43 protein-coding genes, 4 tRNA genes and 2 pseudogenes (2 of these 49 running past the window's edge) are annotated in these 57,671 nt (G+C 57.6%); 4 read left to right on the top strand and 45 right to left on the bottom strand.

The annotated features are described in order from the left end of the window. From BBKW_RS01620 to BBKW_RS01565, 12 genes are all read right to left on the bottom strand, one after another. Positions 1 to 141, bottom strand: partial view of a sialate O-acetylesterase family protein gene (locus BBKW_RS01620; protein ID WP_034255249.1) — the 5' portion only. The gene continues 507 nt to the left of window position 1, outside the view; only the first 141 of its 648 coding nucleotides appear in the window; it begins with the start codon at positions 139 to 141; its stop codon lies beyond the left edge, outside the window. A gap of 127 nt (positions 142 to 268) precedes the next feature. Beyond that, a complete protein-coding gene (gene dapC, locus BBKW_RS01615; protein WP_033500788.1) occupies positions 269 to 1,423 on the bottom strand; it encodes a succinyldiaminopimelate transaminase in 1,155 nt (384 codons plus the stop codon). Between the two features lie 79 nt (positions 1,424 to 1,502). Continuing rightward, positions 1,503 to 1,823: a ferredoxin gene (gene fdxA, locus BBKW_RS01610; protein WP_003836048.1), complete on the bottom strand. Its 321-nt coding sequence runs from the start codon at positions 1,821 to 1,823 to the stop codon at positions 1,503 to 1,505. A gap of 30 nt (positions 1,824 to 1,853) precedes the next feature. Further along, entirely contained in the window at positions 1,854 to 3,350 is a 1,497-nt protein-coding gene (locus tag BBKW_RS01605) for an amino acid permease (protein ID WP_033500787.1), read from the bottom strand. 30 nt (positions 3,351 to 3,380) lie between these two features. After that, positions 3,381 to 4,580, bottom strand: a complete 1,200-nt coding sequence (locus BBKW_RS01600) for a UDP-N-acetylmuramate dehydrogenase (RefSeq protein ID WP_033500786.1) — start codon at positions 4,578 to 4,580, stop codon at positions 3,381 to 3,383. A 107-nt stretch (positions 4,581 to 4,687) separates the two neighbouring features. Beyond that, entirely contained in the window at positions 4,688 to 4,858 is a 171-nt protein-coding gene (gene rpmG / locus BBKW_RS01595) for a 50S ribosomal protein L33 (protein WP_003807891.1), read from the bottom strand. 52 nt (positions 4,859 to 4,910) lie between these two features. Further along, positions 4,911 to 4,984 (bottom strand) — tRNA-Met (locus BBKW_RS01590). Between the two features lie 5 nt (positions 4,985 to 4,989). After that, positions 4,990 to 5,061 (bottom strand) — tRNA-Thr (locus BBKW_RS01585). A 1-nt stretch (position 5,062) separates the two neighbouring features. Further along, positions 5,063 to 5,144, bottom strand: a tRNA-Tyr gene (locus tag BBKW_RS01580). Positions 5,145 to 5,546: 402 nt separating this feature from the next. Continuing rightward, positions 5,547 to 5,840 carry a co-chaperone GroES gene (gene groES / locus BBKW_RS01575; RefSeq protein ID WP_011742802.1) on the bottom strand — a complete coding sequence of 98 codons (294 nt, stop codon included), beginning with the start codon at positions 5,838 to 5,840 and terminating at the stop codon, positions 5,547 to 5,549. Between the two features lie 253 nt (positions 5,841 to 6,093). Continuing rightward, on the bottom strand, positions 6,094 to 7,296 hold the full coding sequence (locus BBKW_RS01570) for a hypothetical protein (RefSeq protein ID WP_033500785.1): 1,203 nt from the start codon (positions 7,294 to 7,296) through the stop codon (positions 6,094 to 6,096). A gap of 99 nt (positions 7,297 to 7,395) precedes the next feature. Next, positions 7,396 to 8,019 (bottom strand): GNAT family N-acetyltransferase, encoded by a 624-nt coding sequence (locus BBKW_RS01565; RefSeq protein WP_128832454.1) that lies wholly within the window; start codon positions 8,017 to 8,019, stop codon positions 7,396 to 7,398. Between the two features lie 94 nt (positions 8,020 to 8,113). Here BBKW_RS01565 and BBKW_RS01560 point away from each other — a divergent pair, with 94 nt between their 5' ends. The 3 genes from BBKW_RS01560 (at position 8,114) to BBKW_RS01550 (ending at position 9,883) form a co-directional block, all read left to right on the top strand. Further along, a complete protein-coding gene (locus tag BBKW_RS01560) occupies positions 8,114 to 8,776 on the top strand; it encodes a 5-formyltetrahydrofolate cyclo-ligase (protein WP_193786578.1) in 663 nt (220 codons plus the stop codon). Between the two features lie 96 nt (positions 8,777 to 8,872). Continuing rightward, a complete protein-coding gene (locus BBKW_RS01555) occupies positions 8,873 to 9,055 on the top strand; it encodes an FmdB family zinc ribbon protein (RefSeq protein WP_004220060.1) in 183 nt (60 codons plus the stop codon). A 138-nt stretch (positions 9,056 to 9,193) separates the two neighbouring features. Beyond that, complete coding sequence (locus BBKW_RS01550) at positions 9,194 to 9,883, top strand: flagella basal body P-ring formation protein FlgA (protein WP_033500783.1); 690 nt, start codon at positions 9,194 to 9,196, stop codon at positions 9,881 to 9,883. A 28-nt stretch (positions 9,884 to 9,911) separates the two neighbouring features. On the opposite strand, the gene BBKW_RS01545 is transcribed toward BBKW_RS01550, so the two are convergent. The 5 genes from BBKW_RS01545 to rplJ form a co-directional block, all read right to left on the bottom strand. Further along, positions 9,912 to 10,115: a hypothetical protein gene (locus tag BBKW_RS01545; protein ID WP_047750707.1), complete on the bottom strand. Its 204-nt coding sequence runs from the start codon at positions 10,113 to 10,115 to the stop codon at positions 9,912 to 9,914. Positions 10,116 to 10,177: 62 nt separating this feature from the next. Continuing rightward, positions 10,178 to 13,798, bottom strand: coding sequence for a helicase (locus BBKW_RS01540; RefSeq protein ID WP_033500782.1), 3,621 nt, complete (start codon positions 13,796 to 13,798; stop codon positions 10,178 to 10,180). Between the two features lie 8 nt (positions 13,799 to 13,806). Next, positions 13,807 to 15,216 (bottom strand): FHA domain-containing protein, encoded by a 1,410-nt coding sequence (locus BBKW_RS01535; protein ID WP_462675083.1) that lies wholly within the window; start codon positions 15,214 to 15,216, stop codon positions 13,807 to 13,809. A 263-nt stretch (positions 15,217 to 15,479) separates the two neighbouring features. Continuing rightward, positions 15,480 to 15,860: a 50S ribosomal protein L7/L12 gene (rplL, locus tag BBKW_RS01530; RefSeq protein ID WP_003836061.1), complete on the bottom strand. Its 381-nt coding sequence runs from the start codon at positions 15,858 to 15,860 to the stop codon at positions 15,480 to 15,482. 110 nt (positions 15,861 to 15,970) lie between these two features. Continuing rightward, complete coding sequence (gene rplJ / locus BBKW_RS01525) at positions 15,971 to 16,492, bottom strand: 50S ribosomal protein L10 (RefSeq protein ID WP_003836062.1); 522 nt, start codon at positions 16,490 to 16,492, stop codon at positions 15,971 to 15,973. Between the two features lie 400 nt (positions 16,493 to 16,892). Between rplJ and BBKW_RS01520 the strand changes: the two genes are divergently transcribed. Continuing rightward, positions 16,893 to 18,281: an NCS2 family permease gene (locus BBKW_RS01520; protein ID WP_033500781.1), complete on the top strand. Its 1,389-nt coding sequence runs from the start codon at positions 16,893 to 16,895 to the stop codon at positions 18,279 to 18,281. Between the two features lie 138 nt (positions 18,282 to 18,419). Here BBKW_RS01520 and BBKW_RS01515 read toward each other — a convergent pair whose 3' ends face one another. The 28 genes and pseudogenes from BBKW_RS01515 to BBKW_RS01385 form a co-directional block, all read right to left on the bottom strand. Next, positions 18,420 to 19,313, bottom strand: a complete 894-nt coding sequence (locus BBKW_RS01515) for a metal ABC transporter solute-binding protein, Zn/Mn family (RefSeq protein ID WP_033500780.1) — start codon at positions 19,311 to 19,313, stop codon at positions 18,420 to 18,422. Positions 19,314 to 19,694: 381 nt separating this feature from the next. Further along, complete coding sequence (gene pstB / locus BBKW_RS01510) at positions 19,695 to 20,474, bottom strand: phosphate ABC transporter ATP-binding protein PstB (protein WP_003836065.1); 780 nt, start codon at positions 20,472 to 20,474, stop codon at positions 19,695 to 19,697. 41 nt (positions 20,475 to 20,515) lie between these two features. Then, positions 20,516 to 21,511, bottom strand: a complete 996-nt coding sequence (gene pstA, locus BBKW_RS01505; RefSeq protein WP_004220070.1) for a phosphate ABC transporter permease PstA — start codon at positions 21,509 to 21,511, stop codon at positions 20,516 to 20,518. Continuing rightward, complete coding sequence (gene pstC / locus BBKW_RS01500; protein WP_033500779.1) at positions 21,511 to 22,464, bottom strand: phosphate ABC transporter permease subunit PstC; 954 nt, start codon at positions 22,462 to 22,464, stop codon at positions 21,511 to 21,513. Before pstC ends, pstA begins: the two co-directional genes overlap by 1 nt. A 200-nt stretch (positions 22,465 to 22,664) precedes the next feature. Continuing rightward, positions 22,665 to 23,795: a phosphate ABC transporter substrate-binding protein PstS gene (pstS, locus tag BBKW_RS01495; RefSeq protein WP_033500778.1), complete on the bottom strand. Its 1,131-nt coding sequence runs from the start codon at positions 23,793 to 23,795 to the stop codon at positions 22,665 to 22,667. 321 nt (positions 23,796 to 24,116) lie between these two features. Beyond that, on the bottom strand, positions 24,117 to 24,821 hold the full coding sequence (locus BBKW_RS01490; RefSeq protein WP_004220077.1) for a response regulator transcription factor: 705 nt from the start codon (positions 24,819 to 24,821) through the stop codon (positions 24,117 to 24,119). An 82-nt stretch (positions 24,822 to 24,903) separates the two neighbouring features. Continuing rightward, on the bottom strand, positions 24,904 to 26,262 hold the full coding sequence (locus tag BBKW_RS01485; protein ID WP_033500777.1) for a sensor histidine kinase: 1,359 nt from the start codon (positions 26,260 to 26,262) through the stop codon (positions 24,904 to 24,906). Between the two features lie 182 nt (positions 26,263 to 26,444). Next, positions 26,445 to 27,152, bottom strand: a complete 708-nt coding sequence (gene mtnN, locus BBKW_RS01480) for a 5'-methylthioadenosine/S-adenosylhomocysteine nucleosidase (protein WP_033500817.1) — start codon at positions 27,150 to 27,152, stop codon at positions 26,445 to 26,447. A 59-nt stretch (positions 27,153 to 27,211) separates the two neighbouring features. Next, entirely contained in the window at positions 27,212 to 28,396 is a 1,185-nt protein-coding gene (locus tag BBKW_RS01475) for a 3-deoxy-7-phosphoheptulonate synthase (protein ID WP_033500776.1), read from the bottom strand. Positions 28,397 to 28,542: 146 nt separating this feature from the next. Then, positions 28,543 to 29,676: a 3-deoxy-7-phosphoheptulonate synthase gene (locus BBKW_RS01470; RefSeq protein ID WP_033500775.1), complete on the bottom strand. Its 1,134-nt coding sequence runs from the start codon at positions 29,674 to 29,676 to the stop codon at positions 28,543 to 28,545. A 176-nt stretch (positions 29,677 to 29,852) separates the two neighbouring features. Further along, a complete protein-coding gene (locus tag BBKW_RS01465) occupies positions 29,853 to 31,193 on the bottom strand; it encodes a C1 family peptidase (RefSeq protein ID WP_033500774.1) in 1,341 nt (446 codons plus the stop codon). Next, positions 31,186 to 32,664 carry a coiled-coil domain-containing protein gene (locus BBKW_RS01460; protein WP_048349492.1) on the bottom strand — a complete coding sequence of 493 codons (1,479 nt, stop codon included), beginning with the start codon at positions 32,662 to 32,664 and terminating at the stop codon, positions 31,186 to 31,188. Before BBKW_RS01460 ends, BBKW_RS01465 begins: the two co-directional genes overlap by 8 nt. A 148-nt stretch (positions 32,665 to 32,812) precedes the next feature. After that, a complete protein-coding gene (locus tag BBKW_RS01455) occupies positions 32,813 to 33,502 on the bottom strand; it encodes a pyroglutamyl-peptidase I (protein ID WP_033500772.1) in 690 nt (229 codons plus the stop codon). Positions 33,503 to 33,544: 42 nt separating this feature from the next. Further along, positions 33,545 to 34,372: an IspD/TarI family cytidylyltransferase gene (locus BBKW_RS01450; RefSeq protein WP_033500771.1), complete on the bottom strand. Its 828-nt coding sequence runs from the start codon at positions 34,370 to 34,372 to the stop codon at positions 33,545 to 33,547. 87 nt (positions 34,373 to 34,459) lie between these two features. Then, positions 34,460 to 35,476 (bottom strand): purine nucleoside phosphorylase YfiH/LACC1 family protein, encoded by a 1,017-nt coding sequence (locus BBKW_RS01445; RefSeq protein ID WP_033500770.1) that lies wholly within the window; start codon positions 35,474 to 35,476, stop codon positions 34,460 to 34,462. 83 nt (positions 35,477 to 35,559) lie between these two features. Beyond that, the gene (locus BBKW_RS01440; protein ID WP_033500769.1) at positions 35,560 to 37,098 is read right to left on the bottom strand and encodes a peptidase U32 family protein; all 1,539 of its coding nucleotides are present in this window, start codon (positions 37,096 to 37,098) and stop codon (positions 35,560 to 35,562) included. A gap of 162 nt (positions 37,099 to 37,260) precedes the next feature. Continuing rightward, positions 37,261 to 38,124: an aldo/keto reductase gene (locus BBKW_RS01435; RefSeq protein ID WP_033500768.1), complete on the bottom strand. Its 864-nt coding sequence runs from the start codon at positions 38,122 to 38,124 to the stop codon at positions 37,261 to 37,263. 93 nt (positions 38,125 to 38,217) lie between these two features. Next, positions 38,218 to 39,624, bottom strand: coding sequence for an ATP-binding protein (locus BBKW_RS01430; protein ID WP_033500767.1), 1,407 nt, complete (start codon positions 39,622 to 39,624; stop codon positions 38,218 to 38,220). A 98-nt stretch (positions 39,625 to 39,722) separates the two neighbouring features. Next, positions 39,723 to 41,936, bottom strand: coding sequence for a DUF2207 domain-containing protein (locus tag BBKW_RS01425; RefSeq protein WP_033500766.1), 2,214 nt, complete (start codon positions 41,934 to 41,936; stop codon positions 39,723 to 39,725). Between the two features lie 111 nt (positions 41,937 to 42,047). Continuing rightward, on the bottom strand, positions 42,048 to 42,608 hold the full coding sequence (locus tag BBKW_RS01420; protein WP_004220095.1) for a LemA family protein: 561 nt from the start codon (positions 42,606 to 42,608) through the stop codon (positions 42,048 to 42,050). Between the two features lie 176 nt (positions 42,609 to 42,784). Further along, positions 42,785 to 45,448 carry a polyribonucleotide nucleotidyltransferase gene (locus tag BBKW_RS01415; protein WP_048349491.1) on the bottom strand — a complete coding sequence of 888 codons (2,664 nt, stop codon included), beginning with the start codon at positions 45,446 to 45,448 and terminating at the stop codon, positions 42,785 to 42,787. A gap of 231 nt (positions 45,449 to 45,679) precedes the next feature. Next, entirely contained in the window at positions 45,680 to 45,949 is a 270-nt protein-coding gene (gene rpsO / locus BBKW_RS01410; RefSeq protein WP_003807806.1) for a 30S ribosomal protein S15, read from the bottom strand. A 132-nt stretch (positions 45,950 to 46,081) separates the two neighbouring features. After that, entirely contained in the window at positions 46,082 to 46,756 is a 675-nt protein-coding gene (locus BBKW_RS01405; protein ID WP_003836102.1) for a hypothetical protein, read from the bottom strand. A 151-nt stretch (positions 46,757 to 46,907) separates the two neighbouring features. Further along, a tRNA-Gly gene (locus BBKW_RS01400) sits at positions 46,908 to 46,981 on the bottom strand. Between the two features lie 88 nt (positions 46,982 to 47,069). Continuing rightward, positions 47,070 to 48,887 carry an alpha-amylase family protein gene (locus BBKW_RS01395; protein ID WP_033500764.1) on the bottom strand — a complete coding sequence of 606 codons (1,818 nt, stop codon included), beginning with the start codon at positions 48,885 to 48,887 and terminating at the stop codon, positions 47,070 to 47,072. A 197-nt stretch (positions 48,888 to 49,084) separates the two neighbouring features. Then, positions 49,085 to 49,519, bottom strand: coding sequence for a holo-ACP synthase (locus tag BBKW_RS01390; RefSeq protein ID WP_048349490.1), 435 nt, complete (start codon positions 49,517 to 49,519; stop codon positions 49,085 to 49,087). 311 nt (positions 49,520 to 49,830) lie between these two features. Beyond that, a pseudogene (locus BBKW_RS11245) lies at positions 49,831 to 51,843 on the bottom strand (beta-ketoacyl synthase N-terminal-like domain-containing protein); the annotation flags it as partial. A gap of 1,001 nt (positions 51,844 to 52,844) precedes the next feature. Further along, positions 52,845 to 57,671 (bottom strand): annotated as a pseudogene (locus BBKW_RS01385) (fatty acid synthase subunit beta domain-containing protein) (its annotated part continues 1,489 nt past the right edge of the window); the annotation flags it as partial.

The raw sequence follows: 57,671 nt of genomic DNA, 5'->3' as shown, positions 1-57,671 counted from the left end.
GCGCCGTTGTTCATCACGCAGCCTTGGCCAATCGCAATCGGGTTCCAAAGTATAGTTCGGCAATTGGGCGAATATGAATGGTAGTTCCGGACGCTTGAGTAGCGCACGCCACTCCTGGATCAGCGACATCAACAGCTGCACATAGCCATAAGACGCATGGGCGTTGGACTCCCTCTGACTCCGCCATAATGAAGGACCTCCGAGCGAACCGGAGGTCCTTTTTGTTTTCAACGCTTTCGTTCGTCAAAAGGCCATCGTCAGCAAACCGTCAACGTGCCAATCGTTCCGCGGCGGAGGCGATCGCCGCATCACTGGCCGTAGCCGAGAATCGCAGGTATTCCGGCGCTCCGTAGAACTCGCCGGGGCTGGCGACGATGCCGATTTCGGCAAGCTGGCGCAGATCCTCCCAGCAGTCGCCGGACTTGGCTTTCACCCACACGTACAACGCGCCTTGCGGCATGTCGGTGCAGTATCCGTATGCGCGCAGAGCACTCACCAGCATGCCCAGACGCTCCTGATAACGGGAATGCTGGGTCTTGACCGCGTCGAAGTCACGCAGCCCGGCGGCCATCGCAGCCTGCACCGGTCCGGGAATGATCTGCCCGATCTGTTTGCGGTATGCCGCCATCGGCCCGATCAGCGATCGATCGCCAGCGATAAGCGCCGTACGATACCCGGCCATGTTGCTTTGCTTGCTCAGCGAGTACAGCACCAATACGCCTTCGGCGGAGCCCAAACACACATCGTCACAAAGCGCGCACGGCGTCGACGCAAGTGAATCAGCTTCACCTTCAGCGTCATTCACAGCATCCCTCCACTGCATCAGCGCATAGCATTCGTCGGAAAGCACCACCGCGCCGATCTCACGCGCAGCTACGACAATGCCAGCCATCCGCTCGGCCGAATGCACCTCGCCCGTCGGATTGCAAGGGGAATTCACCCACACCGCTTTGACACCAGGCACATTGCGCCACGACGCAACATCAGCCACATCGTCGACCTTAAGCACCTTCGCCCCAGCCAACTGCGTGCCGATCTCATACGTCGGGTACGAAACCTTCGGCTGCACCACAACATCATCCTCACCGAAATGCAGTAGCGACGCCATCAACGCAACACCCTCTTTGGAGCCGACGGTAGGCACCACATCAGCATGAATCGCCTGCAAATCAACATTGCGAGTCACCGAAAACCATTCAGCAATCGCAGTACGTAAATCGGCAGTACCTGCAGTAGCCGGATATCCATACGCATTCGGATCATTCGCCGCCACTGCGAGCGCCTTGCGCACCGAGTCGGGCACGGGATCGACGGGAGATCCCACGGACAGGTCGATCATGCCTCCGAACGCGGCTTTTGCCGTGCGCTTGTATGCTGCGATACGCGACCAATCGTATGGCGAAGAAAACTCATGAAAGCCCATCGTGAAAACCCCTTAATAATCCTCTATAAACAAAATATGCGGCCTCTTCCAACGGGAAAAGGCCGCTTTCAAATGCCAATCACTGATTTTGCGGCGGCAGAGCAGCTACCTGCTCCGGATCCTTGCCGATCGGGCCGGCTGCGGAAGCGCCGCCCATATCACCGACTTCGGCGAAGAAGCTGACTGCGGCATCCTTGTACCAAGCCCACTCGTCTGGCAGATCGTCTTCATAGAAGATGGCTTCGGTCGGGCACACCGGTTCGCATGCACCGCAATCCACGCATTCGTTCGGATTGATATACAGGGAACGGGAGCCCTCGTAGATGCAATCGACCGGGCATTCGTCCACGCAGGCCTTGTCTTTGACATCGACGCACGGCTGAGCGACAACGTATGGCATGGTTACCTCCTTAACACTTACCGTTCAAGACTACTCTTGATTGCCAACTTCCAGCTCTCCCGTGCCGAGTCGGGCGTGGCGGTAGCCGTAGCCGAAGTAGATGCAGAAGCCAGCCGCAAGCCAGACCACGAATCGAATCCAGGTGAGCACGCTCAGGTTGAGCATGAGCCAGATGTTGGCGAGCGCGATGAGGATAGGCACCCATGGATTGCCGGGGATTTTGAAGACTCGCTTCAGGTCGGGGCGCTTCTTACGCATGATTGGAATAGAGATTGAAACAAGAGTGAATGCCGACAGCGTGCCGATGTTCACCATGTCGGCAAGGATACTGACGTTGCAGCTGGCTGCGATGAGTGCCATGACCACGCCGACGGCAATCTGCAGACGCACTGGAGTGCCGTGCTTGCCCGTGTGACTGAGCGAGCGCGGCAGCAGGCCATCTCGGCTCATGGCGAACACCACGCGGGTCAGGCCGAGCAGCAGCACCATAACCACGGTTGCCAGGCCGATCACAATGCCGAAACTGATGATTTTGGCGGCCCAGTCAGCGCCGACCATTTCGAATGCCGTGGCGAGTGACGGGTCTTTCTGCTTGGCGAGGTCTTTGTAGGAGACCATGCCGGTGGTGACAATGGCAACGAGGGTGTAGAGCACGATGATCAGTCCCATGCCCACGCCGATGCCCAGCGGAACGTTCTTCTTCGGATTAACGGTTTCTTCGGAGGTGGTGGCGACCACATCGAAGCCGAGGAACGCGAAAAACACGAGCGCGGCTCCGGAGATGATGCCGGCAACGCCGTAAATGCTGGGGGTCATGCCAGTGGCCCACTGCCATAATGGCTGTTCCATGGTTGCGGTCAAGCCGGATCCGGTGGCGGTTGCCGGTTCGCTCGGTGGAATGAACGGGGTGAAGTTCTCGGCTTTGACGTAGAAGAATCCGACGATTACCACGAATAGTACGATGGCGATTTTCAGTATGGTGAGCGCGCCGTCGACTCGTGCGCCGATTTTTGTGCCGCACACCAAGAGTGTCGTGAAGAACGCTACGACGATGATTGGCGCGAAATCGAAATTGAATGATCCGATGGTGATGTTGGTGTTGATATTCCAGCCAACCAGCCGGAAGAAATCGTTGAGATAGACTCCCCAATATTTTGAGACGACGGAGCCTGCCATCAGCATTTCAAGGATCAAATCCCAGCCGATCACCCACGCGACGACCTCACCGACGGTGGTGTAAGTGAAGGTGTAGGCGGATCCCGCAACCGGAATCATGGACGCGAATTCGGCATAGCACATTACGGCCGCACCGCATACCACGCCGGCGATGAGGAAGCTGATAATTACGGCCGGACCCGCATGGAAGGCTGCCGCCTGGGCACCAATGGAGAAGATGCCCGCGCCGACTGCCACGGCCACACCCATAATGGCCAAATCCCACCAGGTCAGGTCTCGTTTCAGGGAGCGACCCGACTCCTCTGTTTCCGCCAGCGTCTGCTCGACGGATTTCTTGCGTAATACGTTCATTGTGTTTCCCTTCTCTCTTCGTTCTTACGTTTACTTGAGGCTCATGCCGATGACGACCGGTTCTGGAACGAGACGGATGCCGTACGCCCGCTCGACACCATCCTGCACGGTTTTGGCAAGTTTCACGATGTCGGCTGCCGAGGCTCCTCCTCGGTTGGTCAACGCTAACGTATGCATGGTGGACAGTCCCGCAGTAGCGTTTTCGCTGGTTTTGTAGCCTTTATGGAAGCCTGCATGATCGATAAGCCATGCTGCGGATGTTTTGACTCCAGGCGTGCCATCCGGCAGGGTAGCGCTGAATCGCGGCGCATCTTCGGGAAGCCTTGCCGCCTGCTCTTTGGTGAGAATCGGATTCATGAAGAAGCTGCCACAGCTATGGCGATTATAGTCAGGTTCGTCATTGCCTTCCTGTGTGCGCTGCGCATTATGTGCGATGGCGACCAGTTCGCTTTTTTTGGTGCCGCGCATGGCTTCGGTCAAGTAACGGTGGGAATCCTCAAGCATGCCCTTGGAGGCACGTACTTTCAATACCGCGTTGCGAATATCCGTTGTCGACATGCGTTCGCCCACTTCCACACCCAATGCCTTGGCGAGCTGACCGTAGCCGACCACGCCGGTTGCGCTGTGATGCAGTGCGAAGGTGACGGACAGCACCACGTAACGCGGCGTCGGAAAGAATTCGGCTGCGGGTGTGGCCGGAGCGCTGTACATGCTGGCTTTGAGCACACTCATACGGTAACCGAAATGCAGTTCCTGATTAGTGAGCTCTTTGGTTTGCTTGTCTTTGCGGTCCCAGACTTCCACGCTTTCGACGCTGGATGCGACCTCTTGGCCGTATGCGCCAATATTCTGCACCACCGACGCGCCGACGGTGCCCGGAATGCCGGAAAGTCCTTCCACGCCTTCCAGGCCAAGCCCGACGCAGTAGTCGACGAAATCATCCCAATTGCATCCGGCTTCGGCGTTGACGTGCACGATTTTTTCGTCGTTTTCGGCAGGCGCTGCCTCATCAAGCACACTTACGGCGTGTCGCGCATCACGGACCACGACGCCATCGAACGGCGTGTCGGCCACGAGCATGTTGGATCCGCCTCCGATCACGCACAACGGCAAGCCTTTGGCATCGGCATCTTCAACGGCTTCAATAACGCCGACACGCGAGGTCGGTTCAATAAAGGATGCGATTGGCCCGCCTACGGCAATAGTGGTGAGATCTGCGAAATTAGTCATGGTGATTAGCTTAGCGTGCGGGGAAGGCAGCTGAAAAGGTGTCAAGAGGGGTTTCGGAGAAAACAAAAAACCCGACCAATTGGTCGGGTTGAAAGCTTTGAACTCGCTCAGCGGGTCTCGCGATGCACGGTCTGCTTGCCGCAGCGGGAGCAGAACTTCTTCAGCTCAAGACGATCCGGCGTGTTACGGCGGTTCTTCGTCGTGATGTAGTTACGCTCCTTGCACTCGGTGCATGCCAGCGTGATGCCCGGACGAATGTCGGCGCTCTTGCTTGCCATCTAAGTTCACCTCTTGTGGTTCGTTGCTATGCCGACGTTCCGTCGACCTTTGTAGCGAGAAAGAGACTCGAACTCTTGACCTTACGATTATGAGTCGTACGCTCTAGCCAGCTGAGCTATCCCGCCATGAGAGCCTCGAGTGAGAATTGGACTCACGACCTCTTCCTTACCAAGGAAGTGCTCTACCACTGAGCTATCGAGGCGTGGCGGATAGTGGATTCGAACCACTGAAGCACGAGGCGACTGATTTACAGTCAGTTCCCTTTGACCGCTTGGGAAATCCGCCGTGCTGCCTGTTTGGTTGAACCCGAACCGGCAACCCGTTTAGTATGCCACAGACCATGTGACTAATGCAAATACGGCGTGTCGCGATTGCCTAAAAAGCTCCAAATCGTTGAAATTCCAACGTTTTTCCACTATCAGCTACATGTCAGCGCCAATCAGAGCAAATCCTCATGAGAAAATCCCGAAAAGAAAAAGCATGAGTATTTTTTCTGGACTTTCCCTGCAGACCGTTTGAACAGCGACGCCAACACCAGCACGCCAATGCCGATGAACATGGCACGCATCGGTCGCGCACAGCCTATTGCAGGAACTTCAAGCGATTGAAATCAACAAGACCCCGCCAACGCAACGATTGTCCACCAATCGTTCGCTGACGGGGTCTTCAAACAGCTACGCGCTACGCTCAGCCGAGAATGGCCAGAATATCGCGGGCGGAGACGATCAGGTAATCCTCACCCTGATAGTGCACCTCGGTGCCACCATACTTGGAGTACAGCACCTTGTCGCCGACCTTGACGTCGACCGGAATGCGCTCGCCGGCGTCGTTACGACGGCCCGGGCCGACAGCCAGGACTTCACCCTGCTGCGGCTTCTCCTTGGCGTTGTCCGGAATGAACAGACCGGATGCGGTCTGGGTCTCGGCTTCCGCCTGCTTGACGATGATCTTGTCTTCCAACGGTGTGAGTGAGATCGACACTGTGGACCTCCTCTTTCTAAGAGAAATCGTTACTTACCGCGCCGGGACCCGCTTGCAAGAGGCTGACGATCACTTACGGCGTCGTCCTTCCGCGCTGAGACATATCCTAGCGCGATTATTAGCACTCTGCCAACTCGAGTGCTAACGCTGAGAGCAAAATATACGAAAAAGCCTGAAACCATTCGGTTTCAGGCTGATGTTCTTTACGCTTGTTTGCACGTTTCGTGCGTTTCGTACGTTCGCTTTCCCTCCGTCATGCACCACGACGGGCCATAATGGATGCCAAGCCCACACCCAGAGAATCGGAGGTAACGCTGGGAGCCTCGACGTCGGCGCTGACCTCGGCGTCGTGGAATCCCACGGCATCCACGTCCCGCAGATGCACACCAGCCTCCACACGAGCGGCGGCCTCGTCGGAATCCATGCTGCTGATCGCATCGGTCGGCACAATCAACGGCTCGACATTGTCGGAAACCGCACTCGCAGTCGAAGGCACGGCCTTGGCCACCTGACGGGTGGATTTAATCTCCATGCTTTCCGGAGCGGCCTGCACAATATCGTTGCCGTCGCGCGGCGCGCCCAGCGAAAACGAAATCAGATCCTGCGACGCGTTCACCACAGTGGGCGACGACATATCGTCACGGGCGTCCACATTCTCGGTTTTGACGATTTCATCCCGCTCATCGTGGATGGACAGACCGTTCGTCTCATTCGGCACGACTTGCGCATCCACAACATTCACTTCCGTATCGGTTTTCGCCTCAGGCGTCTCCTTACGCTTGCTTACGGCAGCATCGCGGTCGACCTTGCCGCGATCGATCGCCTGACGAATCTCACCTTCCGGCATAACATCGGTCGGCACCTGAGATTCGGCGATTCTACGAATTTCCTCAAGCTCCTGCTCCTGCAAACGCGAGCGCTCCGCCTGTTCCTCTTGGGCACGCTTGCGCTCCGCCGCAGCCCGCTTCCTCATCTTGGAACGATACTTGGCGACCTTACGCTCCCACGCTGCGGCCTGCTTGGCGGCCCTCACCCCCAAAGCAAGCACTCCAGCAAGCAGCGATGCGGGAATCAAAGCAAACAACGGACTGAAATGCAACACAAACGCGCACATCAACACGACGATTGTGATCACCAGCATCGAGACAACAATAATCCGCCTTCTGCGGATCGCGGCACGACGAAAGGCACGGACATGCGCGATCCTTTCGTCGGTCAGCTTGCCCTCATGCGTCTCGTTGGACTGCATTATTGCCCCTTTCGCCTTTGCGGCGGTCTCATCGGAGAATCGCGTTCCGCTGTCGGCATCCACCAGATGCAGCGACGGCGAAAAGCGGTCCTCTCGGTGCTCGATTACCCGCTTCATGCCTTTGACCGTCCGTTTGGGCAGCCAGAAAGCCATGAGAATAATCACAATCGCAAGCACCACAACCGTGCTTAACGATTCATAACCCATAACTCATAAGAATAGGTGACATTCCGACATTCTCCGGGGCACACGCCCCCGCGTGTCGAACATGTGCGTCGAAAGCGCGTGTTGCACCTCGTCAACGGCTCACTCGCCCATCAACCGCGCGGTGAAACCGTTTGGTGCGCGCTCCGGTAGCAGCGCATACGATTCATGATCACGCCATTGCCCGTTGACGAACATGTACGATTTGCGAACACCCTCATAACATGCTCCCACCTTGAGCGCGACCTTGCGGGAACGCTCATTTTCGGGAAGCAGGTCGATTTCCATACGATGCAATTGCGGTCCGGAAGGATCAAACATCGCCCAATCAGCCAATAACGCGACGGCCATGGGAGCATATCCACGACCTGCGCAGCGTTCGTCGATCCAGTAGCCGACCACACCAGTGCGCATGGCGCCATAACAGATCGCTCCCAGCGAAATCTGGCCGATGATACGCCCATGCTGCTCAATGGCGAACACCACTCCGGTGCCGTTTCGCTCGTTGCGCCGCATCGCGCGCACCCACTCATTGAACGACATCGACGCACCATGCAACGGGTCTCCGGATTCCCACGGCTTCAGCCAGTCGTCATTACGCCAACGGACGTCGTTCCATTCGTCACAGTCGTCGAAGGTCAGCGGCCGCAGGATTATGGGAACGTGGAGCCCGTGCGATTGGATAAACCGCGGAACATCGATGGCATTGGATTCCGAACGCATCATGCCGCGCAAAGATTGCAAAATCGTCACGCTTTCATTCTGCCATGCGCATAACATTTTCGTTTTCGCGCAACCATCCCGTGGTACAACATGCGATATGACCCCGAATATGCAAACCAATGTCGCAGGCGACAGCACGCGTGACGAAACCGCAACGCAACGCGATCTGAAAAGGCAATGGCGCAAGAACGCAATCGCAAGAAGAAAACGGACAAGCCCTGAGGAACGGATGAAAGCCGGTCGAAAACTGGCCGAGCAGGCACGGCAGGCGAATCTCATCCATTCATTCACCACGGTGGCCGCATTCGCATCCATGGGTAGCGAAATGTCGATGACACCAATGTTGCAGGCACTTTTCGATTCGAACTGCCGAGTACTCGTTCCACGGCTTGGAGAAGGCACGGATATTGGTTGGAGCGAGCTTGACAGCATCCACGATCTGCGTGATCAGACCAACAGCGACGGCTCCACCAACACACATCGTCCGCAGGAACCCAGCAACAGCGTATGCGGGCCCGAAGCGTTGAAAAACGCTGGACTGATCATCGTTCCCGCTTTTGCCGTCGATCATGAGGGATTCCGTTTGGGGCGTGGCGGAGGATGGTACGACCGGGCGCTTGAATACCGTGCGGTCGGATCGCGCGTGGTAGCGGTCTGCTGGCCCTGGGAGCCGACCGACAAGCCGGTGCCCCATGAAGCGCACGACATTCCCGTTGACGGAGTGCTTACGCCGGATGGATTCATGGAGGTTCGCCAATAGACCATTCGTGAACAAGACGTTCATGCGGCCGTCTCAGGGAGCGTACTAGGATATGTCCCGTTAAGAAATTTGAGAACCTGTTGAAGCGAGGATACTTTGCCTACTTATCATTACCGTTGCAAGAACTGCAACTACGATTTCACCGAGCAGCAGTCGTTCACCGACGACCCGATCACCATCTGCCCCGAATGCGGCGAGGAACAGGTCCGCAAGGTGTATTCCGCACCGCCGATCGAATTCAAAGGATCCGGTTTCTACCGCACCGACAAATCCAAGTGAGCTCAATCACATAATTCAAACAAGCTCAACCCTTGGAAAACAAGGCGACATGCCGAAGCCTGTGGATAACTTACATCCTCCGACCACAACCCTTGATTCGGCTTGCGCAACAGCTATTCGTAAGGTCATCATGCATGCATGGTGACCTTTTTTCATGATTTGTTGCAACGTCTGCAGGGCATGGATGGCAGGCGAACGACCGATGGCACGCGGACTGCGCCTCATTGGCGACGGAAGAATGCACGATTGCACCGGCTGCTCGCCGCGGTCTGTGCCGGACTTGCCATGTTCGCAGCCCTGCAGTGCGTGCGATTGACGATTTCCACGCAACCGGTTGTCATCGCAGCGCAGCCCATTGCGAAAGGCAGCGTGATTACCGCGGATTCGCTCGCATTGCGCGATCTTCCGTATGACAAGGCCTTACGTAATGTTTTCCATGATTGCGCCGATGCCGTCGGGCTAATCGCCCAAGTGGACGTTGCGGAAGGCGGCATCGTCACGTCGACCATGGCGCGTGCCTCTCCCGTTGTTTCCGAAGGATACACGGTAATCGAAGTGCGATTGGCAAGTTCCGCCGACAATCTGTCGCTTGGCGATGTCGTGACACTTTCCAGCGCCACGATATTCGGCGAGGCAACACCGGAGGCATCCCCGGATACGGATGCCGTGACGCTGCGCGAATTATGCTCGGGCGCGATCCTGACCGCAAAACCCTCGCGCGATGCGGACGGCAACACCCTTGCGGTGTTTGCCATGCCTCCTCATGAAGCGGCGACCGTTTTGCAGGCTCAAGAGTACAGCGCGATTATCGCCATCGTCAGTTCGTGACGACAACGAAACAAATCCCAAGCGAATGTCAGCGTCCCCTCTCGGAGAACACGCCCCAATGCGGCGGCAGTTCACCCAGAATACGCTTGTCATCATCCGCATTGCGCTGACGTTCGGTGAGCACATCGGACGGTTCGAGCTTAACGCCGTCCGCATCGAACAGCTCAGTGCCCTGGCGGATCACACGCTTGTGCTTGCGTGCCGTTCGGCGAGTGGCGCAATAGCCGGACACCACGCGAACGGCAGGCTGGTCAGTTTCCTGGGAAGACTCCTGCGGAGAATGCTCGTCGACGCTCACTTGCCCTCCTGATACAGGTCGCTCAGGCGTGCCACGATACGGTCCACTTCCTTGTCTGGATTCACGAACGCACCAACGCTCCACACGGTCATAACAGACCAGCCAAGCGATTCGATGTTCTGCAAAAGCACACGGTGACGTTCCCTGGTGGACTGCAACCCCATGAATTGCGCATCGTCGGTGAGCACCGCCAACGCGAACGGCTTGTCGTTCAGACCGACCACCAGCGGCAGCTTGGATCCATTGTCGAAACCATAATCGACGGCCACATTCAGTCCACGGGCTCGAATGCGATCGGCAAGATCGTTGAGAAGCACGTTCGAGCCGGTCATCCTGACGGCGGGGCGCACCACGCTGTCATCAAGCTGCTCCATCCAACGAAGCACGGTCTTCAGCATCTTCGGGCCGGCCTGATGCAGACGTTCGTCATCCATGTCGGACGACGAGAACGCGGACACGATGTCAAGATGGCGGTCCGGCACGGCCAACGCGTCCAGCAGCATGCCTCGCCCGCCTTCGGATTCCAACGCTCCGAACTGCTGCAGTAGGCGCCCATGGGAGGTTTTCGCATAGCACATCGCAAGAATCGCATCAGTGGCATGCGCTCCGGCCACGTCGGAGATATCCACGATGCGCACATGGCGAAGGAACATGCCCATGGCCTTGTTCTTGTTGGCGATGGCCTTGAGCTCTGCCCCCAGTCGGGTGCGGAACGTATGCGTAAGCGTCACCACTGTAAGCATGTATGATGCGGGCACAATGGTAAAACCGGCGGCGCGCTTAGTGATCAGCCTGACCACCTCATCGATCTCCTGCTGGCTGCTTTCCACCAGTCCCGAAGTGATGACCGGCACACCGTTGGCGTCAGGTACGAAATGGTAGGCGATCTCGCCTTGCGCGCCTTCTCTTGCCACGTCGAAAGGTACGGAGCCGTAGCCTTCCGATTCCAGGAACGCATTGAGCTTCGGAGCGCGTCGAACAGGACGATTGGCGATTTTTACGCTCGGCAGCAGTGCGATAAGACGCTTCAGACCATCGGATGTGACTGTTTCACGATGTGCGATCACCACCACCTGCTTGGCACGGCTGATGATGCTCAGCAATTCGATGGACTGGATATGCGCGGCTGCATCGATGATGACGACGTCAGCTAACGGCGCCGGATCGGTGATCGCTGCAAGTGTGGCGGGCGTCGCAACAAGAATCGGTTTCGCCGCTGCGAGAATCTGCGGATGCTCCTTGTGCAGGCGATTCAACGAAACGTTGTGGGAGCCGGCAAGCATGGTATGCAGCAGATTGGCTTCCTGCGTACGCGAGAACAGCATGTCGCACAGGCGACGCATGGATTCCTGTGCCACCATCGGCCCGATCGAACGCACGTGCTCCACGTCGACTTGGGCGAAGCGTTCCGCAGCGCCCTGCAATGCCGAACCATCCTGGTTGGAGATAATGGCGGAGGATTTCACAATATCCTCGAACGCCGTGGTCCACCATGCCAACTGCAGTTCCCCTGCGACAGCATCGTTGGGAATACCACGATTGTTCAGATCCTCAATCAGCTCGTCAAGACCAACCGAGTGGAAGTCACGCTCCAAACGGGCGCGCTCCGGCAGATTGTCAAGCGCCTGCTTGTCGTCATACAGGGCCTTCAAACGCTCTTCGACCTGGTTGAAGTCAACGGTTTCGAGATTGCCTCCCTGCGGGGTTGTGGCAAGCACCGCATTCAACGCGGTCATATCCCGATTGAGATTCTCCTGCGTTTCGATGATGTCATCCAGCTTGGCGGGCAGCACCGGCCAGCCGCCATGAGGCACGAACATATGCCACTGATCGGCCTGCTTGGACACCACAAGCAACGCCTCGTGCAGGTTCTCCACTTGGGCACCGACGCGCAGCATGCCCTTGGCTTCCTTGATGTGGCGGCGACGCTCCCAGAATCCCATGGAACTGCCTTCGGCCTTGCGTTCGGCCTTCGGCTTGGTCGCCTCGATCATGGATGCGATGTCACGTTCGAAGATTTCCGGCTGGAACACGTCAAGCACTCGGCGCAGGTTCTTCAACACCATGACCTGGCGCCCCCACTCCTGGGCGGTCGTTGGAATCGGGAATCCGCAGGTCTGCACCGTGCTGGCCACCTGCTCACGGGTGGCGGGCAGCACCTTGCGCAACAGTTCGACCACACGCTGGTATGCGCTCACCGCTTCCTCTTCGGAATACAGCGAAGCCTTGTACCATGCGGTGTCGTTCTCCGTGATGGTGTATTCGCCAAGCTCACCCGCACGCTGCAGTTTCGCAGCCCAATCCTCGATCTTGTCCGCAATGGAATGCGCAGTCTGCTTACTCAAACGCACGTGCGTGGTCGGATGGGTGGGTAGCGCCGCGATCTGAGCGAGATTCTGAATCGTCTGGTAGGCGGATACGCCCCACTCCTGGCTCACGCCATGAAGATCGCCCAGATAACGGGTCAAACGGGAGCGCACACCAACCAATTCGTCGGAAATCTGATCAAATCGAGACGAAGCAACACCGGATTGGAATCCAACAGCGGCAATCAATTGACGATCAATAGCCGCATTGGCACCGTCATCGGCGATATCTAACAACTGTCCGCTCATCTCATTCGCGGCGACGGCCTGCACAAATCGACGTTTCTGATCGGTCACGCATGGCACATAAAGCACGGAACGTCCGTTCATCACACAACGGGATGCGATCGCGGCAGCCTGCTCGGCGGTATTGTTAGCAATCGAGCTATCCACAAACAACGAATGGCCCGCGGACGCAAGTTGCGAAGCGTATCGGACGGTATTGTCGATATCGCCGACCTCATACTCGCCATGCGGGTCGGCATCGAACGGGCTGTATTCCGGAATCTCAGCCCCCTCCAATGCTTCAGCGGCGGCCTTGTCTCCAGCCAAAGCGTCCAAAGCGGTGTTGCCGGTCGGACCTTGGGCCAACTGATCGATGATCTTCTGGCTTTCCACCAGCATCTGCGACGCCGGATCCATAAAGCACCCGAGAATAATGTGCCTTTCGATCTCAAAATCGGGGAACGCGTTGGCCGCACGATCCGTAATGGCCGCGAACACCGCAGACGTCTCTGGCGTGCCGCTCTCATAGTTCGAACCGTCAAACAGCTTGGCCTCATCCAATATGACGTTGTTCTCGCGCAGCACGGCCGCGAAAGCCGCGTTCAGACGTACACGCCCTGTGAATGCGATCACCGTGCCGTTTTCGATATTGCGGCCTTCTTTGCGCACTTCGACCGGGTACATGAGCACCGGCATCTGATTGCCCTTCCAAATGGCCACGCCGACCACCAAAGACAACTCGCCCACGCCGCTGACACGGCTTTTTGCCTCACGGTCATCAAGCACACGTTCCACACGACGACCCGCGGCACGTAACATGCCGTTGTCACGGAACAAGGAATTGAGCTGAACATGCCCGCTGGCGAATAGCTGCGCGATGCCGGACGGGTGCGCGTGCGTCATATCAAGTTGGGCACTCAGCTGCGTCACATCCTCAAGCGGCGACGGCGACAGGCCAAGACGATACTTCTCACGCCACCCACGAATACGATCCAGCTCAGTGATGTTCTCTTTGCTTTCGCTCATGTGTTGGCTCACTTCCCTACCGCTTTACGGTATTCCGCATACCCCGGATTATGTGACAGGGCCGCGTCGATGTCTGTATTGCCCAATGCGCCCAGCCATGCATACAGATCGTCGTATAGCGACGGGTTCATGGCAAGGAATGGCAGCAGTTCCGGATGACGCGCCATCTCGAACTGCACGGTGAAATCGTCGGTGCGCTTGGCATCATCCGAAGTCAGCCCGTCGACTTCGATGGTCTGCTCCTGCTTGACGAGCTCGCCCTTGGAAACGCGGTCGAACACTGATCCGGGTTCGAAAACAGGCTTGAACGCGCTGGTTTCGTCCGGCGACGGTTCGCTCGCAACCTGCGATTGTGTAGCATGTGGCCTGAAGCGCTCATCATCGGCCTGCTGCAACGCTGTTTCCTCTTGGCTTGGAGTTTCGTCGTGTGTCTGCTCCACGATCGTGGCAGACTGCTCCCCTATTTCGTTGGACTGCTCGTGCGATGCTTCTGTCTGCTGTTCCGACATATTGTTTTCTTCAGCCGGCAACGCCACGATAATCGGTTTACTCGGATGCGCGCTGAACAGCTTGCTCACGGGAATCGTGTCATGCTCGGTTTCGTTGCCTGTTGCGGTTTGCGTCGGCAATGCGACTTCCTGCACGGATTCCGGCTGATTCGCTTCATGTTCGTTTTCCGCAGCGTTTTTCTTGGCGGCTTCCTCCGCGGCCTGCTGTTCCGCCACGGCATCCGCGAACAGGTCGCGCGGAGTATTGTCTGCGACCACGTTATGCTGCACCAACGAAACAGACGGCAAATCTCCATAATCCGGCTCGTTGGAACGGACGGGAGCAAAAGACTGACGCTCGGCAAGTTGCATGAAATTAACACGATTGGCGACGTTGCGCGCGTTGAACAATGCGGTCGGCTCGCCGGCACGCAGGTTGAGAATATCATCGACCGACATATCCACCGCATCAGGCTCCTGCGGCACCTCGTCGGACACTGCGTAGGAGAACAGGTTGGAGACCGAAGCCGACGCATGGCTCTCAGTCTCAGGCACTGTCTGTGCGATGTCTCGTTCGAAGGTGACGCGCACGTCACCGAATTGCAGCGTCATCGGTGTGGTCGGCAATTGGAAATCCTCATCCGCCGGCAGACGCATCAATTGGCCATTGTCGGCCACCACGAACGAACCATTGGTCGACTTGAGATCACGCACGGAAGCATTGCCCTGCGCATCAACTGAAAAAATGGCATGCCGTTTCGACATGGATTTGTTTGCGTCCATAATGTCAAGTCGCGCGAATCCATCATCCACCAGAGGACGTAACGGCTTACGGCCGATTTCCACGCTTTCGCCGCTTTCCAGCTTCTTGAGTTCGGTTCCATCAACCTTGACGGTCCACTGCTGCGCCGTTCGTTGATCTTCGCTCACCGTTGTCGGCCTTCCTTTCACACACAACACTCTTTGCCATTGTGTCATGCCTTGCCACGTATTTCAGGATTATGACGCGATTAATTGACAACTTTCGCCTATTTCCCCCATTGTATGGCACGATATGGAAGCGTTCACGCCCAAATCGGGTTTTATTGGATTGTCAGCGAAAGAAAAACCTGAGAATATGCGGAAACCCCGCCGCCTTGTGGCGAACGGGGTTTCCACTCAAGATCGTGATATGCGGCTTCAAGCCGCGCGAATCACTTGAGCTCGACGGTAGCGCCGGCTTCTTCGAGCTGGGACTTAGCCTTCTCAGCGTCTTCCTTCTTGGCCTTCTCCAGGACAGCCTTCGGAGCGCCGTCGACCAGAGCCTTGGCCTCAGCCAGACCCAGGGAGGTGATAGCGCGGACGGCCTTGATGACCTGGATCTTCTTGTCGCCAACGGCGGAGAGGATGACGTCGAACTCGTCCTTCTCTTCCTCAGCCGGAGCAGCAGCGCCCGGAGCGGCAACGGCGACAGCAGCCGGAGCGGCAGCCTCGACGTCGAACTTCTCTTCGAAAGCCTTGACGAACTCGGAGAGCTCAACCAGGGTCATCTCACCGAAAGCTTCGAGCAGCTCATCGTTGGTGTACTTAGCCATAATGGCTTCCTTTCATTCTTGGCGACGGCTTGATTGAAGAGGTGACCGTCACCTAAAACAATTATTTTCTTTTGTGGTCACTATCATTCATGCGGCTAACCGCAATGAAATCAGGCGGCCTTTTCCTGCTTCTCGCGGAGCGCATCGATCGTACGCACGGCCTTGGTCGGCAGAGCGTTGAACAGGTACGCGGCCTTGGACATCGTAGCCTTGATGTCGCCGGCGAACTCGGCGAGCAGCTGCGGGCGAGACTTGAGGTCTGCCAGCTTCTTGGCGCCTTCAGCATCGTAGACGGTGCCATCAGCGAAGCCGCCCTTGATGATCAGTGCCTTGTTGGTCTTGGCGAAGTCACGCAGGGTCTTCGCAGCTTCGATGAAGTCACCCTTCACGAAGGTCACAGCGGTCGGACCAGCGAGGATCTCATCGAGACCTTCGACGCCAGCTTCCTTGGCTGCGATGCGAATCAGCGTGTTCTTAGCCACAGTGTAGGAAGTATCGCGGCCTAGCTTTTCGCGCAGTTCAGAGATCTGCGGAACGGTAAGCCCGCGGTACTCGGTCAGGTAGATAGCATCAGCGTCACGGAACTTATCCGTAAGCTGGGCGATCACCGCTTCCTTTTCGGGCCTCTTCATGGCGTTCCTTCCTTAGTCAACCATTGACTGTGAAGCAGGAACGTTTCACCGGGCAACAAAAAAGCCCTGCACACAGGCAGAGCAACATTCGACCGCTAAGCGGAAAGCCCTTGGTGGGCGTATGTTCTTCAACCTGCGCTGGCTTGGCGAACCAAACTTCATGAGCGCTTGCGCACTCCAACCAACGGTCTGTGGTTTACAGGTGAATAACCTACGACCATGCTTGGACTTGCGAAGATCCGGGCGTGTCGCGCTTCACGAAATCATCATGACTTGCTTAAGTGTTACGGTTAGTCTTTGTTCGGAATCCCACGATTCCATAAGGCGAGTCGCAATTCTCGCCGGAACGCGCCGCGCAACAGTCGGAACGTTCCTACCAACCCAAGAGAGATAGAGAGATATGGAAAAGTTCTTCCATCTTAAGGAGAACGGCACCACCGTGTCCACTGAGGTCATGGCCGGTCTGACCACGTTCTTCGCAATGTCGTACATCATCATCGTCAATCCACAGATCCTGTCGCAAACGGGCATGCCGTGGGGCGGCGTGTTCCTCGCAACCATCATCGCAGCCATCGCGGGCACGCTTGTCATGGGCCTGTTCGCCAACGTTCCGTACGCTCAGGCCGCTGGCATGGGCCTCAACGCGTTCTTCACCTACACCGTTTGCTTCGGCCTCGGCTTCACCTGGCAGCAGACCCTGTGCATGGTGTTCCTGTGCGGCCTGATCAACATTCTGATCACCGTCACCAAGATTCGTAAGATCATCATCCAAGCCATTCCGGAAGTGCTGCAGAACGCCATCGGCGGCGGCATCGGCCTGTTCGTGGCCTACGTTGGCTTTCTGAACGTCGGCTTCTTCACCTTCACCACCAAGGCCGACGCCAAGAACGGCGACACCGTGCAGGCCACCCCAGGTCTGGCCGTCATGAACAATCCGACCATCTGGCTGTTCATCATCGGCCTGTTCCTCGCCATCATCCTCACCGTGCTCAAGGTGCGCGGCGGCATGCTGATCGCCATCGCGGTCACCGCCGTCGCCGGCATTCCAATGGGTCAGACCACCATGGCCAACTCCCTCTCCATCGGCGACACTTTCGCCCAGCTGCCACAGACCTTTGGCGCTATCTTCAGCGCCGAAGGCTTCCCATCGCTGTTCTCCGACATGTCGAAGCTGCCGATCATCCTGCTGACGATCTTCGCATTCTCCATGTCCGACACCTTCGACACCATCGGCACGTTCATCGGCACCGGCCGCCGCACCGGCATCTTCTCCGCGGAAGACGAGCAAGCCCTCGAAAACGGTTCTGGCTTCTCCTCCAAGATGGACAAGGCCCTGTTCGCCGATTCGATCGCAACCTCCATCGGCGCCGTCTGCGGCACCTCCAACACCACCACGTATGTGGAATCCTCCGCAGGTATCGCCGCTGGCGGCCGCACCGGCTTGACCTCCGTGGTCGTGGCCATCTGCTTCGCCCTGTCCGCCTTCCTATCCCCGGTCATCTCCGCCATTCCGTCCGCCGCAACCGCAGGCGTGCTCGTGGTGGTGGGCTGCATGATGGCGTCCTCGCTGAAGGAAATCGACTGGGGCGATATCTCCGAGGCCGTACCGGCGTTCTTCGCCTCCGTATTCATGGCGTTCAGCTACTCCATCTCCTACGGCATCGCCGGCGGCTTCATCACCTACTGCCTGATCAAGACCTGCAAGGGCAAGGCCAAGGAAGTGCATCCGGTGATCTGGGTTGTGTCGCTGCTGTTCATTCTGGACTTCATCATCACCGCAATCCTGTAATTCCGAATGTCGGTTCACATCGGTATCCATGCAAACGACTGATGTGAAAATACTAGGGGCGATTCCGCTTTCACTGCGGAGTCGCCCCTCTTGTTATCCCGTTTTGCTTGCTTTCGTATTACTTGTTATGTAACTGACTTACGCAATGGCTTGCGAAAAGGCGTCAACAAGACCTTCCATCCACGCCGTCAGGGAATCATATTGTTCCGGCATTTGCTCGGTCAGTTCGACCATGGGCACTTCCACGGATTTCGCAGCGTCCGTGATTTTGCCTGTCAACTCGCTTTCCTCTTGCGTGTTGACCACCAACAGTTTGATTTCGCCCGCCTTCAACGCATCGGTGAACTGCTTGATATCCGTTGGCGTCGGCTCGCTTTCGTTCGCGGTGGCTCGCGCGTACCCGCTTGGCGTTGCGTCGGTCAGCCCCATGTCTTCCGCCAGATAGCTTGCCACGGATTCCGTTGCGGCGTACGCCAATCCATCCGTTTTCTGTTTCACTTCGGTGATTTTGCTTTCGACGTTGTTTTCTTCAGCCGTCCATTGGTCATTCATCTTGTCGAAATCGTTCTTTTTCGCGGCGTCGGCCTGTTCGTACGCTTCGGTGATCGCCTGTGCCACTGCCTTGCGTACATCAGCGGAGAACCAGACATGCGGATTCTCACCGTCGTTCACCCCGCCGACTTCAGCGGCGTTGACGATGGTTGCGTTGGCGGTTTGCGCCGCTTTGACCGCCCACGCGTCGTAGCCGGCTCCATTGACGATGATGACTTGCGCTTTCTGCAGTTTGGCGATATCCGACGTGGTCGGCTCGTAATCATGCGCATCCACATTGGTGGAATTGATGATGCTGGTTACGTTGACGTTGTCGCCGCCCAGAGTTTTCGCCACGGTACCCCACTGATTCACGGAAGCGACCACTTCGATGGTTCCGTTTTTTTCGGATGTTGATTGGCTGCTTCCACACGCAGCAACCGACGCAAGCATTCCTACAGAAGCAAGTGCGGCAATCGCAATTCTCGTAATACGGTGCATGATAGATCCTCTCTAACGTGATATAACGCCATCATAACCTAATTGAGAATCATTATCAATAGAGCGTGTCGCGATCAGACATCACATACAAAAAACTCCCGCTCAGGAGAACGGCCGCCACGAATGAGATCGAAATGGTTAGCGAAACAACCACTTTCGACCACACATTCGTGCGACAATCCACCGCAAGCGGGAGTAAGAGATGATTTGCCGATCAGCCGCGTGCAGGCTCGCAGGAAAAGGAGCCTTGCCAAGGCAAGGCAATATTTCCTGCCTCGATACTGTCGCATCTCGGCGCCGCCTACAAACAGTCCACTGGACTGTTTGCTTAACGGCATCGCCCTGGACCGACGCTACGCTTTGGCAGATCGGCTTTGCCGATCAGCCAAAGCGTCCCGATACGTAGCGCTCGGCTTCTTCGTTCTGGGGGTTGTTGAACATGGTGGTCGTGTCAGTGAAGTACTCGAGGTGACCCGGCTGACCGACGGCCTTCAGGTTGAAGAAGGCCGTGTAGTCGGCGATACGGGCGGCCTGCTGCATGTTATGCGTCACGATCACGATGGTGTAGTCGTTCTTCAGCTCGTTGATCAGATCCTCGACAGCCAGCGTCGAAATCGGGTCAAGAGCGGAGCACGGCTCGTCCATCAGCAGTACCTGCGGGTGTACGGCCACGGCGCGGGCGATGCACAGACGCTGCTGCTGACCGCCGGAAAGGCCAATGCCCGGATTGTCAAGACGATCCTTGACCTCGTTCCACAGGTTGGCACCACGCAAAGCCCACTCAACCAGATCGTCCGCATCGGACTTCGAAATCTTGCGGTTGTTAAGCTTCACACCAGCGAGCACGTTCTCGCGGATAGACATGGTCGGGAACGGGTTCGCACGCTGGAACACCATGCCGACATCGCGACGCACGGCAACCGGGTCGATGTCTTTGTCGTACAGGTTCTTGCCTTCCAGCAGCACCTCGCCTTCGCAGTGAGCGCCCGGAATAATCTCGTGCATGCGGTCGAGCGTGCGCAGCACCGTGGACTTGCCACAGCCGGAAGGTCCGATGAAAGCGGTGACCTTGTTGGCTTCGATGTTGATGTTCACATCTTCAACGGCCAGGAAGTCGCCGTAGTAGATGTTCAGATGATTGACATCAATACGTTGTCCCATTTTGGTTCCTTATATGTTGTTTCTGTATGTAAGACTACCGCTCATCGTTCCGACTTGACAGCGAAGATCTTCGCCACGAGCCGACCGATAAGGTTGAGGATAAGCACGATGAGGATCAGCACGAGAGCTGCGGCCCATGCGCGTTCCATCGGGATGGTGGTCACGCAGGAAGCGTCGGCGGAAGCCGGGCAGTTCGCGTTGAGCTTGGAATACTCCTGGTAGACGTATACCGGAAGGGTGGTCATCTGGCCGGAGAAGAGGTTGACGTTCGTGGAGGCGATGTAGCCTGCGGTCATCAGCAACGGAGCGGTTTCACCAATCACACGGGCGACGGCGAGAATCGCACCGGAAACAATGCCCGGCAAAGCGGTACGCAACACGATCTTCGTAATTGTGCGCTGCTTGGTAACGCCCAAAGCATACGACGCTTCACGCAAATCGTGAGGCACGATCTTCAACATTTCTTCAGAAGACTTGACCACGGTCGGCAGCATCAGCAGCGACAGTGCCACGGAACCTTCGAAACCGTTGATGGTGCCAGGTCCAATCAGAATCGTGAACATCGAGAATGCGAACAAACCGGCAACGATGGATGGGATACCGCTCATCACGTCGACCAGCAGGGTGATGACGCGAGCCAGCTTGCCGCGGTTGGAATATTCCACCAAGTACACGGCGCACATCAGACCGATTGGAATGGAAATGACCATAGCGCCGAACGTGATTTCCAGCGTACCGATGATGGCGTGCTGAATACCGCCGTAACCACCGGACGGCGTCGGATTGCCACCGACCACGCCGGTCATGTTATAGCTCAGGAAGTTGAGGTTCAGCCTTTTGACACCGTTGACGATGGTGGTGAGCAGCACCGAGAACAGCGGAATCAGCGCCACAATGAATGCAAGCGCGATCAGCACGCGCATCGCGAGGTCCTTGCGCTTACGTGCAGCGGTAAAGGAACGCGTCGGCTTGAACTTGTCGAAATCGATGACGGGGGCACCGTCCATCGGAGAAGCGTTGTTATTCACTGCGGTCATCACGCACTCGCTTTCTCGGTAAGCTTACGGGCGATGAAATTCACCACGAAAGTAATGAGGAACAGCACCAGGCCGGTGCCGATCAGCACGGACACGCCGAGATCGTTGGCTTCCGGATACTGCGCGGCGATGTTGGCTGCAATCGTTTGATTCTGCGAGGCCTGCAGCAGCTTGATGGAGTAGTTGAGGCCCGGAGACAGGATCATGAGCACGGCCATGGTTTCGCCAAGGGCACGACCCAAGCCCAACATCGAAGCAGACACCACACCGGACTTGCCGAACGGCAGCACCGCAAGCTTGACCATTTCCCAACGAGTGGCACCCAAGGCGAGCGCCGCCTCTTCCTGAAGGCGCGGGGTCTGCAGGAAGATATCACGGGACATGGAGGTGATGATCGGCAGAATCATGACTGCGAGCACCACGGCCACAGTGGCGACGGTACGGGAAGGATTGGCGGCAGGACCTGCGAACAGCGGAATCCAGCCAAGATACTTGGCCACCCAATTCCAGAACGGGTAGATGGCGGGCACCAGCACCAAGCCGCCCCACAGACCGTAGATAACAGACGGGATTGCGGCAAGCAGATCGACCACATAGCTCAAGGCGGTGGCGAGCTTCTTCGGCGCATAGTGCGAGATGAACAGTGCGATGCCGACCGACACGAAGAAGGAAATCAACAGTGCCAGCGCGGAGATCAGCACGGTGCCGAACAGCAGCGGTCCGACGTAGCCCCAGAAGCTGGAGGCCTTGCCGCCGGTGAAGTTGCTGATGGTTTCGCTATTGGCCTGCTGATCGCCGCCGATCAACGGCCATGCGCGGAACAGCAGGAACAGCGCGACGGCGGCGAGCACCACGAGGATCAGGATGCCGCAGGCGTAGGCCACGCCCTTGAACACCTTGTCCGCGTTTTTGCCGCTCACCGGCTGCTGTGCCGTTTTGCTTTGCGAACTCACGGGTTCTCCTTAACTTGCGATTGCTTGAACAGGTCTACGATGACGTTCGATGACTTGCGATGATGACGTTCGATGGTTACGTTTTTCGTTTCACCTACAAGTACCGTTTCAGGCCGCACCCGCTTTCATGTTGCGGCTGCGGCCTGAAACAGACGGTCAGTTGCCGTTCACCGAGAGCTTATCGCTTACTGTACCAAAGCTCACTTGGTTTCGATGGCGTCGATGGACTTGAGGACCTTCTGGCGCATGGTGTCGGACAGCGGAGCGGAGCCTGCAGCGGAGGCAGCGGTCTGCTGGCCCTCGTCGCTGACCACGTAGGTGAGCCAGGACTTGACGAACTTGGCGGTGTTGGCATCCTTGTATGCCGGGCAGGCGATGTCGTAGGAGACAAGCACGATCGGGTAGGCGCCGGCCTCGGTGGTGTTGTGATCGAGCTTGACGACCACACGGTTGTCGCCGGTGGCGGATTCGTCGAGCGGGGAGGCATCCACAACCTTGGCGGCGGCCTCAGCGGAGAACGGCACGTAATTGTCGCCGACCTTCACTGCAACGGTGCCGAGCTCGCCAGCCTGGGAGGCATCGGCGTAGCCGATGGTGCCGTCAGCCTGCTGCACGGTGGAGATCACGCCGGAGGTGCCCTTGGCGCCTTGGCCAACCTCGTTCGGCCAGTTCTCGCCGAGCTCATAGCCCCAAGCGTCGCCAGCGGCATCCTTGACGTAGCTCAGGAAGTTCTTGGTGGTGCCGGACTTGTCGGAGCGGTGCACCACGGTGATGTCGAGATCAGGCAGGTCAACCTTCGGGTTCTGCTGCTTGATGGCGTCATCGTTCCACTTGGTGATCTTGCCGTCGAAGATCTTGGCGATGGTGTCAGCGTCCATGTTCAGGGTCTTACCCTTGCCGGAGATACCGTTGAGGTTGAAGACCACTGCGATCGGGGAGACGTAGACCGGGATGTCGAAGGCGTTGCCGGAAGCGCACACGCTCTTGGACTGCTCGACCTCGTCATTGGACAGGGCGGCATCGGAGCCGGCCCATGCGGTGGCGCCGGTCAGGAAGGTGGAAACGCCAGCGCCGGAACCAGACGGGTTGTAAGCGACCTTGGCATCCGGGTTGGTGCCCTGGAAGCCGGCGATCCAAGCTTCCACAGCAGCCTGCTGGGAGGAAGCGCCAGCGCCGGAGAAGTTGCCGGACACGGTTTCGGTGGTCTTGGTGTCGGGGCTAGCCGAAGAATCAGTGTTGGAAGCAGTGTTGTCGCCGCAAGCCGCGACGGAAGCCAGCATCACAATGCCGGACACAGCTGCAATGGAGCGTACGAGAATGGAACTACGCATTATTCTTTTCCCTCTGTCAACATTCTGATGGCGTATGTTTCTGACATTTCATATTCTGTTGTCGCCATCGTTCTTCATGACAATGTCAAGCCTATTGGTGGTTTTGGTCCTGCAAAACCAAAATCGGTGAACGGAAGATGAACACTCTACGACACTTCGGACGTTTTCGTCATTTCCATTCACCGATCTTCGGCGACTACCGTGATACCACGGTCTTATATTCAGTTATCAATCGATAATCAATTATTCGGTAAATTACGATGATTACTGGAATCGCAATATTTTATCTTATATATTTCCAGCTATCGCGATATTTCCGCTTTATTCCGCAGGAACGTCGATTTTGTATCCCAAACCGCGCACGGTGGTCAGATATTTCGGATGCGCCGGATCCTCCTCGATTTTGGAGCGAACACGCTTGACGTGCACATCCAACGTTTTGGTGTCGCCAACGTAATCGGACCCCCAGATACGGTCGATCAGCTGGTGGCGAGTCATCACACGGCCCTTGTTCTGCATGAGATATTCGAGAAGCTCGAATTCCTTCAGCGGGAAGAACACGTTCTCTCCGCGCACCATCACCTCATGCTGGCCGATCTTCATGGAAATGTCGCCGCAAATCAGCGGAATATCGTCGTCGGAGGATTCCGTCGCGTCGGCCACCATCTGGTTGCGTCGCAGCACCGCACGCACCCGCGCCAGCAGCTCGCGGAACGAGTACGGCTTGGTGATGTAGTCGTCCGCGCCGATTTCCAAACCGACCACCTTGTCGATTTCCGCGCTTTTCGCAGTGAGCATGATGATCGGCACACGGCTTTGCTCACGAATTCTGCGGCATAGCGCAGTGCCGTCAAGCCCGGGCAGCATCAGATCGAGCAGCACCAGATCGATGCCTCCTTTGGTGAACAGTTCCAATCCTTCCTCACCGGTGGCAGCGGCGGACACGTCGTAGCCTTCGCGGGTGAGCTGGTAGACCAGCGGCTCTCGATACGATTCCTCGTCCTCGACGATCAGAATGCGCGTCATTGGTGCTTCTCCTCTGTGTGCTCTTGTTGATTGGAACGTTGATTGATTTGGTTATTTGCTTGAATTATTCGTTTTGCTTGAATTATTCGATTGGAAGCTGCGCTGATTCACTAATTTCCGCGGTTTCAGATTTCGCAGATTCCTCGTCTTGCTCCGATTTCGCCTGGGGCAAGGTGATGGTGAAGGTCGACCCCTCCCCTTCACGCGACCACACGGCGATAGTGCCTCCGCAATCCTGCACGCAATGCTTGGTAATGGCCAAACCCAATCCTGTACCCCCTGTTTCGCGGGAGCGCGCGGGATCGACACGGTAGAATCGCTCGAAAATACGATCCAACGAGGATTCCGGAATGCCGATGCCCTGGTCGACGACACGAATCGAGACCTTACCATCGCCACTGCCGACACCTACCGCAACGGTGGTGTGTTCCGGAGAATAGTTGATGGCGTTCTCCACCAAGTTCTTCACCGCGGTTTTGATGGTTTCATGGTCGGCGTTGATGAACACGTCATCCCGGTCAACAGCGTTTTCGGCACCCTCGACGTGCACCAGCTTCTGCTTGCCATTCAGCGAAAGCACCATGCTGATATGCTTCGATTCAGCATTCACTTGGTTTTCGACAATCGCCTCGCGTGCCAAAGCAAGCACGGAAAGCCGTTCCGCATTCAGCACCGCAGCCGCGCTTTGCGCCTTCTGCAAGTCGATCAGACGATGCACCAATTCCGTCAATCGTTCGGATTCCTTGGACACGCGACCAGCGAAATACTTCACCATATCGGGATCGTCTGCAGCATCGCCAATCGTTTCGGCAAGCAGAGAAATCGCACCTGCCGGAGTTTTCAATTCGTGCGAAACATTGGTCACGAAATCACGACGCATGATTTCGAAACGACGCTGCTCGCTCATGTCGGAAATGAAAATCGCAAACAGATCATCGGAAATCTGGCCGACGCGCACATGCAGGTACAGCGTGTCGGAAGGGCGGAACTTGCCTGCCTCAATGCCCTTGCCGTCAGTGTTCTTTGCGGCGGCGCGAGCGGCGCGATCCAACGGAATCGACAATTCACGCTCACGCACCACGCCGTCGGTCGACACCAATCGCAGAATATCGCGTATTTCGGCGAGCGTCATCGCATGGTCTTCAACAATGCCGAAACGTTGCGCGCCCGGGGACACATATTTGACCGACGCCAGCGAATCGACGACGATCAACGCCTCCGGCATAACGGCAATAAGCTGGCGTTCCGTGGACTGCACAGGCACGCGCGGACCGAACAGCGACATGTTCTTCTGCACGTCGAACAGGCTTGGATCATTCGGGTCGATCTCATCCTCCCCGAGCAGCACGCCCCGGACACGCCCCAGCAGAAAGGCGACCACTGCGACAACCACAATCGCCATCGCCATCGCAATCGCAATCGCCACGTGCTCCAGCGTCATACGTTAACCTTCCGATAATCCGTCATTCTTCTTCAACAGTAGCGGTTCCCGAAAGCGATTCCCGTACGCGATTCCCGTACGCCATCGGAAGTTTCCCTGCAGTTCACTTTCATGAGATTCGCCATACCGAAATATGAGACGGCCCGTCCAGCAATCGATGCGCTGGACGGGCCGTGCTGCGCTTACATGCGCTTGACGATATTCACTGCGATTTTCGCCGCAGTGTCGGCATATTCTGAAATGTCGAATTCCTTGAATTCCACGTAATCCGTGTCGGCATTGTCGCTCAACGCGCGAATGACTAGCACGGGCAGGTCGTTGCGTGCCGCGATATGTGCCACCGCGGCGCCTTCCATTTCGACCGCGTCCGCGCCGGTTTCGCGAATCACCTGCTCCACTTTCTTCGGACCGTCCACGAAATAGTTGCCGGTGGCGATGATGCCGGTAATGTGATGCACGTTCAGATCGGTCAGCACCTTATCGGCAACTTCGATCAGGCGGTCGTCGGAGTGGAATTCCTCCACCGGCTGGTCCGCAGTTCCTGGCTTCCACTGGCCGACGAGACGCATGTCGGTGTCGAGGTAGCGCAGCGTGCCGCCAAGCACCACGTCGTTGATGTGCAGATGCGTGTTGAGATTGCCTGCGATGCCGGAGAAAATCACGGCGTCAGGCTGGTCCGCGTCGATGAGATGCTGCGTGGTGGCGGCGATATTGACGGTGCCCATGCCGCCAACCGTTGCAGCAACGTTGACACGCGTGCCCTTGTTGGTTTCGATGGTACCGCGCGTCACGCTGACGCCGGCTTCCTCCGTTACGGTAATGTCGCTCAATGCGGATGCGATATTGGCAACTTCCTCGTCCATGGCGCCGATGATGGCGATTGTACTCATGCGTTCGTTCCTTTCGATTGCTTCACGCTTTTGCTCGGTTTCGCTTATTTTCGCTTCGCTCACTTCCAGCGGCGCTTGCCCACGGCTTGCGCGAGTTCGCGCAGCAGCTGTTCCGTGGTCTGCCAGCTTAAGCATTTGTCGGTGATGGATTGACCGTACGTCAGTTCGGCAAGCGGTGCCGGTTTTTGGCTGCCACCCTCGATGAAGCTTTCCATCATAATGCCGGTGATGCCCTCTTCACCGTCGGCGATGCGACTTGCGATATTGCGCACCACTTCGGCCTGACGATGCTCGTCTTTGCCGGAATTTCCATGCGAACAGTCCACGATCAGGCCGTGCGCGGCCGCGGATTCTGCCGGCATTTTCTCACGAATCAGCTTCATGGCGTTCGCCACGGATTCGGCGTCATAGTTCGGACCGCTGCTCGAACCGCGCAACACCACATGGCAGTCGGGGTTGCCGAGCGTTTTGACTACGGCTGCGCGGCCCATGTGATCGACGCCGAAGAACGTGTGCTGTTGCGCCGAAGCAAAACATGAATCGGTCGGCGCTTTGATGGAACCATCGGTGGCGTTTTTGAAGCCGATCGGCATCGACATGCCCGAAGCGAGCTGACGGTGCACCTGGCTTTCGGTGTTGCGAGCGCCGACCGCACCCCAGCTGACCGCGTCGGAAATGTACTGCGGGCTGGTTGGTTCCAGGAATTCCGTGGCCGCAGCCAAACCGGCGTCCAATACGCCAAGCAGTGTACGGCGGGCCAATAGCAAACCCTTCTTGATATTGCAGCTGCCATCGATGTCGGGATCGTTAATCAGACCTTTCCAGCCGACTGTGGTACGCGGCTTTTCGAAATACACGCGCATCACAATCAGCAATTCGCCGCCCAACTCGTCTTTCAACGCGGCCAAACGACGGGCATAATCGAGCGCTGCAGCAGGATCATGCACGGAACATGGGCCTACAATCACCAGCAATCGATCATCCTGACCATATAGGCAGGCGCGAATCTCATCTCGAGAATAGGCGACGATTTCCTGCGCCTGATCGCTGAGCGGCAGATCACCCAACACCTGCGCCGGTGTGGGAAGCACCTCAAATTCAAGCACTCGGCGGTTCACGATGCGGCTGATGCCAACCTGATCTTCCCATCGCGGCACATCCGTAACCACCAGCGGATTCTTACCTTCATCCATGGCCTGACGGATGGCACGAAGCTCTTCAGGCGTGTTCAGCTGCTGCTGCATCTCACTGCTCTCCTTGGAAATCACTATCTTTCCAAATCACTATCTTTCCCAAGAATAGCAATCACAATGCAAAAACCGTGCGATCACGCAGATTACGCGGTTTTTGCACGGTTTTTCTATTGACGATTATTTACGCTTATTTGCGATTATTCGGCAAGTTTGCGGCGGCTTTCAACCGCTTCGGCAAGCGTGTGCAGCAGCTGTTCGGTACGTTCCCACGGCACGCAAGCGTCGGTGATGGACTTGCCGTATTCCAGCTGGTCGAGCGGAGCGGGCTTCTGATTGCCGGCTTTCAGGAAGCTTTCCATCATAATGCCGCTGATGCCCTGTTCGCCTGTTGCGATGCGGGATGCGATGTTTTCGACCACTTCAGCTTCGCGCACTTCGTTCTTGCCACAGTTGCCGTGCGCCGCGTCGATGACGATGCCGTGTTCGCTCGGTCCGGAAGCCTTGGAAACCTTCAGATCGGCCAACGCTTTCGCCACGGATTCGGTGTCGTAGTTCGGACCGTGCGAAGAACCGCGCAACACCAGGTGGCAATCGGAATTGCCCTTGGTTTCGGCGGAAATCACGCGTCCGTCAAGATTAATGGACAGGAAATGATGCTCGAAGGCGGCCGCGAAGCAGGAGTCTGCTGCCGGCTTGACCGAACCGTCGGTGGCGTTCTTGAACCCAATCGGCATCGACATGCCCGACGCGAGCTCGCGATGCACTTGGCTTTCGGTGTTGCGAGCGCCGATCGCACCCCAGCTGATCAGGTCGCAGATGTACTGCGGGGTAATCGGGTCAAGCCATTCCGTGGCTGCCGGGAGTCCAAGACCCAGCACATCGGCCAGCACCTTGCGTGCGAGCCACATGCCCTTGCGAATGTTGAACTGGCCGTCGAGATCAGGATCGTTGATCAGACCCTTCCAACCGATGGTGGTGCGCGGCTTTTCGAAATACACGCGCATCACGATGACCAGCCGGTCTTCCAGCTCTTTTTTGACGGCCGCGAGCTTTTCGGCGTATTCGTGCGCGGCTTTCGGATCATGAATCGAGCAGGGGCCGACGATGGCAAGCAGACGGTCGTCTTTGCCATTCAGCACATCGCGGATTTCTTGACGGGACTTCAACACCAGATCGCTCATCTCATCGGTAAGCGGGATTTCCTTCAGAAAATATCGAGGAGCGGGAATCGGGTCCAACTGTCGAATATTGACATCCACGGTCTCCGGAAACACAGCGTTATCCAACAATTGTGCATCCCTCGAACTATCTGGACCGCGAAGACCTGACATCTCTTCTGCTCCTCCTTATACCTGCATACCTGCTTCATGCATACTGTGCTTGGATGATAATCACCGAAGTTACCTTAACGGATAAAAGTGGAATAACACGAATGCCGACTGCATGCTGGACTTTTTGCGAAGTCCCATGCAGTCGGCATTCGTCAATCGGCTTGTCGGTTTACGTATCAGTCAGCCAGAGCGCCCATCGGATCCCATGCGGGGAGCATGGTGGCAGGTTCGTCAAGAGCGGCCTGATATTCGGCAGGGAGCAGCGCCTTCGGCACGGCAACCTCGTACACGTATTCGGTGAACCAATCATCGCTCATGGTGAAGTAGCCCTTGTCTGCGATCTTGTCGCCCCAAGAGTTCTCCACACGCCAACGACGGGTGGTCGTGCCGTCTTCGGCAACGTCCACGCCAACGAACGCCATAGCGTGGTTCATCGCGGAATCGGCAAAACGCACGCGATCTTCCTTGTTCAGATCGAAGTCGACACCATACACCTTGCCGTATTCGAACAGATCAGTGGCCCAAGCGCCGTTTTCACGATCCATCATCGGGTGGCAGTCGGCACCGAACCATACTGGAATGCCCTGCTCTTCGAGAATCTGACGTACGCAATCCTTCATGAACTGGTTCGGCACGTTCAGGTATTCGGTCGGGTCTCCCCCGGCCACATTACCCAAGTGCTCGATACCGATCTTCTTGCCCTTCGCATGCTCCTGACGAGGATCGTCGACCAGGCACACGTAGCTTTCCAAATCGGCGGAACCGACGTACTTCTGCCAGAATTCCACAGGCGTGATCTCACCATCGCGGTGGAACTCGCCGTCCTTGTCGGTCCACTCCCAGTCGAAGCTCTTCGGCGGCTCGCCCAAGTGAATCGTCAGAATACGGTGGCCGGCGGCGGTCGCTTCGGCGATCACCGATTCGATCGAAGCCGGATCGGCATACATGTGCGCGACGGCCGTATGCAACAGGCGACGCAATTGCACGTTCATTTCGCCGGTGTTCTTGGAGGATTCGGTTTCCGGGAACAGATCCTTCGGAACGGCACCGTACTTCTTGTATACGTTCATGGCCATGGTCCACTGACCGCCGTCGCCCATCACGTCGGCGAGCAGATGCTGGATCAGGCGGGAGTCGGACGGCTCGCCGGCCTTCACCAGTTCAGCCACATCCTGCAGGAAGTAGTTGACGCGCTCGAGCTTGTCGTAGTACATGGCATAGTTCTGGGAGAACTCGAATTCCTTCAGCCCCATGTTCTTCTTGGCCACGAAACGGGCCACGTTCAGCGAGCTGAACAGCCAGCAACGGCCGGAACGATCCTGATGGGTGGCGGTACCATTGTCGACAATGGTGGAAAACCTGCGCTGCATCAGGCGGGCGCGGTCATAGTTGCGCGCCACCTTGTTGATGCCCGCCGCGGTGACCGCGTTCATGGCCATACGGTTGTGGTCGCTGGCTTCGAAATCCTCAACCAGCGTTGCCAATGCATCAGCGCTCAACGGCGTGATGTCAGTCATTGTTCTGTTCCTCCTGTGCTTCCTCGCCCTGGTCAGACTGCTCGTCTTCGGACGGTTCTTCAAAGTCGTCATTATTCTGCTGTTCGTCGGAGACAACATCCTCGTCGAAGGTCACTTCCGGTTCGCCCGCAACAGTTTCGCCGCTCTCGTCGTGCGATTCCGCCGGAGTTTCAGCTTCAGCTGCGGACTCATACTGTTCGCCGTCGATGGAATTGACCACGGACAGGCCGTTCGCACCGAAACCGGAGAACGCGTTGGCAAACATGGCACGCAGTTCACTGACACGCTGCGTGATCTGCGCCTCACGGGTCTGCAGGTCGGCGATGCGCTGCTGCACACCTTCAAGCTCGCTCTTGGCTGCCTCACGACGCTCGTTGATCTGCTCGTCGGCCTCTTCGGCGGCCTGCTTGAGAATGCTGGCAGCCTGCTTGTCGGCTGCCTCACGCTTGTCGGAAGCGTATGCCTCGGCCTCATCGCGCGTATGCTGTGCTTCGGAAATCAGCTCTTCGGACTGCTTCTTGGCGGTTTCACGGCGTTCGTTCAGGTCGGCGAGCAGCTCGTTGACCTTCTTCGTAGCCTCATCCTGTTGGGCGGAAATGTCGGCGCGGATCTGCTCCACCTCGGCATTGACCTGGCTGATGGTCTTGGTGCGATGCACTTCGGCCTCGTCGGTGATCTCCTGTGCCTTGGCTTTGGCGGTATCCGTGATTTCCGAGGCACGGCGCTGCGCGTCCGTCATCATCTTGGACACCTGCTCACGCACGTCGGCCAGCTTCTTGTTGGCTTCGGCCAACGCGGATTCGATCTGGTCGTTGGTCTCGCTTTTCATGCGGTTAATCTCGTCATTGGCGTTCTTGCGCTGCGCCGCGATCTGCTCGGTGGCTTCGGCGCGCATATCGGAGAGCTCACGCTCCTGCGTGGCGCGCTCCGATGCGAGACGCTTGTCGTGCTCCTCACGGGAGTTGGTCAATTCCAGATCAACGGTCTGACGTTGCGCCACCACGGCCTTCTGTGCTTCGCCACGCAGCTGGTCCGCTTCGCGCTGGGCGTTGGACTTCAGCGTGCCGGCATCATTATTGGCCTTCGACAGCACCGCTTCAGCCTTGGCCTTGGCCTCGTCGAGAATACGCTTGGCGTCGAGCTTGGCGTTGTTCAGCAGGGTTTCGGCCTGAAGCTGCACCGTGGCGCGTGCCGCGGAAGCGTCTTTCTTGGCACGGTCAAGCAGCTCGGCGCTGGTCTGTTCCGCGCTGGCGAGCATCTGCTGCGCGTTGGCGCCCAGAGATGCGAACGAATTCGGGTTGGCTTTCTTGTTTTTCTCTTCCTGCAGCTGTGCCTGCAGTTCAAGGATGGTCTGATCGTCGGCCTTGACCTGCTCACGCAGACGGTCCACCGTCTCCTGAGCCGAAGCGAACGCTTCATCGACCCTTTCCTTGTCGTACCCCCTCAACACGATTGGGAACTGCTCAACCATGGTATTCCTTTCACGAATTCCCTTCCATCGCGCATCTTGCCCGCGCCTATCCGTCTTGAACTTTAGCGCAGGAAAAACGTTCGGCACACGGCAGTCGCATAATTCTCACAGAGAGCACAGAAATCGTTCGAGGAAACGCCGACGCCGTTCAGCCGAGCAGAATCTCACTTGAGGACGGCTGCAGATAATAACGCACCGATTCGCGGATCACATCGTTACCTGCGGCGATTTGCTGCGCGATCGACAGTCCATGTTGCGGATGTGGCTGCTCGTTGACGATCGGCAGGCTTACGAAACCCGACAGAATGCGCTTTTCCTGCGCGGCAGACCAGTCGAGTAGATGGTAGAACAGCGAATTGCAGACGAACGTGCCCGCATCCGAACTCAACGCGGCGGGAATCTCATGTTTGGCGAAATCGCGCAGAATCGAACGCAACGGCAAGCGTGTCCAATATGCTGCCGGACCTTCTGGATTGATCGGACGGCGCGGCGGAATCACATTGTCGGCGTCAGGCTTGGCCGCATCCATCAGATTCGTGGCGCATCGCTCCAGCAGCACGCCGCGGGCGGACCGCTTCAAACCGGTGGCGATGACAATATCGGGATTCGCCTGTTCGATGGCATCCAGCAACATGGGCCAGGCATTGGCGAAACTGACCGGAAGCGTCACCGTCGTCACGCTAATGGAAACATCCTGCAGAAGATCGTCAGACAACGCCACGGATTGAGATGGATCATTCCAATATTCGGCGAGCGCCTCGGGAACGAGTACGGCTGGATTTACGTCGATGCCGTCGTACGGGGTGAAACCTGAGATGACGATGTTGATCTGCTGCATGTGTTCCAGTGTACGTGGTCGAAAAGGTAGGTTCGTTTACGATCAATGCTTATGCATTTGCGAAAACGCTTCAGCGAACACCGCGTGCATGCTCGCTTTCGCTTCTTGTTTGGCGTGTTCCGGGTCGAGGCTGCGCGCGATGTTCTCGGCGATCGGCATGTCGGCCTGTGTGGTGATTTTGAGATTCGTTTCGGATCCGGCGACAATGGCGACCGGCTCGTTCGGCAGATAGTCCACCACCACGCGGGTGTCGTCGGTCGGGTGGAAGTCAGGGTCGGCGGTGGCGAGCTCGTAGGCTTTGGTGATAGTGCCGAAACGGAAGGCCTGCGGGGTTTGCGCGCGGAATGCGTTCGTACGATCGGGCACGGAGCGCACCACCTTGCGCTCTCCAAGATCTTCGGTCAGCAGAATCGTGTCGGTGGACGCGTATGCCACGGTCGCCGCGTTGAACTGGTCGAGACTGTCGATGCAGCCGTCGATGGATTGCTGTTCAACGAACGGTCGCACGGAATCGTGGATGAGGATTTTCGCGCCATCGGGAATGCCCGCCTGCTTGAGCAGGTCAAGCGCGGCGCGGGTGCTGTCCACACGCTCGGAGCCACCCGGAATCACGGCACGCACCTTGGTATAACCGGCTTCGTCGATCAGCATGTTCACCATATTGCTGACACGCTCGTTGACCACGACGATGATGTCGCTCACGCGATCGTTGCACTCGAACGCCTCGATGCTCCAGCAGACGATTGGCTTATCCCCCACCGAAACCAACTGCTTGGGATTGTTCTCATCGAATCGCGTGCCGAAACCGGCCGCCAACACCACGGCCACAACCGGCATCTTCTGTTCCTGCATCTGCTCTCTCTCACTCATACGTCCCACCGTAAACCCCCGAATCGGTTTGCAACGCGCTTTGCCTTACGTTCTGCACGCAATCCGCAACAGCGCGCCGCTCTCCAACTATTCGCGTACGATCAGCGCAAGCATACGGCCTTCGTGCGCTTTGCCTGCGATGGTGGCACGGCGATGCGAGAACCAGAGCGGATTTTCCAGCGTGCACAGACTACGGCGGATTTTCTTGAAACGTTCCGCAAGCTGCGGTTCGCCTTCGCCATCGGTCTGGCAGATTTCCGCCAATTCCTCGTCTTCGGAAAGATACTGGGTGGCTGCGTTGACGCGGGCGCGGGAGGAAACGACGTTATCAGCCGGAACACCGGTTTTGGCAAGCTCCTGCAGCGCGGCGGCCGCAATATCGATGCCCGGCTGTCCGAAACGGCTCAGTGTGAAGGTTCCAGGGAACTGCGCGTCGAATTCGTCGGCGATGTCTCCGCCAACCTCGTAGCAGTCGCCGCAGATGCACGGGCCGAGCGTGGCGACAATACGTTCCGGCTTGGCTCCCTTGGCCACCATCTTTTCGACGGTGGCGCCGATCACACCGTTCTGCAGGCCACGGCGACCGCAATGCGCGGCGCCGATCACACCGGCTTCCGCATCGGCCATGAGCACCGGCAGGCAGTCGGCCGCGAACATGCCGAGCGCCACGTTCTTCTGCGCGGTCACCTGGCCGTCGGCCTCGACCACTGCCGGCTCATCCGCGGATTCGCCCACCTGCTGCGCGGTTTCGCCCTTGCTGCCGGACACGTCGAAACCAAACGGACGGTTCATTACGAACGATTCGTCCACATCGACGGCAACGCCGGAATGCACCTGGCTGACCAGGCTCAGTTTCGCATCGATGGCGTTGGAGAGCGCCACACGATTGGCGAGCACATGGTTCGGATCATCGCCGGTTTTACCCCCGAGATTGCAGTGCGCATAGTCTCCTTCGCTGGTGCCGCCAAGTCGCGTGGTGTATACGACTTTGACGCCCGGCGCAAGCATGATCGGAATGGTCACCGGAATCGGATTGCCGTCCACGTCGGTCGGGGCGATCGCGTTGCTGTCAAGAATCGCGTCGTCATACTGCCTGTCAGTCATATTGTTCTGTTTTCCTTGATTGTTCTACGATTATTTCAACTAATTTCTGCTGATTTTCTACACCTGTACGATGTTTTTCGCAATTATTCCGCTTTGAGCGTCGGCTTTTTGGTGCGCGATCGGATGGCCGCGTTCACCGGCACTTCCTGCGGGCATGGCATGGAGAACACATGCGCCGGATTGTTGATGGCTTCGACCCAATGCCCATCGGCGTCGCGGAATCCGCCAGCCGGAACGGTATAGGCGAGCGGAGCCGCGCCCGGAAGCACGAATTCAACCTCTTGACCGGCTTCGATCTTGTTGCGGCTCATAATGGTCACGCGACCGCCGTCTTCCGGACTCCACGAAAGCACTTCGCCGACCACCAGCCATGCGCGGAAATACGCGGAACGATCGGTGCTTTGCTGCACTTTATGCTCCGGATAGTAGAAGCCGGTGGAATAGTCGCGGTGCGCCACCTTGTCTGGCTCGTCCAGCAGCCAGTCAGGCAGCGACACATGCTCCGCGGGGCGCACGCCGGCGTGATACCAGCCTTCCGGCAGGATTTCGGCAGCCGTGTTCGACTTACGCCTTGTGCTGCGGGCATGGTAGCTCAGATCATCCGGTTCGCCGGCAGAAGCGACGGGAACGGCTGCAATATCCGGCTTTCCCGCGAACGCGCCATCCGCATGTTCCATAATCGAATCAGTGGTTTCCGGCTTGCCGTAATCCGGATCGGACGGACGAATCACACGATCGTGGAACGGCTTCAGCACAGTGCCATCCTCGTCTTCAAAACCGCGTTGCACCATGTATGCGTCAACAGCGGTCTTGTAAGCGTTCGTCATCGCCGCAATATAGTAGGCGCTCTTGGAACGACCTTCGATTTTCAGACTGGTAGCGCCCGAATCAAGCAGATCGTCGATATGCGCAAGCATGTTCATATCCTGCGAATTGAACAGATATGCGCCTTCCTTAGTCTGTTCTATCGGAAAATACTGACCGGGGCGCTTTTCTTCGACTATGGAATACTTCCAGCGGCACGGTTGAGCGCATTCGCCATGATTGCCGTCACGTCCGGTCAGATAATTGGAAAACAGACAACGACCGGAGAACGCCATGCACATCGCGCCATGCACGAAGCATTCGATGTCAAGATCGTCGGGGATGCGTGCGCGAATGTCTCGCACGGCCTGCAGATCCATTTCGCGGGCGAGCACCACACGGCGTGCACCCAACTGGTAGAAGGCGTTCGCTGCCTGATAGTTGGTAACTCCCGCCTGCGTGCTCACATGCAGTTCCAGGTTCGGCGCCACTTCGCGGGCCATGAGCATCACACCAATGTCGGAAACGATCAGCGCGTCCACGCCAGTGTCTTTGAGCTGGCCGATGTATTCGCGCATCGCTTCGACTTCGTTGTTGCGTGGAAGCACATTGCAGGTCACATACACGCGGGCGCCACGCTCATGCGCGTAACGGGAGCCTTCTTCGAAATCCTCCAAGCTCAGGTTTTTCGGCGCCGAGCGCATGCCGAACGCCTTGCCTCCGCAGTAGACGGCGTCCGCACCGTAATCGACGGCGGTTTTCAGTCCTCGCAGATTGCCCGCGGGAGCCAATACTTCAGGCTTATTTCTTCTTTGCACGCTTGTTCCTCTTACTCGATTTTTCCGCTCTATATTCTCAACTATTCACGGGACACTTCTGCCGCATCCGGGAAATACATACGAGGAAAAACACATGCGGAAAAACAAAGACGTCCATCGTGGAGACGGACGCCTTGATGCAAATCGTTGCGAATATGACACTCAGCCGAGTTTGGCGAGCTCCGCTTCGGTGAGTTCGAGCTCGTCGGCCTTGAGGGAATCGAGAATGGTTTCCGGCCGGTGGGCGCCAGGAATCACGAACATGTGGTCGCCCTTGGCCAGCTCCCATGCGAGCACCACACGCTGGTAGCTCACGCCACGGGCTTCGGCCACCTCGCGGAATGGGTCGAACAGGTGCTCGTCGTACGGGTGACGGTAGCCGCCCAACGGACTCCAGCACACGAATGCCAGACCCTGCTCGGCGCAATAGTCAAGCGTGTCTTGGGTGTCCAGATGAATTGGGGAATACTGGTTCTGCACGGCCACAAGCTTGTCGCCGAGGATCTCCTGCGCGATCTTCAGCTGTTCGATGCTCACGTTGGAAACACCCGCCCACTGGGCCACGCCCTGATCGAGCAACGCCTTGATGCCTTCGCAGGACTCGTTGTACGGCACTTCCGGATCATGACGGTGCAGGTAAAGCAGATCGATGCTGTCAACGCCAAGCGCCATCGCGGACTGCTTGCCGTATTCGATCAGATGCTCCGGCTTGCCGTCACGCGGCCAAACCGGCTTGTCACCCTCCCAAGCGCGGCGCAAACCCACCTTGGTGGCCACGGTGACTTCCTCACGCGGGCCCTTCCACGAGTCAAGCGCCTCACGCACCAGCTTTTCGCCGGTCTGTTCCTCTTCGCCCGGCGTGTAGTACGCCCAAGCGGTGTCGATGTGACGGCATCCGGCATCCAACGAGGCGTGCAATGTTTCGATACCGACATCGTGACCACGATTGTTTTCAATGGTCAACGGCATTTCACCATGACCGATAGCCGTGGTGTGGAACGGTCCAAGATTACGGAACAAAGCCATTCCGATCTCCTTCAACAACGTACAGAGTGTCTTTCCGAATGCAACCTTACCAGTCACCCCAATCAACAGCCCCACAGCTAAACCGACATTCCGCTACAGGTCGTACAAATCGTCGATACCGATGAGTTTCACGCTTGGATTGCGATCAGCTACGGCTTGCACTCCCCCATCGAAACCGTTTAACGAGAACAGATAGTACGCGCGATCGCCCCCCTTAAGCGCCAACGATTTGTTACGCAATGACTCAAGCATGGCGTTATCCATGGGCTTGTTGCGGAATTTGCATTCGCCGACCAGCACATGTGCGTTCGTCTTGTCGATGGCAACAACGTCGATTTCACGCGTGGAATCCCACCAACGCCCAACATGACTCGCACGGAAACCAAGCTCGCCTTGCATGCTCTTTCGACGTAGCCAATCCGCGCACATGCGCTCAAATGGAGCCGCCGCAAAATCATGCAAATATGGCGCTATCTCGTATTCGTACACACCTTTCGCATCCCCTATTTCCAGTTCCGAACGGTTCGACCCTACAAACGCATACCAAAAACGGAAGAAACTGTCAGACACCTGGTAGAGTCCGCGCATGGCCTTGGACTGCTCCACAGGCTTAGCATCCACTGGAAACTCACGCTCCACAATATGCACTTCCATAAGGTTCTTGAGGTACGTGCTCACCGCCGAACCGGAAAGCATGGTTCGCTGGGCTATATCGTTCAGTTGGGTGGCTCCCAACGCCACAGCCTGCAGAATAGTGTTGTAGGTTGCCGGCTCACGGAATTCCTGATGCATCAAAAATTCCGTTTCGCTGTACAAGGGCATGCCGCGGCGCAGGATCGTCCGCCGAATATTGTTTTCGACGCTTTCGCTAGGATCGAATTGCGCCAGATAATGCGGAATTCCGCCGAGTATGGCATACACGAGCGCATTGTCTTGCGCACTGTAATCAGGGAAGAATTGCGCGGCATCCCAATACGGCATCGGCAGGAGCTTCAGCATGCCGGTGGCACGCCCGTATAATGGCGATTTTTCCGAAAGCATCTCTTTTTCGATGAAGCTCATGGAGCTGCCGCACAGCACCATCATGACGTTGGAATCCTTCAATGTGTGATCCCAAAGATTCTGTAGTACGGAAGGCAAGGAGGAATCGCTTTTCGCAAGATAGGGGAATTCATCGATGATGATTAATCTGCGTTTTCCGTCTTGCGTTGGAAGATTGACTATGTCAGCCAGCGCTGATTCCCAATCGGAATACTGTTGCAGATATCGGCCTGCCGGTGCTCCCGCTTCGAACATCTGACGCGAGAAAGCAGCAAGTTGTTCATCTTTGGTCGCCGATGGAGATGCGAAGAACACATGCTGCTTGTTTCGCGCGAATTGCGCCAGCAGTTCCGTTTTTCCCACTCTGCGACGACCATACAGCACTACCAGTTGCGCTTTGTTGCTGGCATAGCAGTCTTCCAGAAACGCCAGTTCATCTTGTCTACCTATAAACGTCATACATCAAATCGTAATTATACAAATTATGATTTGTCAAATTACGATTTGATGAATCATGATTTGATGGATTGTGTTGCGATGCGTCATACCACAGTGGATCAGCGACCGCCGAAACTGCCGCTACCGGAACCGCCGGACGAACCGCCGAAACCGCCACCGGAGAAACTGCCGCCGGAACCACCGAAACTTCCGGACGGCGACGCCGCCGAAATCGTCGATTGAATATCAGCGAAACCTGATTCCAACTGCGCGCCAATATCACCAAAATTGGCGCTGAATTGCGAGAAATCCATCGAATTCGTATCAAACGAAGCAGGACCGGCGTAACGATGGTCGAAATACCATGAACGGTAACTCCAGTAGAGCAACGAATCGGCAGCGTTGGCATCAAGCCAATGCGGATCAGCCAATTGCGGATACGCCTTCAACAGCTGCTTCATCGCCTTTTCGGAAATGCCGAACGCAGTGGCATACACCATATACCGGCCCCACAACGTCATATCCGTCACACCGCGATCCTTGAATTCGCTGAAATCCTCCATATAATGCTTCAATCCGAGCACCTGGCCAGCAAGATACTGCCCATTGTCGGTAAGCCCCTTCAGTCTGAGGTAGCTCAACGCGAACACGGAAGCAAACATCATCGGCGCGGAAATCACCGCGAACAACGCAAGATTGCCGATGGCTCCGAAATACAGCATGGACAGGAATGCCAGCGTCACAGCGCAGATGCCCGCGGCAAACGCTCCCCCACCACATATCGACGTGGCGCCCAGCATGGCGAATTCGTTGTCGCACGTATTCGTGAATTTCTCCTGAAGCTTGTAGCCGTTCTCCCAATCGGAGAAATTCTCGTTCATCTGATCCAGATCGAACACCGGAGAGCCGATGCGTTCAGACGCCGTCACCAGCAAGTCGAGCGCGGCCTGCTCGCTCGGGCGCAACTGCAACGATTGCACGTTGTCAAATACCACGGGAAGTATCACCACCGTACTGGTTTTGCCCACATCGCGGGTTCGAGCGGGATCATTGGCGATCATCCGTGCAATGTCAGCATTGTTCGCCTGGCTCATATCAATGCCCCGATACATGGCGGCCGGTCCCGGATAAATAGCGATTGCTCCACGCGAAGCGAGCGAGAGCACGGAAGCCGACATTTTTCGGCTCGTCAGCGTGTTCGAATGCTTGTTGTCGACCATATGCAGCAGCTCCGCAGCGCTGGCAGGACTCATTTCCGGTTCGTCGCGCCAATACTCGACGCCGCCATGATATTGCGAACGGTTGAAGCTGCGCAACGCGAAGATGATGGCGATCACACACAAGACCAGTCCGACCACTGCAATGGCGATCCATGTGATCAGGCGGATGCGCGCTTGTTTGCGCTGTTGGTCGCGCCACTGCTGTTCCTGCTTGGCTTCGCTTTTCATAATGCCGTTTTTGATGGTGGTATCTCTGGTGCGTTGCACGCCACCGGTCACACCAACGTCGAACATGGCGACCACGTCAACATAGTCGCCGGCACGCACGTCATATACGGTAAATTTCAGCGAGCCGTTCTTGTCTCGCTCCGTTTCCGACGTGCATTCCGTATGCAGCCAAGCCCACGAATTATCGGCGTCAATGCCTTCGGGGAAGGTGACGGTGCCGGTGACTTTGCCGATGGGAATCTGATTGCTCACGCCGAGCGGCTCCCACTGGAACGTGGCCATGTCTTGATAGGCGGTGGTCACGCCCTGCATGGTCATGGTCACGTCGAATTTTAGGCTGCTTGCCGATGTGATGGAGGGAATGTTCCACCCGATTTCGATCTTCTTGGAACGATCGTCGGTATTGCCGGAAACAAGACCGTCTTTTGCGGGATCGAACGGCTGCGGATTGCTGTCGCCTTGCGAGACATCGGCGATATACCACTGCTTCGCATGTTCTCGATTCCATTCGTCGGTGCTGTAGCTGCTTGGGATTGCGATATCGCCCTGCTGGTAGGCTTCCCCCGTTGTTGCATTGCGCACGCTGATATCGGTGATATTAGTCAGATCGCTTTCCTTCAACGTGTACTGTTGATACAGCTGCTTCCATGGATGATCGCCGTCGTCGTCGCTGCGGTCGGCGAGTTTCATGTCGATATGCTGGGTGACCTTCAAATCGCCATTGCTCTGCACCTGCACATCATAGTCGAGCGTTTTGTAGCTCAGATCGGCCCCGCCGTCATCCGATGCCATGAACAGCAGCAAGGCCGCTACAATACCAACGGTAACAACGATTGCAATACCGAAGCTGCGCACCGCTCGTGACGCATGCTGTTTGGCCGCCATAATCCCTCTTTCTCGCTTCTTCTTCCCTCACATGGCCGTACAACAGATGGCCGTACCAGCCGAATTGAACAGTAAAGCCCCATCGTTATCGGACGGGGCTTTACATGCATGTCAGAACTTAACTTGCGGAACCTGACGATCCGCTTCGTCCACCTGGAAGTAGGGAGCCTGTTCGAAATGGAACAAGCCGGCGATAATATTGGTCGGCACAACCTCGGTCTGGGTATTGTACTTCTGCACGACATCGTTGTAGAACTGGCGTGCGTAAGCGATCTTTTCTTCCAACGATTTCAGCTGACTCTGCAAATCCATGAAATTCGTATTGGCCTGCAGTTGCGGATAGTTTTCAGACACAACCTGCAGATTCATGAGCGCGCGGCTCAACTGGTTTTCCGCGGCGATGCGCTGCGCCACGTCACCGCTTTGCGCGGCCTGCACCACGCCGGCACGGGCCTGCGTGACCTGCGTGAACACTTGGGATTCGTGGGCCGCATAACCTTTGACCGTTTCCACCAGGTTCGGAATAAGATCGGTACGCTGCTTAAGCTGCACATCGATTTGCGCCCAGCCGTTCTTCACACGATTTCGTAGCGTGACCAGCCCGTTGTAGGCGCTGACGGCCCAAAGCACAATAAGTACAACGATGACAGCAATGATAATGCCAACGCCCATGACGACTCCCTCATTAATGGCTCTTCAAACCATTCTTGCATACATCTAGGTACGTTATGGCAAAACTCATACCCGTGTCTCATTTTTATGCATTCTGCATGAAACGAAAAGTGCCCCGCACCTTTCAGTACAGGGCACTTCAGTCAGCTATGCTGCGAGGGATCCTTTTAAGGACGTCAGTCCTCAAAAGGATCAAAGTCGCGGCGGACGCGGCGGCGAGGACGCTCGGAACGCTCTTCGCGATCGGCACGGTACTCGTCGTAGTTCTCGTCGGCTGCGTAACGCGGGTTGCGGTCGTCGCGGCGGCTGCTGCGGCGACGGTCGGAACGACGATCATCACGATCGTAATCACGGTCGTCACGATCGGAACGACGACGACGCGGACGATCATCATAATCACGATCGTCACGATCGGAACGACGATCATCACGATCGTAATCACGGTCGTCACGATCGGAACGACGACGACGCGGACGATCATCATAGTCGCGGTCATCGTCACGATCAGAACGACGACGACGCGGACGATCATCATAATCACGATCGTCACGATCGGAACGACGATCATCACGACGGCCACGGCTGCCGCGACGGTCATCGCGATCGAAACGCTCGCGACGCGGAGCGGAGGATTCCTGATCTTCGAAGCCCGGAATGGCCAAGGAGATCTTGCCGCGATCGTCAACGCCCTGCACGACTACCTCAACGGTGTCGCCTTCCTTGAGCACGTCTTCGACGGCGTCGATACGCTCGCCGTTGGCCAGATTACGGATCTGGGAGATGTGCAGCAGACCGTCAGTGCCCGGGGTCAGGTTCACGAAGGCACCGAAGGAGGTAGTCTTCACAACCTTGCCGTTGTAGGTTTCGCCGGCTTCAGGAACGTGCGGGTTAGCGATCTGTTCGATGATCTGCTTAGCCTTTTCAGCGCCGTCGCCACCCTCGGAGGAGATGAATACGGTACCGTCATCTTCGATGGCGATCTCCGCACCGGTCTCTTCCTGGATCTGGTTGATCATCTTGCCCTTCGGGCCGATGACCTCACCGATCTTGTCGACCGGAACGGTGGTGGTGATGATGCGCGGAGCATACGGGCTCATCTCGGCCGGGCCATCGATGCACTCGTCGATGACTTCGAGAATGGTGGTGCGGGCTTCCTTGGCCTGCTGCAGAGCGGAGGCAAGAATGTCTGCCGGAATGCCGTCGAGCTTGGTGTCGAGCTGCAGGGCGGTGATGAACTCGGAGGTGCCTGCGACCTTGAAGTCCATATCGCCGAATGCGTCTTCAGCACCGAGAATATCGGTCAGGGTCTTGAAGATGTGCTGGCCGTCAACATCACCGGACACGAGGCCCATGGCGATGCCGGCAACCGGAGCCTTCAGCGGCACGCCTGCGGCGAGCAGCGACAGGGTGGATGCGCACACGGAGCCCATGGAGGTGGAACCGTTGGAGCCAATGGCTTCGGAGACCTGACGGATGGCATACGGGAACTCCTCGCGGTTCGGCAGCACCGGCACGAGAGCCTTCTCCGCCAGAGCACCGTGACCGATTTCGCGGCGCTTCGGGGAGCCGACGCGGCCGGTTTCACCGGTGGAGTACGGCGGCATCTCATAGTTGTGCATGTAGCGCTTGGACTGCGGACCGGACAGTGCGTCGATCTGCTGTTCCATCTTGAGCATGTTCAGGGTGGTAACGCCCAGAATCTGGGTTTCGCCACGCTGGAACAGTGCGGAACCGTGCACGCGCGGAACGATGTCTACCTCAGCGGACAGAGTGCGGATGTCGCGCAGGCCACGGCCATCGATGCGATAATCCTGGGTCAGGATGCGGCGACGCACGATCTGGCGCTGCAGCTCCTTGAACGCATTGCCGATCTCCTTTTCCTTTTCGGCATCGTCCATGTCGGTGAATTCACCGGCGAGAGTGGCCTTGACGCCTTCCTTGATCTCATGAATGCGATCCTGGCGCGGCAGCTTCTCGGCAATGGAGAGAGCCTCGTCGAGATCAGCGTGAGCGATCTCATCGATACGGTTGTACAGATCTTCGGTGTACTCCGGGAAGAGCTGGAATTCCTTGGTTTCCTTCGCAGCGATGTTCTTGAGTTCGGCCTGAGCCTCGCAGATCACCTTGATGAACGGCTTAGCTGCTTCAAGACCACCGGCAACGACTTCCTCGTCCGGCTTGGTCTGGCCTTCGTCGTAGATGAGGTGCCAGGCGTTCTTGCCTGCGCCGGCTTCGATCATAGCGATGGCGACATCGCCGTTCTCCACCACGCGGCCGGCAACCACGATTTCGAACACGGCGCGCTCACGCTCGCTCCAACGCGGGAAAGCGACCCACTGGCCGTCGATCAGAGCCAAGCGAACGCCGGAAACCGGGCCTTCGAACGGCAGACCGGAAATCATGGTGGAAGCGGAAGCAGCGTTCAGAGCGATAACATCGTAAGCATCATCCGGGTTGACGGCGAGCACGGTTTCCACAACCTGCACTTCGTTGCGCAGCGTGTGCGGGAACAACGGGCGCAGCGGGCGGTCAATAATGCGGCAAGCGAGAATAGCCTCGGAGCTCGGGCGGCCTTCACGGCGGAAGAACGATCCCGGGATCTTGCCGGCGGCGTACATCTTCTCTTCCACGTCCACGGTCAGCGGGAAGAAGTCGTAGTTCTCCTTCGGGCTGGAACCGGCGGTGGTGGTCGACAGAATCATCGAATCATCGTCAAGATAGGCGGCGACGGCACCATCCGCCTGCTGGGCGAGACGACCAGTCTCGAAGCGCAACGTGCGCTTACCAAACGAACCATTATCGATTACGGCTTCAACAGCCTTGATTTCGGGACCCTCCATAGGGTTCCTCCTTTTTTTCTTTTTCTTTTACCAACTATCGGCAGTCCTCTTCAGCGGACTCCAACCGATTTCTGCATGCGTGACGCGACGTTACCTTCGTCGCTTCCTCATCTTTAGATTCTAGACCTCATGCGCCCTAAACCTTGGGCTTTCAAACTGTCTTTTCCTCAACGCGGCTGTCATGCAAAAACGCCCGAACGCCAAGGAAGGCATTCGGGCGGAAGAATTTTACTATCGGCGCAGACCCAGACGCTCAATCAGGGAGCGGTAACGGTTGATGTCAACGCGCTTGAGGTAATCAAGCATACGACGACGATCGCCGACCATCAGCAGCAGACCACGACGGGAGTGGTGATCATGCTTGTGCTCCTTGAGGTGCTCGGTCAGATCAGCGATACGCTTGGTCAGCAGAGCAACCTGGACCTCCGGGGAGCCGGTGTCACCCTCGTGGGTAGCGTAAGTCTTGATGATTTCCTGCTTTTCCTCAGCCGTAAGTGCCACGGCATCCTCCTTATGTTGCTGCGCGGTGCTGCCAGTCCAATACCGACGCGCTCTCTATCCGCGGGCGAAACACGCCAAAGGGAAATCATACACGAGGGGCAGACCAAATCAAACCATGCTGCAAGCGACGCTTCAGACCACGTTCAGCAGCCCACCGAACAGTACCACCGCGAGCGAAATACCCTCAATCACAAAAAACAGCAGAAACGACGCCCAACTGCGCGTAAGCACATTAAATTTCGATTCTTTTTTGATGCAGACCAGCAGCCCAACCCACAGCACCGCGTAGACGGCGACACCGCATCCAGCCGCGATGATGCCAAGATTCGCGGCGTTGGCAAGCCCCGAAGAATCGCCGTACATCACATAAGTGGCGTTCCAGAAGTTGAAGCTCAGCAGGCACATGCCGGCAACGAACTGCTCGGCGGCGAGCCCCACCACGAAAACCGTGCCCCACAGCCACTTCTTCACATCGGCGACCATCAATCCCAAGCCGGTCATCGCCATGATGGTGACGGTCCACGAAATCAACGCAACGCCCTTGGGATCAAGGAAACCGAGGTTGGCGACAATCCAAGCCGCATCCTTGACCGCAAGAAAACGCCCCCACCAGTAGGGCACGATCAGAGCCACCAGCATCAGCGCGATGAACAGCGCCCAGTGTCCCGGATGCGATTTGCGACGCTCGATGTCGGCCAAGGAAAGATCAGACGCTTCGATGGATGCCGTTGGATGCTTGGAAACGTCGACCTGTTCGACCACGCCGTCGACGACTTCCGTCACCTTGTTACCTTGCGTTTGTGCCATACCCGCTCCGTTGTATTGCGATTACCGCCTGTTGCGACCGTCACGTCGCTGTCACGACACGTCCAGCATACCCAGTCATCGAAGCAATCGCACGGCAGGTATGCAAAAGGCGTGCCATTAAGCACGCCTTTCTTCTTCTCTAACGATTATGTGGAGCGGATGACGGGAATCGAACCCGCGTAATCAGTTTGGAAGACTGAGGCTCTACCATTGAGCTACATCCGCACACCGTCTATGCCGACCGAAGTCGACACGAAACGACTCGAGCCATTATACACACTCTCTCAACAATCGCAAGTCGAAATCGCAATAATTATTTTTCGACCACGCAAACCTGGTACGGTTCCAACGCGACCTCAGCGGGAAGCACGATGTCGCCATCCGAATCAAGACGTGCGATCTGACGCGCGGACGAGAAATTGAACAATCCGAGAACAGTGCGTCCTTCAACATGGCGCACCACCGCAAGAACCGCATCATTATGCGCGTCCCAAGTGGTGACCCACGCTTCGGGCGCGAAAGCGGGATCGTCGCGCATCTCACGAACGCTCTTCAATCCGTCCCACATCTGCTTCTGCAGGGCGCCAGTCTGCTTGCGCTTGGCCGCATTCTCCCAATTGAAGGGGCTGCGATGCAGATTACGCGAATCCTCGACGCGGTCAGGATCTTCCTTGTATTCCCAGCCGTTGAGCTGCACGATTTCGTCGCCGCAGCTCAACATGGGGAAGCCACGCAGGAACGACATGGCGGAATGCATCATCAAATCGCGTTTCATCGAAATGTCGAGCAACGGCTTGTCATGCGTGATCAGAGCGCGTTCCACACCGCACAGACTGGCCGTGGTGCCGCAGCTGCGCGCATCCTTCGACGCCTCGTCGTAGTTGTACAGCTCGCCCATGGCCCAGCTGCCAGGCACCGAGCCCTCGTAGAAGTGGTACAGGAATTCCTTGTGCTTGAGCGGGTCGATGCCGAGGCTCTCCTCCATCGGCTCGTCCAAGCCCCAGCCGATGTCGTCATGACAGCGCAGGTAGTTGACGAACCAGCAGTTCTCCGGCAGCGCGTTCAGCTTGTCGAGCTGGTCTTTGAGTAGGCGCACGTCCCCACTGGCAAGCGCACTCCACAGATTCACCATGATCGACACGTTGTAGAGCATGTGGCATTCCGGCTTTTCCGGTGTACCGAAGTAGGCGGCGAGCTCCTTGGGGGCCATCACCACTTCGCCCTTCAGCACTACTGCCGGGCAGACGCATTCGAGCACGATGCGCAACATGCGTACGATGGTGTGCACCTGCGGCAGGTTACGGCAGTTGGTGCCGAGTTCCTTCCAGATGTAAGGCACCGCGTCGATGCGGAACACTTCGACGCCAAGGTTGGCGAGGCCGAGCACGCTGGAGAGCACCGACACGAGCACGTTCGGGTTGCGGTAGTTCAGATCCCACTGGAACGGGTAGAACGAGGTGAGCACCCACTTGTGCATCTGTTCGTTCCAGGTGAAGTTGCCGGGGGCAGTGGCCGGGAAGACTTCCGGCACCACGGCGTCGTACTGGTCGGGAACAGTGCGGTCGTCGTAGCAGTAGTAGTAATCCTGATATTTCGGATCGCCCGCTTGAGCCGCCTTAGCCCAACGATGGCTGGATGCGGTGTGGTTCATCACGAAGTCGAGGCACAGGCTGATGCCGGCCGCACGCAGTTTTTTGGTGAGCGCCGCGAGGTCTTCATTCGTACCGAGCGACGGATCGACGGTGTCGAAATCTTCCACCGCATAACCGCCGTCGTTCTGCGGATGCGGCATTTTCAGCAGTGGCATAAGGTGCAGATACGTGAGCTTCCGCTCTTTCAGGTACGGCACCTTGCCTGCGAGTTTCTTTAGATCTCCGGCGAATAGGTCGGTATACATGGTCATGCCGAACATGTTGCCGCGCTTGTACCATTCCGGATCGGCGAGACGCTTGGTGTCGAGGCGTTTCAGATCGGCGGGGCGTGCCGCATGCGACGCCTTCATCAACTCGGTGAGGTTTTGGAAGGCTTCTTCGGCCTGTTCCCCATACAGATCCGTCAATAGTTCGCGCAGTTCTTCGCTGTTCTTCGCGATGCGCTCGTCAAACGCTTGGTCGGACTTGGAACGTACCATTCCTCTACTCCTCTTCTCAGGGAACCTCGTTGTTATGAGTATTGGGTTTCACTGCTTTCATTGCTGCGATGCTGGCACAAGTGTAACGTGAATCAACGGTTTTATCAAACCGGTTCGAGGCGTTTTGACGACCAATGTCAATCGATTGACGAAATTACTGGTTATTGTGCGATTGCCCGCGATTGCGCAATCGCCATTCACGCTTCTATTGTCACCACCGCGGATGCAACAGCTCCGTCATGGCTGATGGAAATATGCATTTCGCACGATTGGCCATCCCCGTCAACCGGCAACCCCAACGATTGCCGCAACTTGCATCGCACCTCGGGTGAGAGCATGACGTGGGGCACACCGTGGGAATCGTCAAGTATTTCGATGCGCGCCCAAGGAAAATCGTCGAGCGTGTACGGATATGCAATGTCGCCATCTCCTTTCGCCCTACACGAAATCGCCTCGCACCACGCCTTGAGGAAGGCCTCCTTGCCCGCCCAGCGGGCCGCAAGATGCACCGCCTCGCCATCCCGCTTGACCCGCGCCCGTTGAGTGGTCTGCCATAGCTCGCGCGTAGAGAACAGGTTTCTCATGCGCGACCCAGATTCGCCCAGTTGCTCGGCAAACACAGGCACATCCACGACGTCATCGCCCCAAACCCAGCATTTTCCAACCTTTCGAAAGTTTTCAGGGAGAAACGAACCATGTCGATTTCCGCAAAGCAGGCGGGCGACACTTCGTTTTCATGTAAGGATATCATCGCACTTAAGCGCTTTATCTTCCGTCATCCACATTGTGCAGACGTTGAACGGGAGTCGTGCAGACGGAAAGTAGGGCGATTCAAGAATATGAAAATCCCGCATCTGTCACGAAATACTGAGATTGCGACAGATACGGGATTTGATGATCGTTCGTCTGAACGCCAGAAATTTCAGGCACTCAGACGCGGGGATCAGACTTCGAAGTAGCCGGATGCGCTCAGGCGCGCGTTCGGATCGAGCAGCATGGCCTTCTCCACTTCGTGCGCGTTGTAGCCGCGGCCATCCTCATGGAAACGACGGTTGTCGATCGGCTCATAGAGCGCGGCGCGGCCCATCATACCTTCCTCAAGGCGACGCTGGCCAGCGGCCAGACGCTCGTTGGCGCGATCATGCCATGCGTTCAGCGCCTCGACGCCCGCGGTGTTGGCCACCGCCGCTTCGAATGCGCCCGGATTGACAATCGCAGCGAAGCCGGACACGTGGCCGAAACCGAGCGACGTAGCCAGGCCCGCCTTGACGGAGCCGACCTTCAGCGGCTCGCGCAGCCAGACCATGTGGTCGTCGCGCATGAGCTTCGGATCAACGCAGTCAAGGGCGGCATTGGCCGGAATCACACCGGACTTGAACAGCTGGGTCAGACCGTTGACCTGGAAGATACAGGCACCGCCCTTGGCATGGCCGGTGAGCGTCTTCTGCGAGATCACGAACAGCGGGTTACCGTCGGCGCGGCCAATGGCGTGGGCCAACGTGTTGTGCAGTTCGGATTCGTTCGGATCGTTGGCGTTGGTGGACGTATCGTGCTTGGAAACCACGGCGATGTCGTCCGGAGTGACGCCAAGACGGGCCAAATCGCGCACCAGTTTGGAATCCTTGCCGCCCATGCCCGCTGCAAGCGCACCCAAGCCCGGAGCCGGGATGGAAGTGTGCGCGCCGTCGGCGTAGGAGTGCACGAATCCGATCACACCGGCAACCGGCAGGCCGAGCTTCAACGCGATATCGCCGCGGGTCAGCAGAATGGTGCCGCCACCCTGGGATTCCACGAATCCGCCACGACGACGGTCGTTGGCGCGGGAGAAGAAGCGTGCATCAATGCCCTTGGCGTACATTTCCTCCGAATTGGCGGTGGCGTTCATGTTGCCGAATCCGATCACGGATTCCACGCCGATGTCGTCGATTGCGCCGGTGACCACGAAGTCGGCCTTGCCGAGCGCGATCTTGTCGGCACCCTCTTCAAGAGAGACGGCCGCCGTGGCACAGGCGGAAACCGGCTGGACCATGTTGCCGTAGCCGCCGATGTAGGACTGCATCACATGGGCCGCGACAACGTTCGGCAGGGCTTCCTGCAGAATGTCGGTCGGAATCTCATGGTTAAGGAAGCGATCCAGGTACAGCTTGCGCATAGAGGCCATGCCGCCGAAACCGGTGCCCTGCGTGGAGGCGACCATCGACGGATGCACTGCTTCGAGGATTTCGGTCGGCGTGAAGCCTGCAGACAGGTAGGCATCGACCGTGGTGACGATGTTCCACAAGGCGATCTTGTCGACGTCGCCGACCATAGAGGCCGGAATGCCCCACTTGACCGGGTCGAAGCCCTTCGGGAACTGGCCGCCAACCGTACGGGTCATGGCCGCGCGGCGAGGCACGCGAATCATGGAGCCGGCATGGCGGGTCACGTTCCATTCGCCGGATTCGACATCGGACGCGAAGCTGGTGTGCGTTTCGTCAAGCTTGACGTACTCTTCGGCAATCTCACGAGTCGGAACCGAGAAGGTCACATCGTGGTCAAGGAACACCTCGGCCTCTTCCTCGTCGGTGCCGTCCTTGTAGTCGTTGCCCATGCCTTCGTCGAACGGACGCACGCCAGAACGTGCCACGACCTCGTCATGGTAACGTTCCGCAATATCCTCCTCAGGCACGAGGTTGCCGTCAACGTCGTACCAGCCCGGCTTGGGGCTGTCATTCCACGTCAGCAGACCCATATTCCATGCCAGTTCGAGCACCGCGCCGGCAGACAGATCCACCTGACCATCGGAATGAATGCCGAGCTCGGCTTCGAAGCGGGTGCGTCCGGAGCCCCACGGGCCAAGCTCGCCCACGGACACGATGACGATTTCGTCTTCCGGACGAGCGGTGACGTTCTGCCAATCGGCAAGATCGACTTTGGCCTGACGCGGAGCACGCGGGCTTGGCAGCGCCTTGATAAGCGTCTTGGCCGCGGCATCGGATTCGTCGCCTGCAATTGCGTTCTTGGCATTCGCCGCTTCCGCTTGGACCGCGTCTTCCATGGCTTCCGCACGCAGTGCCTTAATATCGATCGGCTCGTTGCCGAGTCCGCCGGTCAGGTCTACGTCAAGCGGGGCCTTGGCTGCTTCGATACGGGATTCGCGGGTGGAAAGGTTCAGCAGTTCAACCGCGATTTCGGCGGTGGAATAGGTCTTCAGACCGTGACGCTCCACCACTTCGACCAGCGGATCATTGCCGCCCATCAAGCCCGTGCCGCGCACCCAACCGATCTTCGGATGGGCGAAGGTCACACGGCTCGACCACACCTTTTCGGCGCGAGCACGGTTCACAATCGCATCAAATGCGCTCTTCACTTCGCCGTAGGCACCGTCGCCGCCGAAAATACCGCGGTTCGGCGATCCCGGCAACACCACATGCAACTTGTGCTGCACATCAGTGTCGGCACCGATCTTCGCAAGTCCGGCAATCGCACGCTCAACACCCCACAGCATGAGGCGAGCCTGAGATTCGAACAGTTCGCCGGAATCGGCAAGGTTGCCATGTACCGGCGGAGCCGCGAACGGGAAGAACAGGCTCGGCTCGTAAGCAGGCTTGAGAATCGTGGTGGTCGCACCGGAAGTCTTCTTCTGCACATTGCCGACCCAAGCGACCAACGCGTCCACATCACGGTAGCTTGACAGGTTCGCGGGAACCAGCCACAGCTTGGCATCACCCGCCGCATGCTCACGATAGGTCTGCTTAGCCCATGCCTTCACGCTTGGCTTGAAGCTGTGCGAGGTGGCCACCACGGTAGCACCGCCCGCAAGTAGGCCGTTGACTACCTGGGCTGCGATGGAGTTCGGAGCCACGCCGGTCACCACTGCGATATCTCCAGCAAAACGGCTGTTTTCTGCCGATTCGGAAGCGTTTTCTACTGCCTCGCCAGCGACACGATTGAATGCGGCCTTCAGATCCGCGTTGTCGCTCTTGCCTGCATACCAAGCAGCTTCGTCGGCAATGGTCTTGCCGAGACCGATGAAGCTGCCGTTCAATGCGGATTCATCGTTGTTGTAGTAGGCGCGTGCCAAGTCTTCACGTGCGGATGCCCAACGATCGTCGAACAGAATGGCCTTGCGCTCGTCGAAACGAGGTTCGACCTGCTTCGGCCAGTCAGCGCCGAGTTCAGCTTCGACCGCAGCCGCAACAGCCGCGTTCTCATCAGCAGTTTCCTCGGCAACCGGAGCGACTACGCCCAGCTGGTTCAGCACGAACTTCGCCGTGGAGGCGAGCACGCCATCGGCACCGGTCACCTTGGCTGCGAACGCGTCCAAAGCGGCGGAATCAACCACTGCCCCGCCGGCTGCGCCACCGGCGCTCGGCATGGCAACGGCGATGCCCTTATCGGCAGCAACCTTCTGTACGGCCGCATCGATCAGCGCGTTGGCAGCGGTCGCATTGGAAGCGGCATCCGTGCTCAACGAGGCAAGATCACCGCCACGAGAGCTGGCCCCCTCACGGGTTTCGAGCACGAGCGTAGCCACCACATGGGAAGCCCACCCTTCGCCAAGCTGCCATGTATCGGTCACACGCTTAGTGATCTGGCCGAGCTTCACACCGGCGGCACCGAACATGCCACGCACACGGTCGCGCACAATGTCAGACAGCACCGGACCGAACGCCTTGTAGTTCGGAGCGACCTTGTTGACCAAAGCGCTCAGCGCCTTGACCGTCGCTTCGGCAGCACCATCCACGGAAGCCACACCCAGTTCGGAACTGATGTCCATAAGCAGCTGATTACGGCGGGAAGACACGCCATTGGTCAGTGTGTCGGTGGTATCGCTTTCGCCGATCTGATCGGGGCGAACCTTAGCCGAGTAAGCCAGCAATGTGGCAATCGCATCGGATGCCCTGAATGCAATATCAGCAACGGCAACGTCAGACGGAGCGCCGGCGAGAGCTGCAACAACCGGAACTTCCGCAACAGCAGCAGGAGCAGCTGCAGGAGCTGAGGCAACAGCCGGAGCAGCAGAAGAAGAAGCAGAAGTCACAACCGCAGAATCGTCAGCATCTTCTTCCGGAACCAACGAATCGGAATCAGTCATGTATACGCGGCCTTCATCGCGACCAACGTTGTATACCGTCACATCGCGACCTGCAAACTGCGGCAGACGCAACGTCTTGGAACCCAGATTGGCGAGCGTCGGAGCATTGCCGAGACCAACCTCAACATACTCTTCCACGCCAAGACCGCCCTGCTCGGAGGAACCGAACAGCAGAGCCTGCGTCTCAATCCAACGCACCGGAGAGGCGAACTGCCAAGACAGCAGTTCCGTAAGCAGCAATCGGCCGAGCTTCTGATCATCAGCAGCATAGGAATCCCAAATCTGCGGATCATCCAAAGCGGCCTGAATGCGCTCGGACGGCACGACTTCGAGAATCTTGGCTGCGAATTCCTTCGTCATTTCGAACGGAGCCGCGACCAGGTTCGGAATGTAGCGTCCGACCAGGCGGCCACGGTAATCGATGGTCTGCGGCAGGAGCGCGTCAAGCTTGTCGCGGAATTCCGGCACGCCTTTGCGCAGCAGCGTGGAATGGAACGGCACATCGATGCCCGGCACCAGCATGAACGCTGGCTTGCCGCCATATTCGGCCACGCGGCGGCTGGAATCGGCCTTCAGCGCCTTCAAACCGGCAATGGTGCCTGCCACGGCATACTGCTGGCCAGCCAGGTTGTAGTTCACGATCTGCAGGAACTCGCCGGAAGCCTTCGACACGGATTCAACGTACTCGCGCACGCCGTCATCGCCCACACCGAACTGGTTCGGACGCAACGCACCCATACGGTAGTTGGAACGGCCTTTCGCATCGCGCGGAATGAGGTGATGCATGGTGGAGCCGCGGTGGAACACGAGTTCGATCACGGTTTCCAGCGGAATCACGCCGGCGAAGGAGCTCAGCGCGTTGTATTCGCCCAGCGAGTGGCCTGCGAAATAGGAAGGCCAAATGTCGGCGCCGGCTTCGCGCAGACGTGCGGTTTGGGCGAATGCCACGGTGGCGAGCGCCACCTGCGTGAACTGGGTCAGGTTGAGCAGGCCTTCCGGATGGCGGTAGGTCACGCCGTTGGCGGTCAGTTCCTTCGGATTGTCACGCACGACGGCAAGGATCGAGAATCCAAGCTTCTCGCGGGTCACCTTGTCGGCACGCTCCCACACGTCTCGTGCGGCCGGGGACTTGGCACGCTCGTCGAGCACCATGCCCTGCCGCTGTATGCCCTGGCCCGGGTATACGAACGCGGACTTCGGCGCACGCACGATGGCGGTGCCACGAGACACGATGTTGCCTTTGATACGGCTGGTCACTTCGAGCACCATGCCGGAGTGAGCCACGCGTCCGACGCGTTCGATGGAGATTTCCACTTCGTCGTCGAGCTGCACCATGCCGTACATGTTGTAGGTCCAGCCTGCGATTTCATAGTGCGCACCCTTGCCGTCAAGCGCCTGCACCGCGTATTGTGCGGTTGCGGAGAGCCACATGCCGTGCACGAGCGGTGCCGCAAGACCGGAAACAGCAGCGCCACGATGCGAGGTGTGGATCGGGTTGAAATCACCGGAAGTACGTGCGAAGGCGGTCATCTCGTGCGGAGCGGTCACCTTGACGCGGCGCAGCAGCCGGCGCGGAGTGCTTTCGATTTCCGCGTCGATTCCACCATAGTCCGGTGCTTCCGGCGGCAGTGCGTCGGAGTATGCACGACCACGGATGGCGAAACGTTCGGTTTCGTTGGCAAGCACGGTGCCGTCTTGCGTGCTGTGGGTGACGTGGATGGTCACCACACGGCCGGATGCCGATTCGAAGTAGTCTTCGGCCCAGCTGGTCAGCGCGATTTGTTCGCCGATATGCTTGAGCAGTTCGTCTTCGCTGACTTCCAGTTCGATGAGATGGTCGAGATGCACTGCGTTGAGCAGGCCTTCGATCACAGGGAAGCCGTTGACGTACACGGATCCGAGGGCCGCGTAGATGGCGGGCCATGCCGGCCCGACGAGCGCGTCCGGTGCGATGCGCGACGGCACCAGGTTGCTTGGCAGCGCGCCGCCGGTGGCCGCTTCATGGTCGAAGCCGAGGTTGGCGGACAGCGTGTAGCTGGTATGCGCCTGGCCGAACGGATAGGAGGCTTTGTCAGCCACCTGTTCAATAACAGGCATGGCGGTAAGCTTGTCGCCAGTAATGGCGGTGTTACCAATGCCGGCAGTGTCTGCAAGCATACGGTACACGTGTTCCGGTAGGCGGTCACGGTCGACCACCGGGAAGAGCCCGGATTCGTTGCCGTCTACGTTCAGCGGGATGACGATGTCTCGTACGGCATGCTTGGACTTGCCACCGTCCGGATCGTTGTCCCAGTAGGTATCGAGATGGATGTCGAGATCGTACTTTTCGACACTCCCTTCGCTGGAAATCTTGCGAATCTCATAGTTGGCGTCACCGTTGCTGGTGCCGTATGCCGGGTTTGCCATAAGATGGCCCACCCACGAAATGTTCGGGGATTTGCGAATGAATTCTTCTGCGGAAGATGCCACGCCGAGCTGGGCGAACGCGGTTTTAGCTGCGATCGGCGATTCTGCGGAAACGCGCTTAACCATGGCCGCTTCGAAACGGCCAAGAATGTCGGCGACCGGTTCGTCAACGGTGGTGATGCCCGCAACGGAGATCGGACCAGGAATAATACGCACGGAATCGGCGGAGTAACGGGAGTCTTCGGACTGCCACAGCTGGTCCTGACCCCACCAACGCAGCAGGTCGTTGTCGATGACGGGCACGAACGGCATTGGCTTCGGATATTCACGCACGAGCACCGGGAACCAAGCTTCATCCATCGGGGTGACGGTCAGTTCGTCGGCTTGCGGATAGGCTTCGGCAAGCTTGGCGATGGCCGCGTGCGGATCGGATTCCACATCGGCACGGGATGCGAACAGCGATGCGAATTCGCCGCTTTCCTGCGTGGTGACGCGAGCTTCAATACGCTGCAGCAAGTGCAGGAAGCGATCGGCATAGGTTTCGTCGACCCACGGGAAAGCGAGATCGGCGAAACGCTGCGCCCATGCGAGATAGGTCATGGCCTTCAGGTCGCCGAAATACGGCTTCGCGGTGGCGTTCAACGCTTCGATGATTTCCTCACGACGGCTTTCCAGCTCTTCCGGATGCTTCATCACGCGCACCAGCAGGCGTCCACAACGTGCGGAAGAGTTTTCCAGCTCGTAAATGTCGGCATGCAGGTGGCTCAGGCCGGAAGTGACTCCACCCTTGGCCTGGCCGCTCGGCACCCACTGCTCGCCCAGCGGAGCGAACGGATCGGCGTCTGCTCCCTTGGCGGGAATGCCTGGGGTGTTGACGAGCATCTGCTTGACTTCAGGGCTGGTGTGCGCTTCCTTGGCGGTCATCACGGCGGTGCCGACGAGCACGCCATCCACCGGCATGAGCGGGCGACCGTATTCGGCGGACCATTCGCCGGTGATGTAGTCGGCGCCACGTTCCGGCGTGCCGATGCCGCCGCCGACCACGAGCACAAGGTTCGACTGTTCGCGCACTTCGGCATAGGTGCTCAGCAGCAGATCATCCAACGATTCCCACGAATGGTGACCGCCTGCGGAACCGCCTTCAACTTCGATCAGCACCTTGACCGGAGCGACGGCCTTGGCGATACGCACCACCTGACGAATCTGGTCGACGGTGCCCGGCTTAAAGCTCACATACGGAAATCCGTCGGCGTTGAGATTGTGGATGAGTTCCACGGCCTCGTCAAGTTCCGGAATGCCCG

The organism is Bifidobacterium catenulatum subsp. kashiwanohense JCM 15439 = DSM 21854 (genome assembly GCF_001042615.1).
Lineage (GTDB): Bacteria > Actinomycetota > Actinomycetes > Actinomycetales > Bifidobacteriaceae > Bifidobacterium > Bifidobacterium catenulatum.
The sequence above is the reverse complement of the archived record's forward strand: the minus strand, read 5'-3'. Positions and strand labels throughout refer to the sequence as shown.

Bases quoted from the DNA above. Each gene is read 5' to 3' on its own strand.
- BBKW_RS01475 (WP_033500776.1), bottom strand. From the start codon at position 28,396: ATGCAGCAGCAGCTGAACACGCCTGAAGAGCTTCGTGCCATCCGTCAG.
- BBKW_RS01450 (WP_033500771.1), bottom strand. From the start codon at position 34,372: ATGAGTGAGAGAGAGCAGATGCAGGAACAGAAGATGCCGGTTGTGGCC.
- BBKW_RS01395 (WP_033500764.1), bottom strand. From the start codon at position 48,887: ATGGTACGTTCCAAGTCCGACCAAGCGTTTGACGAGCGCATCGCGAAG.
- BBKW_RS01515 (WP_033500780.1), bottom strand. From the start codon at position 19,313: ATGCACCGTATTACGAGAATTGCGATTGCCGCACTTGCTTCTGTAGGA.
- BBKW_RS01550 (WP_033500783.1), top strand. From the start codon at position 9,194: ATGGTGACCTTTTTTCATGATTTGTTGCAACGTCTGCAGGGCATGGAT.
- pstA (WP_004220070.1), bottom strand. From the start codon at position 21,511: ATGACCGCAGTGAATAACAACGCTTCTCCGATGGACGGTGCCCCCGTC.
- rpmG (WP_003807891.1), bottom strand. From the start codon at position 4,858: ATGGCAAGCAAGAGCGCCGACATTCGTCCGGGCATCACGCTGGCATGC.
- BBKW_RS01520 (WP_033500781.1), top strand. From the start codon at position 16,893: ATGGAAAAGTTCTTCCATCTTAAGGAGAACGGCACCACCGTGTCCACT.
- mtnN (WP_033500817.1), bottom strand. From the start codon at position 27,152: ATGAGTACAATCGCCATCATCGGCGCCATGGACGAGGAAGTTGCCAAT.
- BBKW_RS01425 (WP_033500766.1), bottom strand. From the start codon at position 41,936: ATGGCGGCCAAACAGCATGCGTCACGAGCGGTGCGCAGCTTCGGTATT.
- BBKW_RS01540 (WP_033500782.1), bottom strand. From the start codon at position 13,798: ATGAGCGAAAGCAAAGAGAACATCACTGAGCTGGATCGTATTCGTGGG.
- BBKW_RS01430 (WP_033500767.1), bottom strand. From the start codon at position 39,624: ATGACGTTTATAGGTAGACAAGATGAACTGGCGTTTCTGGAAGACTGC.
- BBKW_RS01460 (WP_048349492.1), bottom strand. From the start codon at position 32,664: ATGGTTGAGCAGTTCCCAATCGTGTTGAGGGGGTACGACAAGGAAAGG.
- BBKW_RS01490 (WP_004220077.1), bottom strand. From the start codon at position 24,821: ATGACGCGCATTCTGATCGTCGAGGACGAGGAATCGTATCGAGAGCCG.
- rplJ (WP_003836062.1), bottom strand. From the start codon at position 16,492: ATGAAGAGGCCCGAAAAGGAAGCGGTGATCGCCCAGCTTACGGATAAG.
- BBKW_RS01565 (WP_128832454.1), bottom strand. From the start codon at position 8,019: ATGATGCGTTCGGAATCCAATGCCATCGATGTTCCGCGGTTTATCCAA.
- BBKW_RS01445 (WP_033500770.1), bottom strand. From the start codon at position 35,476: ATGACTGACAGGCAGTATGACGACGCGATTCTTGACAGCAACGCGATC.
- BBKW_RS01455 (WP_033500772.1), bottom strand. From the start codon at position 33,502: ATGCAGCAGATCAACATCGTCATCTCAGGTTTCACCCCGTACGACGGC.
- BBKW_RS01560 (WP_193786578.1), top strand. From the start codon at position 8,114: ATGACCCCGAATATGCAAACCAATGTCGCAGGCGACAGCACGCGTGAC.
- BBKW_RS01415 (WP_048349491.1), bottom strand. From the start codon at position 45,448: ATGGAGGGTCCCGAAATCAAGGCTGTTGAAGCCGTAATCGATAATGGT.
- dapC (WP_033500788.1), bottom strand. From the start codon at position 1,423: ATGGGCTTTCATGAGTTTTCTTCGCCATACGATTGGTCGCGTATCGCA.
- BBKW_RS01605 (WP_033500787.1), bottom strand. From the start codon at position 3,350: ATGAACGTATTACGCAAGAAATCCGTCGAGCAGACGCTGGCGGAAACA.
- pstS (WP_033500778.1), bottom strand. From the start codon at position 23,795: ATGCGTAGTTCCATTCTCGTACGCTCCATTGCAGCTGTGTCCGGCATT.
- rplL (WP_003836061.1), bottom strand. From the start codon at position 15,860: ATGGCTAAGTACACCAACGATGAGCTGCTCGAAGCTTTCGGTGAGATG.
- BBKW_RS01420 (WP_004220095.1), bottom strand. From the start codon at position 42,608: ATGGGCGTTGGCATTATCATTGCTGTCATCGTTGTACTTATTGTGCTT.
- BBKW_RS01405 (WP_003836102.1), bottom strand. From the start codon at position 46,756: ATGGCACAAACGCAAGGTAACAAGGTGACGGAAGTCGTCGACGGCGTG.
- BBKW_RS01465 (WP_033500774.1), bottom strand. From the start codon at position 31,193: ATGACTGACATCACGCCGTTGAGCGCTGATGCATTGGCAACGCTGGTT.
- BBKW_RS01435 (WP_033500768.1), bottom strand. From the start codon at position 38,124: ATGGCTTTGTTCCGTAATCTTGGACCGTTCCACACCACGGCTATCGGT.
- fdxA (WP_003836048.1), bottom strand. From the start codon at position 1,823: ATGCCATACGTTGTCGCTCAGCCGTGCGTCGATGTCAAAGACAAGGCC.
- BBKW_RS01485 (WP_033500777.1), bottom strand. From the start codon at position 26,262: ATGACGCTGGAGCACGTGGCGATTGCGATTGCGATGGCGATGGCGATT.
- BBKW_RS01600 (WP_033500786.1), bottom strand. From the start codon at position 4,580: ATGACTAATTTCGCAGATCTCACCACTATTGCCGTAGGCGGGCCAATC.
- pstB (WP_003836065.1), bottom strand. From the start codon at position 20,474: ATGGGACAACGTATTGATGTCAATCATCTGAACATCTACTACGGCGAC.
- BBKW_RS01470 (WP_033500775.1), bottom strand. From the start codon at position 29,676: ATGTCAGGTCTTCGCGGTCCAGATAGTTCGAGGGATGCACAATTGTTG.
- BBKW_RS01570 (WP_033500785.1), bottom strand. From the start codon at position 7,296: ATGGGTTATGAATCGTTAAGCACGGTTGTGGTGCTTGCGATTGTGATT.